General features: G+C 40.1%; 53 protein-coding genes, 14 tRNA genes, 1 other RNA gene and 1 riboswitch. Of the genes, 51 read left to right on the plus strand and 17 right to left on the minus strand.

Features of this window, described 5'->3' with window-relative positions; all coding sequences use genetic code 11:
• The first annotated feature begins 47 nt into the window (after nt 1-47).
• From IW510_RS19830 to IW510_RS19895, 14 genes are all read left to right on the plus strand, one after another.
• Nucleotides 48-121 (plus strand) — tRNA-Asn (locus IW510_RS19830).
• A gap of 51 nt (nt 122-172) precedes the next feature.
• Nucleotides 173-261, plus strand: a tRNA-Ser gene (locus tag IW510_RS19835).
• 7 nt (nt 262-268) lie between these two features.
• Nucleotides 269-340 (plus strand) — tRNA-Glu (locus tag IW510_RS19840).
• Nucleotides 341-354: 14 nt separating this feature from the next.
• Nucleotides 355-427 (plus strand) — tRNA-Val (locus IW510_RS19845).
• A gap of 5 nt (nt 428-432) precedes the next feature.
• Nucleotides 433-505 (plus strand) — tRNA-Asp (locus IW510_RS19850).
• Between the two features lie 23 nt (nt 506-528).
• A tRNA-Phe gene (locus IW510_RS19855) sits at nt 529-601 on the plus strand.
• A 4-nt stretch (nt 602-605) separates the two neighbouring features.
• Nucleotides 606-686 (plus strand) — tRNA-Tyr (locus IW510_RS19860).
• 3 nt (nt 687-689) lie between these two features.
• Nucleotides 690-763 (plus strand) — tRNA-Trp (locus IW510_RS19865).
• A 22-nt stretch (nt 764-785) separates the two neighbouring features.
• Nucleotides 786-858: transfer RNA gene (locus IW510_RS19870), tRNA-His, on the plus strand.
• Nucleotides 859-886: 28 nt separating this feature from the next.
• A tRNA-Gln gene (locus IW510_RS19875) sits at nt 887-958 on the plus strand.
• Nucleotides 959-967: 9 nt separating this feature from the next.
• Nucleotides 968-1,038 (plus strand) — tRNA-Cys (locus tag IW510_RS19880).
• Nucleotides 1,039-1,064: 26 nt separating this feature from the next.
• A tRNA-Leu gene (locus tag IW510_RS19885) sits at nt 1,065-1,148 on the plus strand.
• Nucleotides 1,149-1,371: 223 nt separating this feature from the next.
• Nucleotides 1,372-2,028, plus strand: a complete 657-nt coding sequence (locus IW510_RS19890; protein ID WP_202062680.1) for a B3/B4 domain-containing protein — start codon at nt 1,372-1,374, stop codon at nt 2,026-2,028.
• A gap of 716 nt (nt 2,029-2,744) precedes the next feature.
• On the plus strand, nt 2,745-3,602 hold the full coding sequence (locus IW510_RS19895; RefSeq protein ID WP_202062682.1) for a patatin-like phospholipase family protein: 858 nt from the start codon (nt 2,745-2,747) through the stop codon (nt 3,600-3,602).
• Between the two features lie 96 nt (nt 3,603-3,698).
• On the opposite strand, the gene IW510_RS19900 is transcribed toward IW510_RS19895, so the two are convergent.
• Nucleotides 3,699-4,526 carry an alpha/beta fold hydrolase gene (locus IW510_RS19900; protein ID WP_202062684.1) on the minus strand — a complete coding sequence of 276 codons (828 nt, stop codon included), beginning with the start codon at nt 4,524-4,526 and terminating at the stop codon, nt 3,699-3,701.
• Between the two features lie 262 nt (nt 4,527-4,788).
• Nucleotides 4,789-5,670, minus strand: coding sequence for a P1 family peptidase (locus tag IW510_RS19905; protein ID WP_202062686.1), 882 nt, complete (start codon nt 5,668-5,670; stop codon nt 4,789-4,791).
• A 256-nt stretch (nt 5,671-5,926) separates the two neighbouring features.
• Between IW510_RS19905 and IW510_RS19910 the strand changes: the two genes are divergently transcribed.
• From IW510_RS19910 to IW510_RS19945, 8 genes are all read left to right on the plus strand, one after another.
• Nucleotides 5,927-6,811, plus strand: a complete 885-nt coding sequence (locus IW510_RS19910) for a LysR family transcriptional regulator (protein ID WP_202062687.1) — start codon at nt 5,927-5,929, stop codon at nt 6,809-6,811.
• A 198-nt stretch (nt 6,812-7,009) separates the two neighbouring features.
• Nucleotides 7,010-7,525, plus strand: coding sequence for a flavodoxin (locus IW510_RS19915; RefSeq protein WP_202062688.1), 516 nt, complete (start codon nt 7,010-7,012; stop codon nt 7,523-7,525).
• A 78-nt stretch (nt 7,526-7,603) separates the two neighbouring features.
• Nucleotides 7,604-8,026 carry a cupin domain-containing protein gene (locus IW510_RS19920; protein ID WP_202062689.1) on the plus strand — a complete coding sequence of 141 codons (423 nt, stop codon included), beginning with the start codon at nt 7,604-7,606 and terminating at the stop codon, nt 8,024-8,026.
• 95 nt (nt 8,027-8,121) lie between these two features.
• Nucleotides 8,122-8,439 carry a carboxymuconolactone decarboxylase family protein gene (locus IW510_RS19925; RefSeq protein ID WP_202062690.1) on the plus strand — a complete coding sequence of 106 codons (318 nt, stop codon included), beginning with the start codon at nt 8,122-8,124 and terminating at the stop codon, nt 8,437-8,439.
• A 23-nt stretch (nt 8,440-8,462) separates the two neighbouring features.
• A complete protein-coding gene (locus tag IW510_RS19930) occupies nt 8,463-9,662 on the plus strand; it encodes an MFS transporter (RefSeq protein WP_202062691.1) in 1,200 nt (399 codons plus the stop codon).
• A gap of 265 nt (nt 9,663-9,927) precedes the next feature.
• The gene (locus IW510_RS19935; protein WP_202062692.1) at nt 9,928-10,638 is read left to right on the plus strand and encodes a response regulator transcription factor; all 711 of its coding nucleotides are present in this window, start codon (nt 9,928-9,930) and stop codon (nt 10,636-10,638) included.
• Nucleotides 10,625-11,989 carry a sensor histidine kinase gene (locus tag IW510_RS19940; protein WP_202062693.1) on the plus strand — a complete coding sequence of 455 codons (1,365 nt, stop codon included), beginning with the start codon at nt 10,625-10,627 and terminating at the stop codon, nt 11,987-11,989. Before IW510_RS19935 ends, IW510_RS19940 begins: the two co-directional genes overlap by 14 nt.
• A gap of 146 nt (nt 11,990-12,135) precedes the next feature.
• Entirely contained in the window at nt 12,136-12,810 is a 675-nt protein-coding gene (locus IW510_RS19945; RefSeq protein ID WP_202062695.1) for a PepSY domain-containing protein, read from the plus strand.
• Nucleotides 12,811-12,971: 161 nt separating this feature from the next.
• On the opposite strand, the gene IW510_RS19950 is transcribed toward IW510_RS19945, so the two are convergent.
• The gene (locus IW510_RS19950; RefSeq protein WP_202062697.1) at nt 12,972-13,835 is read right to left on the minus strand and encodes a MurR/RpiR family transcriptional regulator; all 864 of its coding nucleotides are present in this window, start codon (nt 13,833-13,835) and stop codon (nt 12,972-12,974) included.
• 220 nt (nt 13,836-14,055) lie between these two features.
• Here IW510_RS19950 and IW510_RS19955 point away from each other — a divergent pair, with 220 nt between their 5' ends.
• Nucleotides 14,056-15,069, plus strand: a complete 1,014-nt coding sequence (locus IW510_RS19955; RefSeq protein WP_202062699.1) for a Gfo/Idh/MocA family oxidoreductase — start codon at nt 14,056-14,058, stop codon at nt 15,067-15,069.
• A gap of 69 nt (nt 15,070-15,138) precedes the next feature.
• On the opposite strand, the gene IW510_RS19960 is transcribed toward IW510_RS19955, so the two are convergent.
• Entirely contained in the window at nt 15,139-16,497 is a 1,359-nt protein-coding gene (locus IW510_RS19960) for an Nramp family divalent metal transporter (RefSeq protein WP_202062702.1), read from the minus strand.
• Between the two features lie 205 nt (nt 16,498-16,702).
• On the opposite strand from IW510_RS19960, the gene IW510_RS19965 reads away from it, so the two are divergent.
• On the plus strand, nt 16,703-17,683 hold the full coding sequence (locus IW510_RS19965; RefSeq protein ID WP_202062704.1) for an aldo/keto reductase: 981 nt from the start codon (nt 16,703-16,705) through the stop codon (nt 17,681-17,683).
• Between the two features lie 246 nt (nt 17,684-17,929).
• A complete protein-coding gene (locus IW510_RS19970; RefSeq protein WP_202062706.1) occupies nt 17,930-19,072 on the plus strand; it encodes a glycoside hydrolase family 88/105 protein in 1,143 nt (380 codons plus the stop codon).
• Between the two features lie 52 nt (nt 19,073-19,124).
• Here the strand turns inward: IW510_RS19970 and IW510_RS19975 are convergent, their stop codons facing one another.
• The 3 genes from IW510_RS19975 to IW510_RS19985 all read right to left on the minus strand — a co-directional run bounded on the left by IW510_RS19975 (nt 19,125) and on the right by IW510_RS19985 (nt 20,621).
• Nucleotides 19,125-19,442 (minus strand): hypothetical protein, encoded by a 318-nt coding sequence (locus IW510_RS19975; protein ID WP_202062708.1) that lies wholly within the window; start codon nt 19,440-19,442, stop codon nt 19,125-19,127.
• A 15-nt stretch (nt 19,443-19,457) separates the two neighbouring features.
• Nucleotides 19,458-19,637: a hypothetical protein gene (locus IW510_RS19980; protein ID WP_202062710.1), complete on the minus strand. Its 180-nt coding sequence runs from the start codon at nt 19,635-19,637 to the stop codon at nt 19,458-19,460.
• Between the two features lie 231 nt (nt 19,638-19,868).
• Entirely contained in the window at nt 19,869-20,621 is a 753-nt protein-coding gene (locus IW510_RS19985) for a class I SAM-dependent methyltransferase (protein WP_202062712.1), read from the minus strand.
• A 227-nt stretch (nt 20,622-20,848) separates the two neighbouring features.
• Here IW510_RS19985 and IW510_RS19990 point away from each other — a divergent pair, with 227 nt between their 5' ends.
• The gene (locus IW510_RS19990) at nt 20,849-21,241 is read left to right on the plus strand and encodes a hypothetical protein (protein ID WP_202062714.1); all 393 of its coding nucleotides are present in this window, start codon (nt 20,849-20,851) and stop codon (nt 21,239-21,241) included.
• Nucleotides 21,242-21,344: 103 nt separating this feature from the next.
• Here IW510_RS19990 and IW510_RS19995 read toward each other — a convergent pair whose 3' ends face one another.
• Nucleotides 21,345-22,688: a TrkH family potassium uptake protein gene (locus tag IW510_RS19995; protein WP_202062716.1), complete on the minus strand. Its 1,344-nt coding sequence runs from the start codon at nt 22,686-22,688 to the stop codon at nt 21,345-21,347.
• A 437-nt stretch (nt 22,689-23,125) separates the two neighbouring features.
• Here IW510_RS19995 and IW510_RS20000 point away from each other — a divergent pair, with 437 nt between their 5' ends.
• Nucleotides 23,126-24,130 (plus strand): nucleoid-associated protein, encoded by a 1,005-nt coding sequence (locus IW510_RS20000; protein WP_202062718.1) that lies wholly within the window; start codon nt 23,126-23,128, stop codon nt 24,128-24,130.
• 45 nt (nt 24,131-24,175) lie between these two features.
• Here IW510_RS20000 and IW510_RS20005 read toward each other — a convergent pair whose 3' ends face one another.
• Complete coding sequence (locus IW510_RS20005) at nt 24,176-24,547, minus strand: YxeA family protein (protein WP_202062720.1); 372 nt, start codon at nt 24,545-24,547, stop codon at nt 24,176-24,178.
• A 120-nt stretch (nt 24,548-24,667) separates the two neighbouring features.
• Between IW510_RS20005 and IW510_RS20010 the strand changes: the two genes are divergently transcribed.
• From IW510_RS20010 to IW510_RS20035, 6 genes are all read left to right on the plus strand, one after another.
• Nucleotides 24,668-24,988 (plus strand): inorganic diphosphatase, encoded by a 321-nt coding sequence (locus IW510_RS20010; RefSeq protein WP_202062722.1) that lies wholly within the window; start codon nt 24,668-24,670, stop codon nt 24,986-24,988.
• Between the two features lie 99 nt (nt 24,989-25,087).
• The gene (locus tag IW510_RS20015; protein WP_202062724.1) at nt 25,088-25,792 is read left to right on the plus strand and encodes a zinc metallopeptidase; all 705 of its coding nucleotides are present in this window, start codon (nt 25,088-25,090) and stop codon (nt 25,790-25,792) included.
• Between the two features lie 80 nt (nt 25,793-25,872).
• Nucleotides 25,873-26,208, plus strand: coding sequence for a hypothetical protein (locus tag IW510_RS20020; RefSeq protein WP_202062726.1), 336 nt, complete (start codon nt 25,873-25,875; stop codon nt 26,206-26,208).
• Nucleotides 26,209-26,431: 223 nt separating this feature from the next.
• Nucleotides 26,432-26,944, plus strand: a complete 513-nt coding sequence (gene tadA, locus IW510_RS20025) for a tRNA adenosine(34) deaminase TadA (protein WP_202062728.1) — start codon at nt 26,432-26,434, stop codon at nt 26,942-26,944.
• Between the two features lie 39 nt (nt 26,945-26,983).
• Nucleotides 26,984-27,067, plus strand: an RNA gene (ffs, locus tag IW510_RS20030) — signal recognition particle sRNA small type.
• A 286-nt stretch (nt 27,068-27,353) separates the two neighbouring features.
• Nucleotides 27,354-27,437, plus strand: a tRNA-Leu gene (locus IW510_RS20035).
• A 232-nt stretch (nt 27,438-27,669) separates the two neighbouring features.
• Here the strand turns inward: IW510_RS20035 and IW510_RS20040 are convergent.
• Together IW510_RS20040 and IW510_RS20045 are read right to left on the minus strand one after the other, a co-directional pair.
• Nucleotides 27,670-28,089, minus strand: coding sequence for a GNAT family N-acetyltransferase (locus IW510_RS20040; protein WP_202062730.1), 420 nt, complete (start codon nt 28,087-28,089; stop codon nt 27,670-27,672).
• A 55-nt stretch (nt 28,090-28,144) separates the two neighbouring features.
• The gene (locus tag IW510_RS20045; protein ID WP_202062732.1) at nt 28,145-28,681 is read right to left on the minus strand and encodes a GNAT family N-acetyltransferase; all 537 of its coding nucleotides are present in this window, start codon (nt 28,679-28,681) and stop codon (nt 28,145-28,147) included.
• Between the two features lie 237 nt (nt 28,682-28,918).
• Here IW510_RS20045 and IW510_RS20050 point away from each other — a divergent pair.
• Nucleotides 28,919-29,002: transfer RNA gene (locus IW510_RS20050), tRNA-Leu, on the plus strand.
• 106 nt (nt 29,003-29,108) lie between these two features.
• Here the strand turns inward: IW510_RS20050 and IW510_RS20055 are convergent.
• Nucleotides 29,109-29,552 carry a PH domain-containing protein gene (locus tag IW510_RS20055; RefSeq protein WP_202062734.1) on the minus strand — a complete coding sequence of 148 codons (444 nt, stop codon included), beginning with the start codon at nt 29,550-29,552 and terminating at the stop codon, nt 29,109-29,111.
• A gap of 175 nt (nt 29,553-29,727) precedes the next feature.
• Between IW510_RS20055 and IW510_RS20060 the strand changes: the two genes are divergently transcribed.
• Both IW510_RS20060 and IW510_RS20065 read left to right on the plus strand, forming a co-directional pair.
• Nucleotides 29,728-30,030 (plus strand): hypothetical protein, encoded by a 303-nt coding sequence (locus tag IW510_RS20060; RefSeq protein ID WP_202062735.1) that lies wholly within the window; start codon nt 29,728-29,730, stop codon nt 30,028-30,030.
• A gap of 157 nt (nt 30,031-30,187) precedes the next feature.
• Complete coding sequence (locus IW510_RS20065) at nt 30,188-31,405, plus strand: pyridoxal phosphate-dependent aminotransferase (RefSeq protein ID WP_202062737.1); 1,218 nt, start codon at nt 30,188-30,190, stop codon at nt 31,403-31,405.
• A gap of 240 nt (nt 31,406-31,645) precedes the next feature.
• Here the strand turns inward: IW510_RS20065 and IW510_RS20070 are convergent, their stop codons facing one another.
• Nucleotides 31,646-31,825 carry a hypothetical protein gene (locus IW510_RS20070; protein ID WP_202062739.1) on the minus strand — a complete coding sequence of 60 codons (180 nt, stop codon included), beginning with the start codon at nt 31,823-31,825 and terminating at the stop codon, nt 31,646-31,648.
• 192 nt (nt 31,826-32,017) lie between these two features.
• Between IW510_RS20070 and IW510_RS20075 the strand changes: the two genes are divergently transcribed.
• The gene (locus IW510_RS20075; RefSeq protein WP_202062741.1) at nt 32,018-32,845 is read left to right on the plus strand and encodes a helix-turn-helix domain-containing protein; all 828 of its coding nucleotides are present in this window, start codon (nt 32,018-32,020) and stop codon (nt 32,843-32,845) included.
• An 83-nt stretch (nt 32,846-32,928) separates the two neighbouring features.
• Complete coding sequence (gene nagA, locus IW510_RS20080; protein WP_202062743.1) at nt 32,929-34,077, plus strand: N-acetylglucosamine-6-phosphate deacetylase; 1,149 nt, start codon at nt 32,929-32,931, stop codon at nt 34,075-34,077.
• Between the two features lie 56 nt (nt 34,078-34,133).
• On the opposite strand, the gene IW510_RS20085 is transcribed toward nagA, so the two are convergent.
• Both IW510_RS20085 and IW510_RS20090 read right to left on the minus strand, forming a co-directional pair.
• Nucleotides 34,134-34,547: a hypothetical protein gene (locus tag IW510_RS20085; RefSeq protein ID WP_202062745.1), complete on the minus strand. Its 414-nt coding sequence runs from the start codon at nt 34,545-34,547 to the stop codon at nt 34,134-34,136.
• A 9-nt stretch (nt 34,548-34,556) separates the two neighbouring features.
• The gene (locus tag IW510_RS20090) at nt 34,557-35,246 is read right to left on the minus strand and encodes a DNA/RNA non-specific endonuclease (RefSeq protein WP_202062747.1); all 690 of its coding nucleotides are present in this window, start codon (nt 35,244-35,246) and stop codon (nt 34,557-34,559) included.
• A 510-nt stretch (nt 35,247-35,756) separates the two neighbouring features.
• On the opposite strand from IW510_RS20090, the gene IW510_RS20095 reads away from it, so the two are divergent.
• Both IW510_RS20095 and IW510_RS20100 read left to right on the plus strand, forming a co-directional pair.
• Nucleotides 35,757-36,281, plus strand: a complete 525-nt coding sequence (locus IW510_RS20095; protein WP_202062748.1) for a hypothetical protein — start codon at nt 35,757-35,759, stop codon at nt 36,279-36,281.
• Between the two features lie 74 nt (nt 36,282-36,355).
• Nucleotides 36,356-37,831 carry a flotillin family protein gene (locus tag IW510_RS20100; protein ID WP_202062750.1) on the plus strand — a complete coding sequence of 492 codons (1,476 nt, stop codon included), beginning with the start codon at nt 36,356-36,358 and terminating at the stop codon, nt 37,829-37,831.
• 59 nt (nt 37,832-37,890) lie between these two features.
• Here the strand turns inward: IW510_RS20100 and IW510_RS20105 are convergent, their stop codons facing one another.
• The gene (locus tag IW510_RS20105; RefSeq protein ID WP_202062752.1) at nt 37,891-38,496 is read right to left on the minus strand and encodes an FUSC family protein; all 606 of its coding nucleotides are present in this window, start codon (nt 38,494-38,496) and stop codon (nt 37,891-37,893) included.
• 108 nt (nt 38,497-38,604) lie between these two features.
• Between IW510_RS20105 and IW510_RS20110 the strand changes: the two genes are divergently transcribed.
• From IW510_RS20110 to IW510_RS20120, 3 genes are all read left to right on the plus strand, one after another.
• Nucleotides 38,605-39,579: an aromatic acid exporter family protein gene (locus IW510_RS20110; RefSeq protein ID WP_202062754.1), complete on the plus strand. Its 975-nt coding sequence runs from the start codon at nt 38,605-38,607 to the stop codon at nt 39,577-39,579.
• Between the two features lie 195 nt (nt 39,580-39,774).
• Nucleotides 39,775-40,377 (plus strand): bis(5'-nucleosyl)-tetraphosphatase (symmetrical) YqeK, encoded by a 603-nt coding sequence (gene yqeK, locus IW510_RS20115; protein WP_202062756.1) that lies wholly within the window; start codon nt 39,775-39,777, stop codon nt 40,375-40,377.
• Nucleotides 40,378-40,482: 105 nt separating this feature from the next.
• Nucleotides 40,483-40,713, plus strand: coding sequence for a hypothetical protein (locus tag IW510_RS20120; protein WP_202062758.1), 231 nt, complete (start codon nt 40,483-40,485; stop codon nt 40,711-40,713).
• A gap of 77 nt (nt 40,714-40,790) precedes the next feature.
• Here the strand turns inward: IW510_RS20120 and IW510_RS20125 are convergent, their stop codons facing one another.
• Nucleotides 40,791-41,747, minus strand: coding sequence for a Gfo/Idh/MocA family protein (locus IW510_RS20125; protein WP_202062760.1), 957 nt, complete (start codon nt 41,745-41,747; stop codon nt 40,791-40,793).
• Nucleotides 41,748-41,906: 159 nt separating this feature from the next.
• On the opposite strand from IW510_RS20125, the gene IW510_RS20130 reads away from it, so the two are divergent.
• From IW510_RS20130 to purB, 8 genes are all read left to right on the plus strand, one after another.
• The gene (locus tag IW510_RS20130; RefSeq protein WP_202062762.1) at nt 41,907-42,422 is read left to right on the plus strand and encodes a hypothetical protein; all 516 of its coding nucleotides are present in this window, start codon (nt 41,907-41,909) and stop codon (nt 42,420-42,422) included.
• 126 nt (nt 42,423-42,548) lie between these two features.
• The gene (locus IW510_RS20135) at nt 42,549-43,157 is read left to right on the plus strand and encodes a glycoside hydrolase family 73 protein (protein ID WP_202062764.1); all 609 of its coding nucleotides are present in this window, start codon (nt 42,549-42,551) and stop codon (nt 43,155-43,157) included.
• Nucleotides 43,158-43,180: 23 nt separating this feature from the next.
• Nucleotides 43,181-43,864, plus strand: a complete 684-nt coding sequence (locus tag IW510_RS20140) for a hydrolase (RefSeq protein WP_202062765.1) — start codon at nt 43,181-43,183, stop codon at nt 43,862-43,864.
• Nucleotides 43,865-44,229: 365 nt separating this feature from the next.
• Nucleotides 44,230-44,327: riboswitch (purine riboswitch) on the plus strand.
• A gap of 265 nt (nt 44,328-44,592) precedes the next feature.
• A complete protein-coding gene (locus tag IW510_RS20145) occupies nt 44,593-45,174 on the plus strand; it encodes a xanthine phosphoribosyltransferase (RefSeq protein ID WP_202062767.1) in 582 nt (193 codons plus the stop codon).
• A gap of 2 nt (nt 45,175-45,176) precedes the next feature.
• On the plus strand, nt 45,177-46,505 hold the full coding sequence (locus tag IW510_RS20150; protein ID WP_202062769.1) for a nucleobase:cation symporter-2 family protein: 1,329 nt from the start codon (nt 45,177-45,179) through the stop codon (nt 46,503-46,505).
• Between the two features lie 209 nt (nt 46,506-46,714).
• The gene (gene purE, locus IW510_RS20155; protein ID WP_202062771.1) at nt 46,715-47,203 is read left to right on the plus strand and encodes a 5-(carboxyamino)imidazole ribonucleotide mutase; all 489 of its coding nucleotides are present in this window, start codon (nt 46,715-46,717) and stop codon (nt 47,201-47,203) included.
• Complete coding sequence (gene purK / locus IW510_RS20160) at nt 47,187-48,317, plus strand: 5-(carboxyamino)imidazole ribonucleotide synthase (RefSeq protein WP_202062773.1); 1,131 nt, start codon at nt 47,187-47,189, stop codon at nt 48,315-48,317. Before purE ends, purK begins: the two co-directional genes overlap by 17 nt.
• A 14-nt stretch (nt 48,318-48,331) precedes the next feature.
• Nucleotides 48,332-49,624 (plus strand): adenylosuccinate lyase, encoded by a 1,293-nt coding sequence (purB, locus tag IW510_RS20165; RefSeq protein ID WP_202062775.1) that lies wholly within the window; start codon nt 48,332-48,334, stop codon nt 49,622-49,624.
• The last annotated feature ends 276 nt before the right edge of the window (nt 49,625-49,900 follow it).

Genomic DNA, 49,900 nt, shown 5'->3' on the forward strand with positions numbered 1-49,900 from the left:
TAGTGAGGGGTTTCCCCTTGTGAGAGTAGGACGCCGCCGCGCAAAATTCCGGCATAGCTCAGTTGGTAGTAGCGCATGACTGTTAATCATGATGTCGTAGGTTCGAGTCCTACTGCCGGAGTTCCTTTATTCAGGAAAGTGTAGAGTAATTAGAGTGCTTCTTTTCAACTCTGGAGAGTTGTCCGAGTGGCCGAAGGAGCATGATTGGAAATCATGTAGACGGCTAACGCTGTCTCAAGGGTTCGAATCCCTTACTCTCCGTTTTGTTGGCCCGTTGGTCAAGTGGTTAAGACACCGCCCTTTCACGGCGGTAACACGGGTTCGAATCCCGTACGGGTCATTAGAATATTCGTTGGAGGTTTAGCTCAGCTGGGAGAGCACCTGCCTTACAAGCAGGGGGTCAGCGGTTCGATCCCGTTAACCTCCATAACTGGTTCCGTGGTGTAGGGGTTAACATGCCTGCCTGTCACGCAGGAGATCGCGGGTTCGATTCCCGTCGGAACCGTTAGTAACATTATATAATCATTTGGCGCAGTAGCTCAGTTGGTAGAGCAACGGATTGAAGCTCCGTGTGTCGGCAGTTCGATTCTGTCTTGCGCCATTATGGAGGAATAGCGAAGTGGCTAAACGCGACGGACTGTAAATCCGTTCCTTAGGGTTCAGTGGTTCGAATCCACTTTCCTCCATTTAGGGGTATAGTTTAAAGGTAGAACAGCGGTCTCCAAAACCGTTAGTGTGGGTTCAATTCCTGCTACCCCTGCCATTTTTAATTTAATTGTTTTATGGCGATCGTGGCGAAGTGGTTAACGCACCGGATTGTGGCTCCGGCACTCGCGGGTTCGATTCCCGTCGTTCGCCCTTACCTTTGAAAAAAGGTGTAGGTACTTGGGGTATAGCCAAGCGGTAAGGCAACGGACTTTGACTCCGTCACTCGTTGGTTCGAATCCAGCTACCCCAGTTTAATTATGGCGGTATAGCCAAGTGGTAAGGCAGAGGTCTGCAAAACCTTCATCACCGGTTCAAATCCGGTTACCGCCTTGCAATAATTAAAAACTTTACAACATGCCGGCGTGGCGGAATTGGCAGACGCGCTGGACTCAAAATCCAGTGCCCGCGAGGGCGTGCCGGTTCGACCCCGGCCGCCGGTATCATTGAAGTATCAACGTAAGATATACGTTGATACTTTTTTTTTATAATTTTTTATTGTATTATAAGTAATTATGGTACCTTGAATTTGCAAATCATTTACTATAGAATTTAGTTAATATACTTTGGAGGTGAAACCATGATTTTTGCTCCTCTTTGTGAATGTGATGTACCTGTTATCCGTTAAAAAGAAGATTTTTGATAATTAACGGAGGATTTTAGATTATGAATATAGTTAAAGAAGATTTTAAGATGAAGGAAGCTCAACTTGTCGTAGCGGTTTTTGACTTAAGCAATAGTAAGCATGACAAGAATCTTTGGGAAAATTTCTTGACCCCTATGATTGATGAGATAAGAAATACGAGCACGTTAGCGGATGTAGCGGATGATGAAAGAATTAAATTGACGAAACTATTCTATAAGAAAAATGGGTTGGATCCCTCGCGATATAGACCTTCATCAGATAGCTTATTGAGAAGGGTTATTAAGGAACAAGGATTATACCAGATTAGTACCTTGGTAGATTTGAACAACTATCTTTCGCTAAAGCTGCGATTACCGGTTGGCAGCTATGATTTGGCTAAACTGCAAGACAAGGTATCTTATAAAAAAGCAGCTGAAGGTGAGACGTATGAAGGGATTGGAAAAGGGATGATTAGTATCGCCAACTTTCCTGTATTATGCGATTCACTTGGTTCTTTTGGCAGTCCAATTTCTGATTCGGTAAGGGCAATGATTTCTCTTAATACAGCAGAAGCCATGCTTGTCGTTTATAGTTTTGGTGAATCAAGTGATGGGCTGCAAGGAATAAAGAGGGAAGTTGAGCGAGCGGTTAGCAGTATATTTGGGGCAACTGAAGTGAAAACAACCATCATAGTATGAATCTTTATGAGACTAGGCTAAAAGTATTTATCTTTAGAAAGATAGCGGATATTTTTCTTATCTATGTCTGGCAATTCCTTACACATGAAAAGAATAAACCGGAATATAGGAGAATGAGTGGCAATAGGTTTAGTAGATTTTGACTTATTTTCTGACTTATCTTCGGTTAAAGCTTTGGATAAATTATCTGTGATTATTCAGACTGGTCCGTTACAAATGAATAGTCAAGAGAACCAGCACAATTCTTCTAATTAGAGGAATTGTGCTGGTTCTTAGATTTTTATAGCTGTATCATTATCAGCCTAATCATGTTAATAGCTTTTTAGTTTAATTTTCTCCAGATACTTTTCCTGTATCAGTATCAGCAGGTTTTTCCAGCCTTCTTCATTATTGACTGCATCTAAATAGAAGACAGTCTTTGAGTCTTCCCCTTGTTCAAGCATGTCGGTAAGAATGATATCTGCCTCTGAATAGTTTTCTGTGATAGAGATGTTCTTTTCGTTGTATAAAGCAGCAAGTCGATTATTGATTAAGGAATTTTTTATTTGTAGACAATTCGATAGTAACAAAGTAAGGATAAATGGTTTTATTATCCAATAATAGGGTAAAGAAAAACATGTTTATATTTTTGTTACTAAATGTTTTTATTTGCAGTGAATACGGTATTCTGTGCTATACTTTTATGTATCACTTTATTGGTTTTGAGGAGGGATTTATTGGAAAAAGCAGCGTTGATTTTGGAAGGAGGCGCGTTACGTGTTCTCTTTACTAGCGGTATATTGGATCGGTTGATTCAGCATGGCATTGAATTTGAGTATGTAAATGGTGTGTCGGGAGGCGCTCTTTGCGGTGTGAATTATTTATCAAAGCAATTCGGGCGAACAGCGGAGACGAATCTTCGTTTTTTGCATGATAAACGATATATTGGTATGAGAAATTTGTTTCTCCATGGTGGAATTTTCAATTTTGATTTTCTCTTTGGACCAATCTCACAGACGTATATCCCTTTTGATTATGACACGTACCTATCTTCTGAGCAGATTTTTGAGGTCATTGCGACAAATTGTCTAACAGGACAAAGTGACTATTTCAGAAAGCAGGAGGATAACGATCAGTTTGAGGCAGTCAAGGCATCAGCGAGTATGCCGCTGGTTTCAAAGATTCGGAAGGTAGAGAAACGTCCTTATCTTGATGGTGGCATCAGCTCCTCTATCCCGTACCAACGAGCGATTGATCTTGGCTATGAAAAAATTGTTGTTATTTTGACACAGGACATCGAGTATCAAAAACCGGAAAATAATGCACGAGTGAATCAGTTGGCAACACGGTATTATCGGAAGTATCCGGAATTTGTCAAAGCATTCGTGACACGCCCTCAGCGATATAACGCAGAGCTGGAAGAAATTGACCGCTTAGAGAAGGATGGCCGCTTGTTCGTTTTCCGACCGGAGCACCCTGTAGATGTGGCGAGAATCGAGAAGGATAGAGGCAAGCTCGAGTCCCTATATAACCATGGGATGGCGGTAACAGATAAACAGCTGCAGCGGATGGTTGCCTATTTAAATCAGAAATAGAGCCAAAGCAAGTGGTAGAAATACTATAGAAGAGGCATCTACTAGCTAATGCTTAGTAGATGCCTCTGTTCTTTTTTTATCGAAATATCGCTGATTTTATTTTGCAAATTTATCTAGTAGTTGGTAATATTTCTCTGGTTCCTCCAGCATTGGATTATGACCACTTTTTGCAAATTTGAAGAGGGTCACATCAGTATCTGAAATAATCGGTTGCCATAAACTTGTGGGTGCAACTAGAAAATCATAATCACTTAAGAGCAGCAATACTGGTTTGGTGAAGCTATGGATGAACTGTTCCGTATCAAATGTTGAAAAGGCAGTTCTCCAAAGATAATCAAGAGCTGCCATGTTATTATAGACATCTGTCCATAGATAAGCACCATCAAACGTATAATCATAAAAGCTTTGTGCCTGCATACGAATATTCACATGGGAGAATCTATTTTGCGGGTCCTTCTCTATATCTTGTGATAACTTCTCGATTTCGTTCTTGAAATACGTCTTGCGGTCTGTAGAAGCATTCTTTTCAAAATAGGTGATGCTTTGTTGCTGCCGCTCATTGGAATTAGTCGGTGCTAAGTTAGACAGGATTAGGCCTTTCACTCGTTTTGGATATTGTTTGGCATAGCTCATTGCCATGAACCCATGACCGGAATGTCCAAGCAAGTAGAAGGTATCAAATCGATAGAATCTCCTTACCTGTTCTATATCTTCAACAACCGATTCCAAGGAATAACTGTTGCTTGTATCTGGCTTTAAAAAGCCTCTATGGTCCATAAAAATTAAGTTCAATTTTTTATATTGATTGCTTTGAAAGAGCTTAGGGTAATAAAAGACACTTCCGATAATTAGAATCGGTGGTTTGGCTAAATCTCCTTGCTGAAAAAACTGAATATGATAGCCATCTCTGTTAATCGTTTCCATTTTGTTTCTTCCATGTAGTAACTATAATTGTATGAATTAATACTCTCCATTGAAAAGCTGTAAAACACTAATCAATGGAGTTGCTACATCGGATAAAACACCCAGATAAACCCATTTGAATCACCTCATTCTGAGTATAAAAGAAAAATAGTGTATTGCACAAATAAAGAAACTTCGATAGTCAAAAAGGCCAAGAATAAAGGATGGTCCCATCAAAAGAGAGTGACATTAAAGAAAAATTTTCTACCACATATAGGATGATTTATATAGAAATACTCTGAACGACTGCTTTTCTAACTACTTCAACACAGGCAGTGGAAAGAGACAGGAAATTACATTCCTTTTCACCGCTGGCAAGAGCAAAAAGAGTATCTCCGTCGAATGCAGTATGAACGGGATTGATGGAAAGAGCTAGTCCGTCATGAGCAATATCTGCCAGTTTATTTGCCTGTTCTTTTGTTAGTATCGCATTTGTTAAAATACAGCCAATCGTGGTGTTTTGTCCGGACATATCATAGGGCGTACTATGCAGCAGCAGCTCCTTTGCTGTCTGATTTTCTGGATGACGAACGCCAGCTAGCCATTCATTTTTTTCATTATACACATCGCCAAATGCATTCACTGCAATGACAGCGGTGATTTCTACTCCATTACTTAGCTGAAGCGTTGAAAGCCCTAAACCGCCTTTTGAGGCAAAATCCGGACCTAATACCTTACCTATTGTTGCACCAACTCCCGCACCGATGTTTCCCTGTTGAAGATTATCGCTAAGTGCGGCTTCACAAGCTTGATAGCCTAGCTGTTTATCCGGAAAGGCAAATTCTTTGTAATCCAAATCGAATAGGACAGCACCTGCGACAATCGGGACACGATGGTTACCGGCCTGATAGCCAATCCCCTTTTCGCGAAGATAATCCATGACGCCGCAGCTTGCTTCCAGCCCAAAAGCGCTCCCGCCGCTCAGCACAATGGCATTTGCCTCTTGGACACTGTTCATAGGTCGCAGTAAATCTGTCTCCCGTGTTCCCGGTGCGGCACCTCGGACAGATACACCACCGACAGCGCCATCAGGAGCTAAAATAACAGTGACTCCGGTACTTTTTTCTTTATTTTCAGCATGTCCAATCAAAAATTTTTTTGTCATCTATTTATCCTTTCAAAGCTTCCTTATATTTTTTACTGTATCGTAAGTTAAATTTTAGCCTGATTTGCAGATGAGTTCAATGTTTTCTTTACTAGCTTGCAAACTATCAAGGGCGAGTTTATTAAGAGAAAATTGAATAGGGGAGCTTGAGGACATTCAGATTGCGTGATTTTAGCTGATGAGAAGGGATTATTGCTTTCTTCGTGTATAATAAGGAAAAGAGGGTGCTAATTTTCAAGATTGGAGGAGCTTACTTATGGAACTAAGAGTATTGAGATATTTTTGGACAATTGCTGAAGAAGGAAATATTTCAAGGGCAGCTGAACTTTTACATATTACGCAGCCTACGTTGAGTCGGCAATTAATGAATCTTGAAGAGGAGCTGGGTACGCAGCTCTTTATCCGAGAAAAGAAACGTCTGATATTAACAGAGGCCGGGCTTTATTTGAAAGATCGAGCACAGGAAATTCTTTCTTTAGCAGATAAAACCGAAAAAGAATTTGAAAATCAAAAAAAGCAGCTATTTAGCGGTGTGATTTCCATTGGCTGTGTGGAAGCAAACAGCTCTGAAGTATTGGCAGGGCTACTGGAAGAGTTTATTTCTGAGTATCCTCAGGTAAGCTTTAATATGTTCAGTGGTACAGGCGATGATATTTCTGAGAAGCTGGATAAAGGACTATTGGATATCGGTATCTTACTGGAGCCGGTTCAAACAGATAAATATGAAAGCATTTCATTTCCTGATAAGGAGCGTTGGGGCGTATTAGTACAAAAGAATTCCTTTCTTGCGCAGAAAGAGGGGGTTCGTCCAGAGGAATTGTATGGTGTACCATTGATGTGTTCTGCCAGACCGGAGGTGCAGCGCTTACTTGAGGAATGGATGAGCGTTCCCATCAATGAGATGAATATTGTCGGCACCTACAATTTAATTTTCAATGTCTTTCCATTAGTAGAAAATCAAGTAGGAGCTGCATTGATGATTGAGGGGGCATCGTTGAATTTGAAAAATGAACAAACGCGATTTATCCCCTTTTTGCCGGAAGTAAGCACAGAGTGTGTCTTCGTCTGGAAAAGACATCGTGTCCTTTCTCCAGTTACCAATGCATTCATAAAGAGAGTTGCTCATGCTTTCAAGGCATGAAACTTCATGTTAATAAGTATTAGACGAATGATAAATCAAGCTGTACTATGTAGCTAGACGCGACGTAGTACAGCTTTTTTCTATTGATAGCGTATGAACACTAGAAAAAAGCCAGTGCAATCAATCATTATAGAAGCTGTTGAGTTCGTGTTCGTTAGTATCGTGAGCTTATTCAGCTTTTCGAAAGGAGGGAGAGGAATGAGAGGTGTCATTTACTATTCCAAGAGTGGAGAAAATTATGTGAACGGACAATTGAAACAGCTGCAAAAAGGAAACACGGCAGTTGTTGCGGAAAAAATAGCGGCTTATCTTGATGCAGAGCTAATCCAGCTGATTCCGAAAAAGGAGTATCCTGAGGCCTATCAGCAAACAGTTGAAATGGCGGAACGAGAAAAGCAGCAGCAGGTATTGCCGGAATATCAGGAAATCACCCAAAATATCGCGCAATATGAAGAGTTGTTTATTGGCTACCCTAATTGGTGGGGGACCTTTCCGCAAATTATTAAGACGTTCTTAAAGGAACAGGACTTAACCGGTACGACAATTTATCCATTCTGCACACACGAAGGTAGTGCACTGGGTAGCAGTGTGGCAGATATGACCACGCTTTGTCCAAAGGCAAAGATAGAGACAGGATTGGCAATCCGAGGGTCAAAAGCTGCTGAGTCGGATAAAGCGATAGCGAACTGGCTGAGTCATTTGATTAAGAACTAGCCTTAGCTACTTAACAAAAGGAACTATGAGAAAAAGCTGTCGTAGGAGAGCTGAAACTAGTCAGAGGAGGAGAAAGAAATGGTAAAACATGAAGAATTGAAAAACAGCACAATTTTCCCATTAGGAGAAAGTGTAGAGGAATTCAAGCCCTATTTTACTGGAACAAGTTATTTGAATATGTTGGTTACTGACCCGCAGTACAATTGCCCAATCGGAAATGTCACCTTTGAGCCTGGCTGCCGCAACAATTGGCATAGTCATGAAGGTGGTCAAATTCTTTTAGTAACTGGCGGAGAAGGCTGGTATCAGGAAGAAGGAAAAGCAGCTCAGAAGCTACAGACAGGTGATGTGGTTACAATTCCAGCACAGGTGAAGCATTGGCATGGTGCCGCCGCTGACAGCTGGTTTGTTCACTTGGCTATCACAACGAATCCGCAGTCTGGCGGAACGAACTGGCTGGAACCTGTTACGGACGAGGAATATTCAAAATTGGAAGGATAAAATAAAAGTAGTTACTTCTTTCATAAAAGAAAAATGATGAAGAGTTGGTCAGGAACTCATCTGGCTAACGCTATAGAATAAGGAGCTGGAAAAGAATGGCAAAAAAACAAACAGCAGGACGAGATATATTGGGTGAATTTGCACCGAAGTTTGCGGAGCTGAATGATGATGTACTGTTTGGAGAAGTATGGTCTAGAGAAGCAGAGCTATCGCCAAGAGATCGCAGCTTGATTACCTGCTCAAGCTTAATGACCCAAGGCGCGCCGCAGTTAGAGGCGCATTTGAAGATTGCCAAGGAAAATGGGGTAACAAAGGAAGAAATGACTGAAATGATAACACACCTCGCTTTTTATGCAGGTTGGCCGAAGGCTTGGTCTGCGTTTGCTTTGGCAAAAGAGATTTATGGTGAGTGACGGACATATGAATGGGGGATTAGATGGAAACGGTAAGTAGAAAAAATAAGATGACAAAGCTGGCATTGCTGAGTGTTTCATTACTTGTCGTCTCAGGTGGTGCTATTGCCGCCAATATTCCGGCGATAAAGATAGCTTATCCTGAAATCCCATTGGTTTTTATTGAATTGTTGACGACTATTCCTTCGTTATCAATTCTAGCTACTGTATTGGTCAGTCCAAGGATTGGTCAAAAAATCGGGTATAAGCGAACCGTGCTGTCTGGGCTGTGGCTTGTCTTACTCAGCGGAATACTGCCTTTAGTTGTAAATAGCTTCTGGGTAATTTTTCTTTCCAGAATCAGCTTTGGTATAGGGATTGGCCTGTTTAATCCACTGCTGTTTTTATTTGCCTCTTCTCTTTATCAGGAGCATGAGCTTTCCATCATGATTGGTTTACAAAGTGCGTTTGAAGGGATAGGTGGAATGCTGATTACCTTTTCTGTCGGTCGCTTGCTATTAGTTGATTGGAAGCTGTCTTTCTTGGTTTATGGGATTGTTCTACCGATTCTATTCCTTTTTCAATGGTTTGTTCCTGATGTCCAAAAAGAGGTAAGTCAAGCGGATAGAGCAGAACCTGAGACGAATAACCTAAATGCAGCTGGGCAAAAGACAGTACCAATCGTCATGTATGTACTTCTATTGATGGTTTTAGTGACAATCTATATGTCGATTACCGTAAAAATAACCGGATTTATCCAAGAAGGTGGTTATGGGGATGCGACTGCAGGAAGTAATTTATTAGCACTTGTAGGACTTGGGGCGATGTTAGCAGGCTTTTTATTCGGTAGAATTCATCGTTGGATGAAGCACTATATTCTGCCGGCTGCCTTTCTGGGGTTTGCCTTTTCCTTGCTTCTGATTGGATTTTCCTCCACGTTGTTGATGACGAGTATTGCCGTGACGTTAAGCGGGTTTTCCTTTCGTTTAGTTGTTCCGTACCTGTTTAATGCGATAAACCAAGATCGCACAGGAAGAGCAACTAGGAATACTTCGCTGTTGTTAGTAGGCTTTAATTTAGGCGCAGCATTCGCGCCACTAGGGGTTTCATTGATTGAAAAGGTATCCTTTATACCGGGGACTGCCGGAATCTTTTTCTTTGAAGCGGTGGTTTTACTGTTATTAGCTGGTGTAAGTTTGCTGGTTTTCTGGCGGCAGCGACGGGTGCAGATAGTTGAAAATTGAGTAAAGAGGGTGGAACAACAATCTGTTCCACTCTTTTTCTATCATTAAATCAAATAATCGCACACACTAATTCAAGGACTCTTCCTTGGAACAGTGTGTGCGATTCGGTCATTTTCCTTGATAGATGTTAAATTTACATAGTGGAGCGAATGTCTTGGCTTATGCTGCTTTTGGTATTACTTTTTATTTATGAAGATTTTTTCATCATAAAAAGGTTGACCCTAGCAGCTTTAGTGAGTAGGCTAATAATCAGGAGGGATTGATAATGGCAGAAATCCGTATTTTATTAGTAGAAGATGAAGAGAGTTTGGCAAGTTTTATTTCTGAAGAGCTGACATTTGAAGGATATCAGGTTATTCATGCCAAAGATGGTGCAGAGGCACTCCAAAGGTTTGAAGAACAGCAGGAAGAGCTGACGATGATTCTCTTAGACTGGATGCTTCCGGAGTATGACGGTATTACAGTGGCCAGAAGAATCCGCAGAAAAAGCAATATCCCAATTATCATGATGACTGCCAGAGATCAGCTGACAGATAAAGTAACGGGACTTGATGTGGGGGCAGATGATTATATTACGAAGCCCTTTGATATAGAAGAGCTGCTTGCACGAATCCGAGTGATTTTGAGAAGGGCAGCACAGCTGGAGGAAATGAAGGAAACGCCTCTGATTTACAGCTATCAAGATTTGTCGTTAGATGTGACAAAACACATGGTTGAGCGTTTTGGAGAGCCTATTCAGCTGACACAAAAGGAATTCGGTCTTCTTTTGGAGCTGATGAAGCGACCGGAAGAGGTGTTAACTAGAGATGAACTGCTGAATGTTGTTTGGGGCTATGACTATTTTGGACAAACCAATGTCGTAGATGTTTATATTCGTTCGTTGCGAAACAAAATGGACTATCAGCCTGAAACACGATTGATTCAGACCGTTCGTGGTTCCGGCTATGTATTGAGGGCTGACTATGAAAACAGCTAAGAAAAGAGACAGCTGGCGTAATAGCACCCAATATCGATTGTCTATTCGCTTCATTTTGATTTTGGCCTGTTCAATGTTGGTGCTGAGTCTTTCAATTATTGCGATTACTATTGTTGAGCTTTATGATTCGACCAAGGAGCAGAGTGATTTGTTGGTGGAAACGATGGAAAAGGCGGAGACGACCTCGCAGGAAGAATGGATTGATTTCTTGGAGACCTATACTTCAGGTGAAAGTTCGCCCTATTATGTCCGTGCAGTTCTCGATTCCGGTGAAATCATCTATTCTCATCGTGCCAAAGAGTTGTTTGGAGGTTTTTCTGATTTTAGACAATTACTTATTTTCACCAATATATTATGGTCAGAGGATTTCGAACCCTATTTTTATACACGTGTGAATAAGGGCGAGGCGCAGGTTGCCATATTGGTTGAAATGGAGGAGAAGCTGGAGCTGGTCGAAGGTATCGTTTCATTGACCGTCGTATTAACGGTTATCATTATGATTGTCGGTTCAGCAGTCATCTATCGCTTTGCGCGCAATTTTAGTAAGCCTTTGGTTCAAATGAATCAGGAAATCAGTTCGTTAGGCTTGGAAGAAAATCAGATTGGGCAGTTAACGGTTCCGGATAACCCTCAGGAAGTACGAACAGTTTCAGAATCCTTTAATCAACTGTTGGAAAAACAACAACAATCTCTGGAAAGAGAAAAGCAATTTGTTGCAGATGCTTCTCATGAGCTGAGAACCCCCCTGACTGCTATTCGAGGTCATGTCAATCTGATTAATCGTCGAGGAAAGCAGCATCCGGAAGTGATTCCTAAATCTATCGCATTTATTGATAGAGAGTCTAAACGAATGGAGACAATGGTGGAGCAGCTGCTGACACTGGGAAGGTTAGAGGGAGAGCGAACAGAAATTGATTTGTCCCAAGTAATCATCCAAACAGCAGAAGAGCTTCAGGTAATGATGCCTCAGCGCTTGGTAATGGAAATAGAAGAAGGTGTCCTTGTTTTAGGGAATCAAGAGCATTTTCATCAGATTATCCGTAATTTAATTGAAAATGCAGTAAAGTATACCGAAGATGATGGGACAATCACGCTTTGCCTAACAAAGAAAAAGGGACATGCAGTAGCAGAGATAGCTGATACTGGCATCGGAATCTCTGATGACGAAAAGCAGCAGGTGTTTGAACGATTCTATCGAGCGGATCAATCGCGCTCCAGTAAAATAGCCGGATCAGGGATAGGACTTTCCATTGTTCGAACGCTTACACTTTTGTATGATGGAACGATTCGTGTTGAGGATAATGAGCCAAAGGGCAGTCGCTTTATTCTTAGTTTTCCATTAGTCAAATAAGATAAATGAAAATTTCTTCATGTTCTTTTTAAAAGAATTTGGTCTTTGCCTTTCATTGCTTTGATATGATTAATTTATCGAAAGAGCAGATGATAAAAACAATTTAGAAAAGAAATCTGCAGTTAAAATTGAGAGGATGAATAATTATGAAAAAAGCAGGACTAGTAGGATTGGTACTTACAGGAATCATTATGACAGGCTGTACCAGCAATCAAAATGAATTGCCGAAACAAAATGGTAATCAAGGGAGCACGAGTAGCACAACAGCTGTGTCTAAATCGGAATCAAGTGCATCAACAGAAGAAAGTAGCCAGACTAAGGCAACAACCCAAGACAGCACAGCTTCAAGCGCTGCAACAACTTCAGGAACGACAAACGTCAGTGTTTCTGCCGATGAAGCAATCAAGGCTTTCCAAAAGACATATCCTGATGCCTCAGTGACTTCATTGGATCTGGATACTTCCTTTGGTACTTATTATTACGAAGTAAAGGGTGTTGATGACTCAACGGAATATGAGGTGAAAATCCACGGCGAAACCGGCGAACTGACAAAGGAACGAGAGGAAAAGCTGGATGCGGATGAGCGAAATGGCGTCGAAAGAGACAATGAGGCACTGTCTTTGGATGGTATCATGAGCATAGACGAAGCTGCTGCTATTGCGTTGAAGGCTGTTGGAAAAGGTGAAGCAATGGAATGGTCATTGGAACGTGAGCTGTCAACAACTTATTGGGAGGTCAAAATAGTCAACGGACGATCTGAAACCTCAGTGAAGCTGGATGCTAAAACGGGAGATATCCTTGAAACAGAGCTGGATGACTAGACAATTCCCTGTAGAATAAATAGTAAATGAATGAATAAAGAATCGGACTAATAAGCGGCTGTCAATTTCTGCCAGCATCTTATGGGTCCGATTCTATTTATTTCGTCATAGTTTGAAGTATACCATCTAGGTCAAAATAAATGATTCCCTGGTAGGTCCTATTACTCCTCCTTCAAAATCCCTTTTTCCAGAATTTCCTGCTTTCGTTTAAGACCAATCAAGTTTTTATCATACTCTTTTGCGTACAGGATAGAATACAGAGTATCCAAGATATACTCGAAGGAAACCTGAGAAGAGAAAGTAGCAATTTTGGCGAAATCATATTCTTCTTGGATTGTGACGATGGGCAGCTGTGCCAGCTCAACCAATTCTGATTTGTTATTTCCGGTTAGAAGAATGGTTGGGATTTTTTCCTCCTTGAAAAACTGTAAGATGTTTTGGTATTGGGCGTTTCTTCCCGCGTAGGAGATGAAGAGGGCACAGTCCTTTTCAGTCAGTCGTACAGCATTCCAAGCAGCATCTCTATATTCATCAGCAATAATGACCAGCTTGTCAATTTTAATCAGTTTATTTTGAAAGCTTCTACCTCTCACTTGAGAATCCCCGATGGAAAATAGAAAAATTCTTTCAGCGTTGGAAAGAATATCGGCTGCCTTAGATAAGAGAGAATTGTCCAATTGGGCATGTGTTCTGTTGATTGTATTTATTGTTAAATCTGCCATTTTTTTGGCAATTTCCATAGGTGAATCCTGCGCGTTGAATGGAAAATTTGCATTGACAGAGTCGAAAGTGTGCTGTTGGCTATGAACCGCCTCAGCTATTGCCAATTTGAAGTCGCGAAAACCGGAGTAGCCGATTTTCTTACACAGTCGAATAACTGCTGAATGAGATGTATAGGCTGATTTTGCCAGGTCTTCAATATAGATATGCGGGATTTCGGTTATGTGTGCCAAAATGTAATTGGCAATCCGCTTTTCTGTTTCAGTAAAGGTATCTTGAGTATTAAGAGCATCAATAATTAGCATGCAATCTGCCTCCTTGTAGTCTCTATTCTAACTCATTTTCTTATTTACGGCGAGAAGCAATCTGTGACCGATTGTTTGAACATCATGTTTAGAAAGAAGCGATTTATCATAAAAAGGTTGGAGGTAATAATCTGATTTGCCTATTTTGATGGCATCGAAATAGAAAGCAGCTATAATAAAAGTGAAACTAACAACAGATAAATACTATGGAGGAATGAAGATGCTGACTATTGCGTATATAGGAAATGGAAAGAGCGCCAATCGTTACCACTTGCCTTTTTCTACAAAGTTGAAGGATAAAATCAACGTGAAAACAATCTATTCACCAAGAGCGGAAAGCCCATGGAAAAAAATCCCAGGTGTGAACTATACAACAACAATCGAGGATGTATTAGATGATCCGGAAATTCAGTTGGTTGTTGTTTCTACGCCTAGCCATCTACATTACAAGTACGGAAAAATGATTTTAGAAAATGGGAAAAATGCTTTAGTGGAAAAACCATTTACTGAAACATCTGAGGAAGCTAAGGAATTGTTTCGTCTGGCAAAAGAAAAAGGCCTACTGATTCAGTGCTACCAAAACAGACGCTTCGATTCTGATTTTTTGACAGTTCAAAAGGTCATTGAGAGTGGTGTCTTGGGTGATATACTCGAGGTTGAAATGCATTATGACTATTTCCGACCGGAAGTTCCGGAGGGAGTTCAGGAGTTTTCAAAAGAAACGAGTTATCTCTATGGTCATGGCTGCCACACGATTGATCAAGTGCTTTCCTATTTTGGTTCTCCGGACAGTATCCATTATGATGTCCGTCAATTGTTGGGGAAAGGGCGAATGAATGATTATTTTGATTTAGACCTTTATTATGGCACGATGAAGGTGTCTGTTAAATCAAGCTATTTCCGTTTGAAGGAGCGACCAAGCTTTGTCGTTTATGGGAAAAAGGGCGTATTCACTAAGCAAACAAAGGATCGTCAGGAAGAGCATCTCAAAATGTTCTACATGCCGGAAAACGAGGATTTTGGTATTGATTTGCCTGAGCATTATGGTGTGTTAACTTATATTGACGAAGAGGGGAGATACCATGAGGAAAAGGTTATCTCTGAGGTTGGTGATTACAGCCGTGTCTATGATGGCCTCTACGAAACCATCATCAATGGAAAAGAAAAATTGGTGAAGGATGAAGAAACCATTGAGCAGATGGAAATCCTTGAAGAAGGAATAAAGAGAATTTAAGAAGGACAGTAAACGAAAGAAGCAGCCGGAAAAACTCTGAGTAAAAAAGAGTTTTTCGGCTGTTTCTCTTTAGATAAGAGTCTCAATAATCAGCTGTATGTTCAAGATAGTCAGCGCAATCGCACACAACCAGCCTAGCGCACTAACCCATAGTGGGTTTTTAAAACGTTCGCCCATAATTTTTTTGGAGCTGGTAAAGTAAACCAAAGGAATCATGGACACAGGCAATGCAATACTTAGAAAAACTTGGGAATAAATCAGCAGGTCATCCAGTGCAGCCTCATTCCCACCAAAATAAATGGTACAGAGTAAGACAGGAATAACAGAGAGCATCCGAGTAATAACCCGTCGTGCCCAAGTTGGAATCTTCATATGAATGAAGCCTTCCATAACGATTTGACCAGTCAAGGTACCTGTGATTGTTGAGTTTTGTCCGGAAGCCAGTAAAGCGACTGCGAAAAGTGTACTCAATAAAGGACTGGCTACTGCGCCGGCAATACTTGAGTTTTGCAGTGCATCATAGAGCGAGGTCAAGGTTCCCAGCTCTTCTCCGTGTCCAAAGAAAAGAGCACTGCCAAGAATCAAAAGCAGACAGTTAATGATAAATGCCGCAGAAAGTTGAATATTTGAATCCCAGGTGGCGAAACGCACCGCCTTCGCTGTATGCTCCTCATCGTTGTGGTCGTATTTTCTGGTTTGCGAAATTGAAGAATGCAGGTATAGATTGTGGGGCATAACGGTTGCTCCAACAATTCCCAATGCCATTGTCAGCTGTCCGTGATTTAAAATCTGCTTTTGAGGAATAAAGCCTTGCAGAACATCAGGAATATTCGGTTGGGAAATCGCAACCTCATACACAAAAACAGCCATAATGACAGTTATCAAGGTAATGACGATGGCTTCTATCTTTCTGAAGCCAAGCCGCATAAGTAACAGAAGCAGCAAAACATCGAAAACTGTTAAGAGGACACCGACAATCATCGGCATACCAAAAAGCAAATTTAAAGCAATTGCTCCACCGATGACCTCAGCTATATCTGTAGCCATAATGGCTAATTCAGCAACTACCCAAAGAGCGACACCCAATTTTTTTCCTGTAAACATGCGTGTTGCTTGAGCCAAATCCATATGAGTGACGATTCCAAGCTTTGCTGCCATGTACTGCAGCAGCATAGCAATCAAACTGGAAACGAAAATGACGGATAAAAGAAGATAGCCATATTTGGCACCGCCGCTGATTGAGGTAACCCAATTTCCGGGGTCCATGTAACCGACAGCCACCAATGCCCCTGGTCCTGAAAAAGCTAAAAGATTTTTCCAGAAGCTGCTTGAGTTTGGCACCGCCACTGTATTATTTATTTCAGACAGACTAGGTCCGTTGACATAAGTAAGGAACTTACTTTTTTCTTTTTCTGTTTTATTTTCCATTAGTAATCCTTCTCTCTTTTTTAGGATAACCTAAATTCATTTAAATGATAGTCCTAAAAATGTAAAATTTCAAGCAAAAAGCTATTGAAAATGAGTTGCCGAATTCCAAACAAAATAGTTGAAAAAAGTATTCGTCAATGACTTGACTTAAAGTTAGCTTCAAGTGTTATAGTTAATTTAATCATAACAGGAAAGGGGTTTCACTATGGACTATATAAAGCTGGGAAATACAGGAATGGATGTATCAAGAATTTGCTTAGGAGCGATGAGTTTTGGCGATCCGGAGAGCTGGATTCATAAATGGGTATTGGAAGAAGAAGAGAGTCGAACCATTATTAAGCGGGCCCTTGATTTAGGAATTAATTTTTTTGATACGGCAAATGTTTATTCACTTGGCAGAAGCGAAGAGATTCTTGGACGGGCACTGAAGGATTATGCAAATCGAGACGAAATTGTTCTTGCTACAAAACTTCATGGTCGAATGCATGAAGGGCCAAATGGCGCAGGGCTTTCAAGAAAGGCAATCTTGTCGGAAATTGATCATAGCTTGAAGCGTTTAGGTACAGACTACGTAGATTTATACATCATTCATCGATGGGACTATGATACCCCTATTGAAGAGACGATGGAGGCGCTGCACGATATTGTGAAGGCAGGGAAGGTTCGTTATATCGGAGCATCAGCGATGTATGCTTGGCAGTTCCAAAAGGCACAGAATATTGCCGAGAAAAATGGTTGGACGAAATTCATATCCATGCAGGATCATTTAAATCTGATTTACCGTGAAGAAGAGCGGGAGATGATACCATATTGTAAGTCAGAAGGCGTGGCGTTGACACCTTATAGCCCATTGGCTTCCGGTCGATTAACAAGAGATTTGTCTGTTCAAACAAAAAGAGGAGAAACAGATGATATTGCTCGTTCAAAATATGATCAAACGGCCGATCAGGATCGATTGATTATTGAGCGGACAGCTGAACTGGCAGAAAAATATCAGGTCAGCAGAGTGCACATTGCTTTAGCTTGGCTATTACAAAAGGAGCCCGTTGCAGCACCGATTATTGGAGCGACCAAGCTTAGTCATGTGGAGACAGCTGTTGCGGCTGTAGATTTCAAATTGACACCAGAAGATATTGCTTATCTTGAAGAACTCTATATTCCGCATGCGATTGTTGGATTTTCTTAAGCTGAGAAAGGGATATAATAGTAAGAGGTTAAGGGATTATGCGCCCTTAATCTCTTTTTTCGAAGAAGGCAAGAACGAATTAGGCAAACTGATTCAATTATTCGTCAGTAGTGACAATAAAATCAAGTATAGATTGAATGCACACGTGTTCCTTGTTATAATCTATTTAGTAAACCTATCCTGTTAATGAAGAATGAAAGCGATTGATTTTGTTTGGATAGCGGAAAAGGAGAAGTGAGGGAAAGCATGGAACAGATAAAACTCTTTTTTGATGAGATATTGAAGAATACTACACCGGAAAGACCACCTTGGAATAAAGAGGTAACGCTAGGCAGTTCGCCGAAGTGGAGTTATATTGATGGCTGTATGACGATGGCCATGCTAAAAATGTACGAAGCGACAGGTAATCAGGACTATCTAACCTTCCTAGATACGTTTATTGATTATTATATCGATGAGGAAGGAAATATTTTGGGGTTTGACATAGCGGAGCATAACTGCGACAACATTAACGAAGGGAAGGTTCTTTATCCGCTTTTAAGGGCTACCTCAAAGGAAAAATATGAGAAGGCATTGAAAAATCTCTATGCACAGCTGTTGGAACAGCCGCGAACCCCTAAAGGAAATTTCTGGCATAAAGAAATTTACCCAAATCAAATTTGGTTGGATGGATTATACATGGTTCAGCCTTTCTATGTCCAATATGATATCTTGTTCAATCAAGGTAAAAATCAATCGGATATCTTTCGGCAGTTTCAAAATTCTTATCAGTTGATGCGGGACCCTAAAACAGGGTTGCTATATCATGGCGTTGATGAAACGAAGACGGCTTTTTGGGCAAATGCCGACACTGGCTGCAGCCAAAACTTTTGGACACGTTCCCACGGCTGGTATGCTATGGCGTTAGTGGACACGATTGAGTTTTTTGACGAGACACACCAAGAAGAAAAACGTATGCTAATCGAACAGTTGAAAGAATTGCTGGACACATTATTGAATTTTGCTGATCCAAAAACGATGATGTTTTATCAGGTCACAGATCAGGGCGCCCGTGAAGGCAACTATCTGGAGACGAGTGGAACCTGTGCAATTGCTTATGCCTTGATGAAGGGGGCAAGGTTAGGGTATCTTTCAGAAGGCCATTTTGAAAAAGGAGCAGAGATTCTGCAATCTGTTGTGAAGCACAAGCTGGTGAAAACAGATGGCGAGTATGTGCTGAAGGATATCTGTCTGGTTGCAGGACTGGGCGGTATGCCGGGGCATGGCAGTTATAAGGTGCGGGATGGCAGCTATGAGTATTATATCTCTGAACCGATTGTAACGAACGATGCCAAGGGGATTGCACCATTGGTCTTTGCCTATGCAGAACTGATACAGCACAAAGAATAAACTACAAGACACCACTTGAAAGCTGTTACTCTCAGGTGGTGTCTTGCAGTTTTTAGTGATACTTTTCAAATAGCTGCTCATAATAGGCTGTTTCATTCTTAATTTCAGAAAGACGCTGGTTAATTGCTCGCCAATCATCACTTTGTGTAGGAGAAACATAGAATTCGCTTAAACCAGCCTTGGCAAAGTAAAGTCCCTTGAGACAATGGTACAGCTCTGAGTATTGCTTGGGATTTCCTTCTTCATAAATGATTGCGAGAATGTTTTCTACTTGTCTGAAGTTACAGGTAGCAGCTCCATAGCGCTTGGTCAAAGAATATAACTCTTTTAAGAGGACGGCTAAATCAAGCAATGTCTGTTCGTTTACCATTTTTTCAGCCCCTTTTTACGAAAGAAAACCTTGAATCGTACCAACCACCATTGGTACTAAGGTGCCGATAAAGACTAAAATGATTGCTGATTTTTGGATAAGTGTGAGCTCCTTAAACTGCTTGGCAAAACCAATGACTAAAAGAATGGCACCAAAAAAACTGATAAAGCTTGCAATAATATAAATCTGATCCACAATAACCCCTCGATTCCTTTTTCTATTATTATATACATAAGATTCGATAATTGGCTATACAGGGTGGTTCTTTTTATCTAATGAAAAATACTCCTATTAACTCTAAAGAATAGAGTCGATAAGCGAGAATTATTAATCGTATTTCTTAACTGCACTGAAAACCAGCATAAAAAGAACAGATTATCGGCAAAAGACTTCGCCGGACAATCTGTTCTTCTTTTAGCTTAAATGCTATTTGGTATGATTTGTTGGTTCTATTGCTTCGGCTGAGACAATCAGCATCATTGGTCGACGCATTTCATCCTTCATACCGGGAATAGTCATCAAGCTTTCAGGAGGCATCGGTTCAACGACTCGCTGAATTTGAAAACCATTTGTTAATAAACCGTCGAGATAGGTTGTTAATGTTTTATGATATTTCGTAACTTCTTCGCCGAGAAATTCTGCTGTTCGCTTCCCTTCATAGAAATAGTTATCCACTGGAAAATGACGAATACTTCCATCCTCAGCATACACCCATTGCTGCTTCCCTTCGGCAGTAAAAACCGGGTGTTCAACAGAAAAAATGAACACACCTTTAGGTTTTAGAAATTTACGGACATGTGCTGCAACTACCTCAAACGAAGGCACATAGTGCAATGCAAGAGAGCTTATAACGATATCGAAGCTGTTCTCAGGGAAGTCAATATCTTCGATACTCCCTTGAATATAAGATACTTGAGGCTCCTGTGTTTTTTCTCTGGCTACCTCAAGCATCTTCGCCGAAAGATCCACACCTATAACGGAAGATGCACCCTGTTCGGCAGCATAAATACAATGCCAGCCGTAACCGCACCCAAGGTCCAATACAGATTTACCTGTAAAGTCCGGCAGTAATTGTTTGAGTGTCTGCCATTCTCCCGCTCCCTCAAGTCCTTTTTGTGAGCGTTCCATTTGGCTGTATTTTTCAAAAAAAGTCTGGTTATCATAATTGTTTTCTTTCATGTTGTTTTCCTCCATGTAAATGTATTTTTATTTTTTATTCACATGGAGATAATCTCTTTTGTGGGCAATCATCTCATCACCTGCATTTCCAATTTGATAACTTTATAGTAACACAAAATAAAGGAAACGTCAGAGAAGAGCAAGGGGAAATAGTTTGGATTTAGGATATATTCTTTTGGGCGCATCAAGTATACTAGAGAATATAAAAGGATATTCAGGAGGGAAATATGAATGAAGTTACTTATGCTCATATGTTGATGAATGAGCTGGATAATCATTTTGACTCAAGCCTATCTTGGTCCGAGTCTTATCAAGATTATGCCTATGACATAGTAAAGATTTTTAGCGGATTTAACTATCCGGAGGCAGCAATTGAACCAATACTACAAGGTATTGAAAGACAAACAACCGCGAACATTGATTGGTTTGCTGAATTTCAAGTGTTTTTGGAGCAATTTGCTAAGGAAAAAATGAAAGAAGCATATATGACATCCTTGCAAAGAAAACCAACAGAAATGTGCAGGGGTTTGCTGCAAAGGATGGGTGTGCCGGCAGAAGAAATCAATGCTGTCATAGCTAAGAGAAAAGAAAAGCTCAGCAAGGTTTTTACTATAGACTAGCATGGCTGATTCTGTTTTGAAATAAGAGCAAAAAACATTCGGTTGTCTTCCTCCTGAGAGAGAAAGCAATCGAATGTTTTTTTAGTATGAGATGATCATTATATTAACCAATCATAATTGTTTCATCAGGGTACTTAAACTTAGCTGCCGGCTTGGCTCCTTTAGTCAGCAATGAGAAGCCTACGGTAAAGATACCTACACGACCAATATACATTAGCAGCATGATAATAATCTTTCCTGCTATTGTTAAATCTGGTGTCAGCCCCATTGTTAGTCCGACGGTACCAAAAGCTGAGAATACCTCAAATGCAATATATTCTATTCCGGCAAATTCTGGAATATTTTCCGTTACAGAGAGAACCATGATGGAAACTACACATAGAGATAGTGTGATGAAAAACAGAGTCAATGCTCGAAAAACAGTAGCACTTGGAATAGTTCGTTCTCGAAACTCAGCGCGTTGTCTTCCTTTGAAAATTGAAATGATTTGAATCACCAGAACAGCAAAGGTGGTTGTTTTAAGACCGCCGGCGGTTGAACCCGATGTTCCACCAATATACATCAGGAACATTGTCGTGATTAATCCGGCATTCGTCATATCTAAATAATTGATAGAGTAATAGCCGGCTGTTCGAGGCGTAACCGACATGAAAAAGGTATTTGCCAATCGTTCTAAAAAGTTAGTCTGCTCCGTAAGATTACTTGCATTTCTTTCTGTAAAATAAAAGATGATGAAGCCGCCAACTAATAGTAAAAATGTAGTGGTTAAAGCAAGCTTCGTATGCAATGAGAATTTCTTTCTTTTCTTAAATAGTAGAATATCCTGCCAAACGATGAAGCCCAATCCACCTGAAATAATGAGTAGCCCAATAACAATCAGGACATACGGGTTGGTTTGATAGGGTGTTAGGCTATCGCCTAAAAGATCGAATCCGGCATTACAAAAGCTTGAGATTGAATGAAATAGGCCGAAGAATATCCCTTTTTTCCAACCAAACTCAGGAATGAACTGAAAGGAAAGTAAAATCGCTCCAAGCAGCTGAATAGCCAAAGCCAGCTTGATAATATATATCATTAGACGAAACGCACCGGACATATCGTCCAAGTTCAACGCTTCTCTCAAGAGCATCCTCGTACTTAAGGTAATTTTTTTCCGCATGACGAAATAGAGAATGACAGGCAACGTCATGAAGCCCAATCCGCCTAGTTCAATTAGAATCATAATCAGTAGCTGTCCCGCTGGATTCCAATGCATGGCAGTATTTAGTGTAGTTAGTCCGGTAACACACACCGCAGAGGTAGCTGTGAAAAGGGAATCAATAAAAGGTGTCGCTTCACCGCTTTTTGAAAAGAACGGCAATGAAAGCAAGCTGCCGCCAATGAAGATAAGTAGGAGAAAGCCTAATGCGAGCACCTGTACGGCGGATAAATGTTTTTTTAATTTCATAAGTTTAATGTTTTCCTTTAATTTAGTAAAATGAATTTCTTTCAGTGTATCATTTTCCCATAAAAAATCCAGCAAAATCCTAAGTGTCAGTCTTGGTTTTTATCGTTGCTTCAGTTGCATAGTCTGTTTTCCTTCAACTCATTGTTCATCATTCGAGTAAGGAAACGGGGAGTGAGTGTCTTTTTCCAGCATTCAGTTTGCACCTGTTTACAGAATAATGCTTTGATTTTTTGAGGGATTTCCTGTAGACTAAATAAGGTTTGACTGAAAGAGAAGCCCTGATGCAGCGAAGTTGGCTAGATTGCATTTTTTATGCGAATAAGCCGATAGCGAAGGGAAAACCGCCGATTGCAATATTCTATTGAATTGCAGAAAATGGGTGCTATTTATTATTGAAAGAGCAATCGGCTGACCAGTTAAAAGAAGGAGATTGACAGATGGATATTTATTTAAAAAAAGCAGTCATGCATATTATTGATCGAGAGACAGGGACGCCTGTATTTTCAGAGCATGAGTTGGATTTAACAACAGAATATATTCGAATATATTTGACGAACAAAATCAATAAGCTTTCAACTGCACAGACGAAAACCGGTGTTTTAGTACAAGAGAGTGAATTTGTAGAAAAAATGTCTGGAATTGCATCAGATTTTATTCCGAAAAGCCAACAGCTGGTACAATACTGGTATGATATTTATTCAGGAAGTGAAGATGGACCGAGTGCCGATTTACTGGTTGTTTTGTATGAAGAGGACACCATTCTTCATTTGGCTTTGCTGAAGCTGAACTATAAAGAAAACTATACACATTTTGTCGATTATGAAAATGAAGCTGTATACAATAAGCTGATTATCAATCGAGCAATCTTACCATCCAAAACGCAGAAGCCTGACGAAGGTTTGGTTGTAAATCTGGATGCCTTAAGCTATGAGCTTTTGGAAAAGCGTTATGAGTTTTCAGGGGAGAAGCTTTGGTATTTTTCAGAAAAAGTTATCCAATCTCAACCGGCACCATCTCTTGAGGAAAATGTCAGAGAGATTAAGAAGGCCGTAAAACGGATTGGTAAAAAATTTGATGAAGATGAATTTGAGCTGATTGCTTCAGTTAAAGAAGCTGTTTATGAAAGTATTGAAGAAACTGGAACGATTGATAACCAGCAAATCGCTGAACAGGTGTTTAAAGAGAATATTTCTGCTCGGATGGCCTATCAGGAAGAGGTCAATGAGTCGAAGTTTGTAGATAAGACACCGCCAGTTCGGGAAGCGAGAGAAATTTCAGAGAAGAAATTTGGAAAGCAAAAGCTGAAAATGGATAACGGTATCGAGCTGATTGTACCACTTGAAGTCTATAGAAACAGTGACTTCATCGAATTTGAGAATAATCCGGATGGTACTGTTTCAATTACGTTGAAGAATATTGAAAAAATCAGTAACCAGCTATAATATAAAACAGGGTGCGGCTTTGGCTGCATCCTGTTTTTATAGAGTTTATTCATTTGTCGAAGCTGCGTTGATTTTCTCAAGTGCTTTGTCTGGGACTTCGTTTTGTTTTACTTCTTCCCAGCTGATGATTCCTTTTCGTTCATTCACTTTCAATTTAAGAAAAGCACCAATTCGTAAAGGCTTATCTCTGGATTCGTTCATTTTTTGCGTTGTTTCTTTGCCATCTTTATCAAAAGCTACTTGGGTATAGTGATAGACTGTAAAGCTTTGTCCTTTGGAATCAGTCTCCTGTGAAACATCTCCTGTTGCAGTAATCTCTGTATAGTAGTCGTTTCCACCATAGTAGTAATCATAGGCATACCAAGCACCGCCTGATAATAGAAGAAATCCGACAAGTAATGCAATCATTTTTTTCATTATCCTCACCTCATCGCCTATTATCGCTACTTTTTCTTTTTTTCGCCATCGAAATGCCTTTCTAAAGAGTGACAATTTTGTTAGTCTGTAACTAATGGAATAGAGAGGAAGTGAGCCGGATTGAAATGGATTCAAGTAACGATTGATCGCCCGATTGGCTATAAAGATAGCTATGGAAATATCTATCCAATCAATTATGGATATGTTCCTGGTGTCATGGGGGGAGATGGCGAAGAGCAGGACGTCTATATTTTGGGCGTGACTAAGCCGCTAGAAGTATTCGAAGGAGAGCTGATAGCAGTCATTCATCGAGCAGATGATGTGGAAGAGAAGTGGGTAGCTGTACCGAAACATCTTCGTTTTTCTGTCGCCCAGATAGAAGAGGCTGTTCGTTTTATTGAACAGTATTTTGACTCATCTATTGAGTTATTAGAGGATTGAATAAGACAAAAACTTATTTTTGGCTAAAGATAGAGGCTGAAAAATCCATTTTTTACAATCTCATGGTAAAATAAGGTCAAAGATAGGAGGAATGTGATTATGCTACCATTATACGGATTTTTAGATCCGACATATCTGCTGGTTATCATTGGGCTGGTTATTTCCATGGCGGCATCAGCCTACGTCAACAGCACCTTTAAAAAATATGATCAGGTGAAAAGTAGAAACAGTGTTACCGGTACACAGGCTGCTCAATTTATTCTTCGTTCTGAGGATATTCGAGATGTAGGGGTTCAGCCAATTTCCGGTCATTTAACAGATAACTATAATTCTGGAAACAAGACTCTGAGCTTGTCTGAGGCTACTGCGCGTTCAACGTCTGTTGCAGCAATTGGTGTGGCAGCCCATGAGTGTGGTCATGCTGTTCAGGACCACAAAAGTTATATCCCTTTAAAGCTCAGAGCAGCAATCGTTCCAGTTGCCAATTTTGGTTCGATGCTTTCTTTTCCAATGATTATGATTGGCGTATTGCTGAGCTGGAATCAAACCTTGATTAACATTGGTATTTTAGCTTTTTCACTGGCATTATTATTTCAACTGGTTACTTTGCCGGTGGAATTTAATGCATCAAGAAGAGCCTTGAAAATATTAGGTGAAGGCGATTTATTGACAGCAGAAGAACTGCCGATGGCTAGGAAAGTATTATTTGCTGCTGCGTTGACTTATGTGGCTGCAGCATTGTCCACATTTCTTCAGTTGCTTCGTCTGATTCTTCTTTTTGGCGGTAACAACAGAAGAGATTAGTGTTTTTCAGTTGAATCATTGGGTTGTCTCAAACCTTTGTGATATGATAATAATAACTAAATAGTAGGGAGTGGCGTAGGATGAAAACATCGACAAAAATTACAGTTGGATTGAGTATTGCTGCAGTTGCAGGAGTAGTGGTCGCGGTAACTGCTTCAGAAAAAATAGTTAAGAAGATTTCACATGTATCAAATCGCTGCAAAGCGAAAAAAATCGTCCATGACAAATTTGGCGGCAACGATAAAATTATGGAGGTCGTTGATCATCTATCTGATAATGAGCTGGATTCAGTTTTAAACTTATTGGATAAAGTCAAAGAGGGACGTGAAAAAGCTACGGATTATAGTGATAAAGTAAAGGATAACGCAGATAGCGTAAAAGAACGTTTTTTGAGCTTTATTGAAGAATTAGTGTAAATGTAAGAGGCTGAGACAGAAGCTAATCGTTTTTGTCTCACTGCTTATTCGGAATTAGCTACATCAAAAGTCTGGGACAGGATAAGAAGTCTCAGGCTTTTTGATTGCGCAAAGTGGGTTCAACGCTTCGACTTCCAATAGTTTATTTATCAGAACAATAGACAGTGTTTTATGCAATCAGTATAATAAAAGGAATCAAAGTAATTTTTCGGAGGAAGAGAAGATGAAGGAGCCAATTTCCTGTTTGACGTTGGAGGAGAAAGAAAAGTATATGCGAGAAGCGATTCTTTTGGCTGAGAAGGCAGAAGCGATCGAGGAAGTGCCTATTGGGGCGGTTGTCGTATTGGATGGAGAAATTATTGGTCGAGGCTACAATCTTCGTGAACACACTCAGCAGGCGGCATCACATGCTGAAATGTTTGCAATTGAGGAGGCCTGTAAACGAATGGGGAGCTGGCGATTGGAAGGTGCTCAGCTGTTTGTGACGCTTGAACCATGTCCAATGTGCAGCGGTGCGTTGCTGCTTTCAAGAGTGGATGAAATATACTATGGTGCACCTGATCCTAAAGGTGGGACTGCTGGAACCTTGATGAATCTATTAGATGATGAGCGGTTCAACCACACAGCTTATGTGGAGAGCGGTGTTCTTGGTGATATTTGTGGGCAGATGCTGACGAATTTTTTCAGAGGACTACGTGAAAAAAAGAAAGAATTAAAAAAGCAAAAGAAAGACTAGCCAAAAAAAATAAAATGAGGTATACTAATAAATGCCGAAAGGCAGGACAATGGTGGGCCAGTGAAGCGTGTCAGATCTGGAAGGAAGCAGCACTAAGCAGGTGCCACCATGTGTCTGAATATAAGATTGATGAGACTGGGCTTAAGCCCTTTTTATTTTGTCTAAAAATAAGTGGACAACAAAAAAATCAGTTAACGTTAGTTGACTGATTTTTTCTTTACTAATTAAGCTTTTTTGTTCCTTCGATGAGAAAACGATAGCTGGTAAGAAAAGTTATGTCTATAATTCTTCAAAGAGCTTCTTCTTTCATTTTAAACGTTAGATTTTTATTGACAATCTCAGCGGGTTATTTTAAGATTACAAGAGTATTGTACTTCTGACATCAGTTGTTTTTGAAGTATTCAACTAGGCGGTCATGGCGGAATGGCAGACGCGCCAGCTTGAGGGGCTGGTGGGAGGATCTCCCGTGGAAGTTCGAGTCTTCTTGGCCGCATCATAGTAATTCAATTTTATCTGGTATTTCTTATCAATGTTTAGTTATTTGATGAGGAATACCAGTTTTTTTTGTTTTTGAAATAGTGTGATGGAGTAGAAGATGTTGGTAGCAATACCTCTTTTTGAATCCAGCTATTTATTTCCTTCGTAAAAAGATACGTCGGTACAGTGTTAATGAAGCAGCAGCTGCTTTTTGAAGATTAAAATTTAAGCACGGCAAGATTTTGTTGCTATAAATCCATAGAGTACTTAACACTATTATTTTTTTCAAATCCCAGACTTTCATAAAGATGATGGGCAGCATGAGCATTATCTAAGCAGGTTAAGCTTATTGATTGGTAGCCTTGTTTTCTAGCGTTGCTAATAACTTCGCGTAGAAGCACCTGCGCCACATTCTGTCTCCGGAACTCTTGCTTCACGGCAACATTGAAAAGCATCAGACATGGCTGAAAAGAAAACGTAAATAAATCAATTGCATATTGCGTGACACTTCCGATAATTTCTCCTTGGTCTTTAGCAACAAAAATGGTGTAGGCAGTGTTTTGCTCATACTTATTATACAAATCAATATCGTTACTATGACCAAAACAGTTATCAATTAAAGCTTTGTACTGGATGATATCTGATTTTTTTAACACTTCAATTTTCATAAGTTACTCCTTATTGTTCGTACAAATGATTATAAATGAATCTAGCAGAGGGGCTTCATTTCATACGCTCATAATCTTTTCGATTAATTGCAAATAAGTAATGGGGCATGTCGATTCCTTGATAGTGTTTAACAAAACGTTTTTCAGGAAGCATCCCGTTTCGAATCGCTACCTTCATTGATGAAAGGTTGGTATCCCTTATAATAGAGACAACAGCTGGAGTGTCTGTCTGCTCGAAAGCATATTTTTTGCACAGCTCAGCAGCTTCTATTGCATAGCCTTTATGCCAATACTTCTTTTTGAGGTGGTAGCCGATTTCAAGATAATCTATACCATCGACCTGCTGCCGGGTCAAACCGCATTCACCTACAATGACATTCAACTCGGTATCCTTAATTCCCCATAAACCATAGCCGTAGTTCTGATAGTTGTCTATATTCCAATTTAACCAGTTTTCAACCTCTTCATCTGAAAATGCATGCTCATAAGCATACATGACCTCAGCATCCTGAAGGAAATCCTTTAAATCAGAACGATGCTCTTCTGTCCAAGGGAATAACTGCAGACGCGGTGTTTCGAGTTTGAGTTCCATATTTTCGCCTCCTACATAAAATGATTCTATTTTTGCATTTTATCATAGGCGCTGAGAGACAGCAATTAGCGATATATCTGGAGGGATTGCCGATTTTGCGAGAGGCGTTCTGGAGAGGCAGGACGGTATTCTGAATAAAAAAATAATTGTTTTTTTATCTGAGTTATGGGTTGACAAATTTTGGCGAAAACTTTATTATGAATAGGTCGACAAGTTGTCGATGGGCATTGCCATTTTGCGGTCATGGCGGAATTGGCAGACGCGCTAGCTTCAGGCGCTAGTGGTAGAAATACCGTGGAAGTTCGAGTCTTCTTGACCGCATTTGTTGAAACAGAACCCTGTTGTTCTGTTTTTTTTATTGCCCAATTTTATGTAAATAAGCCGATTTCCTATCTGGGAAATCGGCTTTTTATCTTAATAATCAGAGTCAGCGATTGATTCGCTCTCTATTTTGCATACTGATATTACCTAGATGCTGGTATAGAGGCAGGATATCTGTTTTTTTAGGAAATTCAAATTTATTTCGAGCATGGGTTTCATCATTTGACCGTTGATTTACATTTGTTAGATAAGTAATCACGATTTCGCTGTCATCGATACCAAATCCGGCAGTTTCCATCTCAACATCAATGATTGAGTCCATATGAATGGACTTAAAGGAAGTCTTTCTACCTGTTGCTCCCTGCTTATCAACAAACAAAATTCTGTAGTTTGTAAAGACTAACGCGTCACGAACCAGTTGGTAACCCATTAAAATCTCTTCGCCATCGAATAAGTACCCTTGATATTCACTTAGTAATTCTTTTGGCGTTTTTTCGGAATAATTTCCTAGTGCGCCTTGAACAATATTACCAAAACCAAATTTTGCCATTTTTATTCTTCACTCCTATAATATAGTTAAACGAGCATACTTGAACAAATTCTTTGTTCAAAGATACTATATCTATTAAAGCACATAGCAGAAAGAATGAGTAGAGCATTTTTCTCTCTTTTACTATATCATGGGGGATAGTTGAGTAAAAGCTACATCTAAGGAGGAAGTATATATGCCTAAAGAATGTCAGTATTGTAAAGAACTACCTTTGTTTTCCGGAACGGATCAATTGCCTGAGACGAATGTTTTAACAACTTGTCGGGCAGAAATTGCAGCGGGAAATTTGGTGTATTTGGATGGAAATTGTCCTTTGGAAGAATCCGAGGCGATTCTTCAAGCGGAAACACAATACACAGTCACTCATTATTTCAGATGTAAAGAGTGCGGGCAATTACTGCTGCTTGGCTTTTGTATAAGAGGAAAACCATTTTTTAAGAAAGTTGTCAAAATTGAAACAGGATTACTGCACAGCTGAAGTGCTGTTTCGTAGGAATATTGGTAAATAAAAGAGAGAACGCCTGTTATTTTTCGCGTTTGAATAAAAAATTTGTAAATTCTGAAAATTATCATTGCATTTTTTTCTACACTGGCGTAACTTAAAAAGTATAAATTTTGTAAATGAGGGATTCAGTATGAGAAATTTTGAAAAATCAAAAAAACTTGACAATGTAAGCTATGATGTTCGCGGCCCTGTTTTAGAAGAAGCTGACCGAATGCAGGAAGAAGGCATTAATATCTTAAAGCTAAATACTGGAAATCCCGCCCCATTTGGTTTTGATGCACCAAATGAAGTTGTAAGAGATATGATTACCAATGTGCGTAACTCAGAAGGTTATTCCGATTCAAAAGGGATTTTTTCTGCGAGAAAAGCGATTGAACAGTATTGTCAATTAAAGCAGTTTCCAAATGTAACAATCAATGATATTTATACAGGAAACGGTGTTAGTGAGCTGATTACAATGTGTATGCAGGGCTTGCTTGATACAGGCGATGAGGTATTGGTACCAATGCCGGACTATCCTTTGTGGACTGCATCTGTTTCTTTGGCAGGAGGAACGCCTGTACATTACATTTGTGACGAGCAAGCGGAATGGTATCCGGATATTGATGATATTAAGTCAAAGGTGACTCCAAATACAAAGGCAATTGTTATTATCAACCCGAACAATCCGACAGGTGCACTTTATCCTAAAGAGCTTCTAGAGGAGATTGTAAAGGTTGCACGTGAAAATGACTTGATTATTTATTCTGATGAAATTTATGATAGATTGGTTATGGATGGCTTAACGCATATTCCAATCGCAACTTTGGCACCAGATTTGTTTGTAGTAACTTTGAACGGTTTATCTAAATCTCATCGTGTTGCCGGCTTCCGCTGTGGTTGGATGGTTTTAAGTGGAGATAAATCGCGTGTACAAGGCTATATTGAAGGTCTGAACATGCTGTCTTCCATGAGATTGTGTTCCAATGTATTGTCGCAGCAAATTATCCAGACTGCCCTAGGTGGCTATCAGAGCGTAGATGAGCTGCTATTGCCGGGGGGACGTATTTATGAGCAACGTGAATATATTTATAATGCAATCAGTGCAATTCCCGGGCTTTCTGTAGTAAAGCCTAAAGCAGCCTTCTATATATTCCCTAAAATCGACACGGCTCGTTTCAATATTTATGATGATGAAAAATTTGTGTTGGATTTTCTTCATAAGCACCATATTCTTCTCGTTCACGGTGGTGGATTCAACTGGCATCAGCCGGATCATTTTAGAATCGTCTACTTACCGAAGCTAGATGATTTGAAATACACAGCCGAAAAGATGGAAGAGTTCTTAAGCACATATAAACAGAGATAGCTTAGAAAAGGATTAGGGAAGAATTATCCTAATCCTTTTTCTTATGAAACAGGCGGGAAAGGCTGTAATCGTGTTTTTTATTCAATTTGTATTCGATATTTATTGGTTGAGCTGAGGAGAGTATCAGGTGGTTGAATCAGGGGGGGAAAACAAAAAAACAACCTTTCAGATGGCAATTTCTGAAAGGCTGTATATGTTTCTTTATTTCTCCAATCCAATGATTACTTTTATCAAAGGAAATCAGGCATTGAGTATTGTACATTCCTTTTTACTGATAATCATTCGATTCGTGTACTTCTCTTTCATGTCAGAGCTTGGATCATCAACTACAACCAGATAAGAATTCTCATACTCTTTTTCGATGTAGCCAACATGATTACTTTTTTCCCAGTTAAAGCTTACTTTCTTTTCTTGTGTCATTTGTAACACTCCTTATTTTTTAAAATAAAGTGATGTCGACAGTGGGTGAAGTGGGTGAAGTATATTCTTGCAGTTTATTATGCAATAAAGTACAATGAATTCAAAATGCGAATTCGCATATTTTACTATACATAATATATTTTATGGTTTATATATTTGTTTTATTAAATAGGTATATGTAAGGGAGAAATCATGAATTCTTTTGGGAGTGTTATCAAAGAGATAAGAAAGAAAAGGAAACTGACACAGAAGATGCTGTCGGAGGATATTTGTTCACAAAGCGTGCTTAGCCGGATTGAGAACAATGAAGAGCTTCCGAACGTTGTTGTGATGCAGCAGATATGTCAGCGCTTGGGGGTAACGATGGATCAAATCATGCATTTTCGTTCTGAAGAGGTTCAGATGCTGATGCAGACATTTGAAAAAATCGCAGATTATTTTCGACACAAGGAATATGAAAAGATTCTTTTGTTTATTGAGGCAATCAAGCTTGAGGACCGCATTTATTTGGATTCCGATTGGCAAAGGTATTTTTATTATTTAGGCAGCTGTGAATTTTATTTATACAATAATTATGAAAAAGCAATCATCAATTTGAGGAAAGGGCTTTCATATACGTATCAAACAAACAAAACAAACCTGTCGGATTTTGAAATTCAAATTATCAGCTGCATCGGTATAACGTATGGACTTATGGGAAAACGAGAGGAAGCAGAGAAGTATTTGAAGTTGAGTATTCATTATTTCCATGATTTGCCGAATGAACGAATCAATGCTGAACTGACTAAAATCTTTTTTAATTATGCTTATTTTTTGATTCAGGAAAAACGTCTACAGGAAGCGTTAATCTATATCGATCAGGGAATCTCATGGGCTCGCAAGAAAAACAGCTATTATTATCTTGAAGAGCTGTTTGATTTGAAGAGTGAGTTGTACAGCTTGATGAATGATTACGCCAATGCCAAGATATACAGTCAAATGGCGGGACATGTTGGGCAAATAGCTTGCCTAAAATTATGATAAAAGGTCTACACCATTCTTGACTTATTCCGGTATTAAGAGTAACTTAAACAGTGAGAAAAACTTTAGAAAGAAGGATGAATATGAAAACATTTATCTTTGCAGACAAATTCTTTTTAAAAAGTGATGTAAAGGGTCCTGGATATTTAGAAATTACAGATGGAATATTTGGTGATTTTTACAAAGAGCTTCCTGATGGAGAAACGAATGTCATTCGCGAAGAAGGCAAATGGATAGCACCTGGATTAGTTGACACACATATCCATGGATACATGAATCACGATGTTATGGATAACGATGCAGAAGGTCTGAAGGTTATGTCGGAAGGCTTGCTTTCTTGCGGAGTTACATCATTTTTACCTACAACATTAACATCTAGCAAGGAACGTTTGAAGGATGTTGCAGAAACAATCGGTAAAGTACATGAAGAAGTAGAAGGTGCCAAGATTCAAGGGATTTATTTTGAAGGCCCATTCTTTACTGAAGAACATAAAGGAGCGCAAAACCCTAGTTATTTTGGAGATCCCGATTTAACAACCTTCCACGAATGGCAGGAAGCTTCCGGCGGACTAATCAAAAAGATTGCCTTGGCTCCGGAGCGTAAAGGTGTGAAGGAATTTGTTAAGACTGTTACTGAAGAGGGCGTTGTTGTGTCTTTAGGGCATAGCGATGCAACATTGGAACAGGCAACTGAAGCGGTAGAAGCAGGTGCAAGTGTCTTCGTTCATGCCTATAACGGTATGCGTGGTTTGAATCATCGTGAGCCTGGTATGGTAGGGGCTTTGATGTCTCTGAAGCATGTCTTTTCAGAACTGATTTGTGATGGTCACCATGTTCATCCAAATGCAGCAGATATCTTAATGGAAAAAACGGGTCATGACCACGTAGCGCTGATTACTGACTGTATGATGGCTGGCGGTATGCCTGATGGAGATTACAATTTGGGTGAGTTTCCGGTTGTCGTAAAAGATGGAACTGCTCGTCTGGAGTCAGGAAATCTTGCCGGAAGTATTCTAAAATTAAAAGAAGCAATTAAGAATGTCGTAGATTGGGAAATCGCGACACCTGAACAAGCAGTAATGATGGCCTCTCTTGTACCGGCAGTCAGCTGTAAAATTGATGATAAGTGCGGAATGATTGCCAATGGTCGTGATGCAGACTTCATCGTATTGAATCCTTCAATGGAATTGGAAGCAACCTATTTAGATGGTGTTGAACGTTACCGTGCGTAATAAGTGCTGAAACGATAAAACATCCTCGCAGTCGTGATAGCTGTGAGGATGTTTTTTTACATTTCGTCATTCTCTTCAGTCTTAGCAACTTTTGGTAAGATGTTAGAATCAATCTTACCAGCTTCATAAGAAGCAAAAAAATCACTCAGAAATAATGGGTAAATCTCAATATCCTGTTTATATAAAGAGCTTGGAATCACGAAGGTTTCATCCATGTTCCCGCCAATAAAGTCGCCATCAATGGTTTGACTGACAACTAAAAAGTCGGTTTCTTTCCAGTAGTGATAGTCAGCCTCAGATAAGGTATCTTCAGAAGCTAAAAACTGGATATTGGTTTCAAATTTTTGTTCAATATCTGTTTGGAAAACGAAAAATGGATCATCTTCACTTTGCTGTTCAGTGATCATCAACTGTAAAAATGAATGAGGATCATGAACGTCTGATTGTTCTTTTATTTCATGAAAGTTCACAATATTCACCTACTTTTCATTTATTATTCTAACATGGAAATCAATAGTGCTGTTCTTATCCAATCCTTTTGCTTCCATCTCAATTGATTGGCATAACAGGTCGGACCCTTCATAAATCGGAGTGACACGGTAGCGGATTGTCTCGCCGTCATCCATTGCTTTTCTAATTTGATTTTCATATTTTGTCATATAAGGAGCGTTGACCGGCGTTTGATAGAGGGTCGTAAGGTTTCGAGCATCATCACCTGTTCCACCAAGCTGACGTCCGATTAAGTGTCCTCTGGAATGGTCATAAGGCTCTTTACCGGAAATAAAGCCGGGAGGTCGAATACTTTGGTTTGCAGAAGTACCTGTATTGACCATCGCCGGTTTCAATAAAGCATCTGCACCAGTTGCTCTTCCCAATGAATCTAATTCATGGTAGGTAATCCAGCCCTTTGAGCTGTTCTTCAGCTCACTGTCAGTGAAAGAGGACTTGCCTAATTCTTCAGGACCGGGATTCTCTGACGCTCCGTTTGCTGCTGAATTGGAGGACGGCTGACTTTGCTCTACCGGGGTTGTGTCCAATCCTAAAAAGCTTTGAAGCTCTGAAGGGACTTGTATACCTAACACACCTAAGACAAGAACCACTAAAATTCCAGCGATAATCATCATAGGGTGCTGCTGTTTTTTTGTTCCTTTGTTTCTTTTATTCGCCATTAAAAAATCTCCTTTATTCAATTACACTCATTTTCTTATTATACGAAAAAAGAAAAGAAACTGAAAGTTTTTTAGAAAGATTCTTTTAAACGAATATTTTTAAATCATTCGTACCTTGTTAGACAGTTCTTATCCTTTATTCTCTTTTTGTGGTGCAAGGAATGTGGACAGACTTAGGCGGTAAATAGTGCATAGAAATGTATTCACCTTAATTTGTGAACAGCTGAATAATTATTAAGAAAACATTAAGACGGTAAGAAATACAGTAACCTGTTGTTTTGGATAAACGACACAGCTATTTATTTAGACTTCTATTAATATGAAGAATTTTATCGAGAATTAAGCATTTTTTGTTATTAAATAATTTTTTTCATGAATCAATACTGCTGCTCTTTTTAAAATAAGGGTGGTTCCCGACTCTTTCTATGACGATTTTTTTAGATTTCCTGTTATTTTTGTGGGTTTATTGATAGAATATAGATAACGTCAGACAGGAAAGGGAGTGAGAAAGTGATACAAGGGATACCGCTTCAGACAATCTATTTATATGTTCTGATTATCTGTGCAGGGCTGGCCGTAATTCTACTGCTTGTTGGGGATATTTTTGATTTCGATGGACCTGTTGATCCAATGCTGATTATACCGTGGCTGGCATTCACTTCTTTAATCGGCTATTTCGGTGAATACTTGACAGAATGGAGTCATCTGCTGATATTTGCAGCAGGAGCAGCAGTTTCGACCGTAGCTGTTTTCTTATTGAATTTCTATCTGTTTACACCGATGAGAAACGCTGAAGCGACCATATCGATTTCTGAAAAAGATATGGAAGGAAGTACTGCAGTTGTTGTTACACCGATTCCGGTTAATGGAATGGGAGAGATCCAGTTTAAAAGTGTAACTGGTTCTTTAAGCAGACCCGCAGCTTTCTATACTTCCCAAGAAACGGGGGTTGAACGGGGAGCCGAGGTACTGATTATCGAGGTACGGGATCGAGTATGTTATGTTGTTCCGTATGAGAACACGTTAAAGATTTGAAGCCCTCAAATGAACTAAAATGAAAAGGCTTCAGCAGTAAATGATTGAAATAGAGAAAAGGAGAGACATTTTTTATGATGATAGGGGTTCTTGCTCCAATAATATTGGTCGTGTTTATTTTATTAATGTTATTAATAATTTTTGTATCAAAATATCAAACAGCGAAACCAGATGAGGCGCTGATTATCAGTGGTAGCTATCTTGGTTCTAAGAACGTTCATGCAGATGAACGTGGCAATAAGATTAAAATCGTGCGAGGCGGCGGTGCGTTCGTATTACCTGTTTTCCAACGCTCAAACCGAATCAGCTTATTGTCAAGCAAGCTGGATGTATCGACTCCGGAGGTTTATACAGAACAAGGGGTTCCAGTTATGTGTGACGGAACGTCCATTATCAAGATTGGTTCGTCTGTAGAAGAGATTGCAACAGCAGCGGAACAATTCTTAGGTAAAACACGAGAAGAGCTGGAAAACGAAGCCCGTGAAGTGCTGGAAGGTCATTTACGTTCAATCTTAGGTTCAATGACTGTCGAAGAAATCTACCAAAATCGCGATAAATTCAGCCAGAGTGTGCAGGAGGTAGCCAGTGTCGACTTAGCAAAAATGGGTCTGATTATCGTATCCTTTACAATTAAAGAAGTACGAGACAAGAATGGCTACTTGGATTCTTTAGGTAAACCTAGAATTGCACAGGTGAAGCGTGATGCGAATATTGCTGAAGCTGAGGCTCTTAAAGAAACACGAATTAAAAAAGCAGAAGCTGAAAAAGAATCACAGCAGGCTGAGCTGCAAAGACAGACTGAAATCGCCGAAGCATCAAAGGAAAAAGAATTGAAGCTTGCTACCTATAAGCAGGAGCAGGATATTGCAAAAGCGAAAGCCGATCAGGCATACAACTTGGAAAGTGCGCGTGCGCAACAGGAAGTTATTGCACAAGAGATGGAAGTTAAAGTCATTGAGCGCCAAAAGCAAATTGAATTAGAAGAAAAAGAAATCACTCGTCGTGAGAAACAGTATGACTCAGAAGTGAAGAAAAAAGCTGATGCAGACCGTTACGCAAAAGAGCAGGAGGCTCTTGCTCAGAAAGCGAGAGAGGTTGCTGAAGCGGAGGCAGAGCGTTTCAGAGTGGAATCTTTAGCCGAAGCTGAAGCTAATCAAACGCGTCTTGCTGGTCAGGCTCAAGCGGAAGCTATCCTTGCACGAGGAAAAGCGGAAGCTGAAGCGAAGCAAAAGATTGCAGATGCCTTCAAGGAATATGGCGAAGCAGCTGTATTGAGCATGGTTATGGAAATGCTGCCTCAGTTAATGAAAGAAGCCGCACAACCGCTTGGCAACATTGATAAGATTTCCGTTGTTGATACTGGTTCAGGTGGTGAAAACTCCGGTGCCAATCGCATCACAAACTATGCGACTAACCTATTAGCCGGTACACAAGAGACCCTAAAAGAATCAACTGGTATTGATGTAAAAGAGTTAATTGAAAACTTTACCAAAAAAGGAACTAGCAGTAATGTGAATGTGTATGGGGATTCAGGAGAAAACAAAGAATAAAAAGAACATCAGGGCTGTTATCATGTCAGCCCTGATGTTTTTATAGTGTTTTAGTTTGGTTATTGCTTATTGTCGATATCCTGTTCATCCTTCAACCGCTCTTGAACCGTTTTGCGCAGTTCTTCCAGTTCCTTTTCTTTCTTTTCAAGTAAAGCTAAATCCTCATCAATCTGGCGCTGCTTTTCAACAGGCTTTGCCCGAATCAGAAAATTGATGGAAATTGCTACAAAGGTACCAATGAATGTATCGAGGACCCGTTCAAAGGCATAATAGACAGATTCGCCCTGAGGCACACTTAGCGCAATCATCAGTAAGGTGGCAATAGCTGAAATAATGCCGGGATTATTCCCGATACCATCAGACAAAACAATCACAAGAATGACCAAAAACGGTAGAAAAAGCAGCTCGACAAGAAAGTCGTTCGAGAAATACTGTTGAACAACAAAATAAAGCAAAGCTAATCCGCCGCCGAGAGAGTTGCCAATTACTCTAGATTTTCCAAAGGAGAGACTGGTCGTCAAATCCTGGCGTAAGGAAAAAACAGCAGCTAAGGCAGCAATCATGGGCGCACCACGATCCAATACCTTGAATAGTAAAATACATATCATTACGGCTAAAGCACTTTTCATAGTTCGCATGCCTAAACGGAATGGACCGATTGTCATAGAATAGTTCTCTCCTAAAAATATATTTTCTATTCCATGATAACCGAAATAGAGGTAAAATTACTAGTGTTAATAAAAAAAGAGTAACAAATTTTAAGGAGGCTGCAAATGAAAATAGGATTAAGAACAGTTAAAACAGCTGTTAGTGCTGCGGCTTCCATGATGATTGCCGCAGCTCTAGGACTGTTAAATCCAGCATCAGCCGGTATCATTTCAGTGCTAAGTGTGACACCAACGAAGAAAACATCGCTATTTACGGGGATTTACCGCTTATTCTCTTTGGCACTTGCTACGGTGGTGGCATTTATCTGTTTCGGTCTATTTGGTTTTACACCGTGGGGCTTCGGTGTTTATCTGCTTTTGTTTATTCCGGCAGCTGTGGCATTGAATTTATCAGACGGTATCGTTGTTAGTTCTGTGCTGGTCACCCATTATTTAATTGAAAAGAGTATGTCTTGGTCGTTGATTGGAAATGAGTTTCTGCTGATGATTATCGGAGTAGGTATGGCTCTGCTTTTAAATATGTACATGCCGGATGTTGAAAAACGTTTAAAGGAAGATCAGGAAGTAATTGAAGCTGTATTTAGAAAGATTTTGAATGATATGGCCATGTATCTGAATGAAACACAAAAAGAAAGAATGCTTTTTGAGCGTTGCACGGAATTGAAGACATTGATTAATGAAGGGCAGGATTGGGCAAAAAATCATGCAGAGAATCAATTATTGTCCAAGGATAATTATTATCTGGACTATTTTATGATGCGCAAGATGCAAAGCTCGATTCTAAAAGATATGCTGAAGCTGCTTGAGCAGGTCGTTGTTGAAGTGGAGCAAGCGAAGAATATTAAAGAGCTTTTAGTCTACACCTCTGAAACCTTTGCAGAAGCAAATGATGGCAAGGACATATTGGATCAAATTGGACAGGTGTATGAAGCGTACCGGAAAAGTCCTTTACCGCAAACGAGGGCGGAATTTGAAAATCGGGCGATGCTGTTTCAGTTTCTGCAGCTGTTTTACTCTTTTATAGAAACAAAGAGAGAATTTGCAGAGAATCATCCAGTTGAACAAAGAGTAACAGACTAGGACGTTTCTTAAGATTGTTGGGTATCCGAAGGTTTCAAAAGTTTTGGCAAATCTCTGGAGAAAAACGCAGCTTATACGGCTCATAAGCGACTATTTTCAGCAACGGATTTCATAAAAATGATGAAGCGATTCGTCGCTAGTATTTCTAGGCATATCTTAGTATATATGTATCAAAAGCGAAAGTGGGGAATAGCGATGGACAGATTACCGGTACCAAGACGGACGAAGGAGCTGACTGCTGATATTCAGCTGTATTTAGGCAGTGAGTTTGAACACGTGGCAATTCATTCGATTGAGGTGGCACAATGTGCTGAGGAGTTGGCTGCTCGCTTTGGCGGAGAAACCTCTGTTGCTAAACAGGCAGGACTGCTGCATGATATCAGCGTAACCATTCCAAATCCGGAGAAAATACGATTATGTGAAGAGCTGGGAATTGAAATTTTTGAGGAAGAGCGTCAGGTTCCTATGTTGAGCCATCAAAAGCTGTCCCGCTATATGGCAAAGGAGCTGTTTCAAATAGAAGAGGAAGCCGTTCTCTCTGCAATTGAATGTCATACTACCTTGAAGAAGGCACCGAGTCAGATGGATCATATTGTGTTTTTAGCGGATAAAATTAAATGGGATCAAGGGGGCGAACCGCCATATCTTTCAGAACTACTGGAAGCTTTGGATTGTTCATTGGAGAAAGCCTCACTTGTTTATATCGATTATCTCCTGACTCATGATATCTTGGTTGTTCATCCATGGCTGCGAGAAGCGAAAGAAGAGCTGATGCAGTTGAATGGTCACTTTGACTAACGACAAAAAGTAATAAAAAATCAAAAGGGAAGTGGCATTTCACTTCGGTTTGAGGTATTGTATAGGTGTGTGGGTGTTAGATGAAATGAAAAAGGAAGGGTATCTATGGCAGAATACGAAAAAGATTTTATGCTGCGACAGGCCAAGCAAATGGCTGATCTTTTGGGGAGCTTCATGGATAAGGAGTCTGCTGCTGAAATCATAGAATTTGAACAAGAGCAGGGACAAACGGTAAAAAATGAGAAGCATCAGCATCTTTTAGAAGAATTGAGAAATCATACGAATAAGGCTGAGAGAAGAACTCGGCCCCTGATTAAGAGACGAATGGCCAAATAAAAATAGCTAAGGCAGTTGGAAGAACATCTTTTCCACTGCTTTAGCTATTTTCTATTGTCGGTTCTATTACTTTTTTGTTACTGCTGCGCCCACTTTTGCTGCATTTGATCCAAAAGGTCAATCACATCATGTGTCAAGAAAAGGGAACGGTTTGGCTGTGTCTTCTCGATGACAGCAATCATGTTTTCGATTTCATAATTCAGAGCCTGTTCGCTTGAACCCGAAATAATGGTTTCCGTCGTTCCGTCATTAAAATGCAGCTCTGCCCGGTCGGCTCTTGGGTAGTCGTTTACAGTAATGTAGGCATTTTCGAAGGAAACAACGCCCACTTTTGGTGCTTTGGATTGAAAACTTAGTGTCACAGCTGCCATTTCATTTTTTTCATTCTGTAAAATTGTAATTGATTGCTCATCAACGCCTGTAGAGAAAGGCTCCATCACAGAGGACTTGACCGTTGGTTGCTCTGTTAAAAACCAACGGGCAAAGGACACGGCATAGGTACCGATATCCAGTAACGCACCGCCTGCTAAATCAGGGTTGAAGAATCGATTGTTTGGATCAGGTTCTTTGTAGCTGCCAAAGGGTGCTTGGATCATTTTTAGTTTTCCCAGCTTACCTGTGTCAATGATTGAATGCAGTTCATGGTACAGAGGCATATTGAAAATGGTCATCGCTTCTGCAAGAATCAATCCATTTTTTTCTGCAAGAGCCATTGCCTCTAACAGCTCTGCACTATTCATCGTAATTGCTTTTTCGCATAGCACATGCTTTCCGGCATTTAATGCTTGTAGGATATGGCTATGGTGCTGCTTGTTTGGAACAGAGATATAAATGATATCAATTGTCTGATCTGCTAATAACTCCTCATAGGAACCATAAGAAGCTGGAATACCGTATGCCTCTGCAAATTCCTTTGCTTTATCAACACTGCGTGAGGCAACAGCTGCCAAGCTGCTTTGTTCTTGGTTGAATCCGGAAGCAAATTGATGAGCGATTTCTCCTAAACCGATGATTCCCCAGTTAAATTTTTTCAAAAGCTCTTCCTCCTAATGCTATTCTGTTTTCTCTATTATACAAAAGATAGGAGAAACAGTGAAAGAAAAGCGTGAAAAATGGAAAGATTCTTTTTTTAGAGATAAATAGATGATTTTTATGTCTTTTTTCAGTAAAATGAAGGAGAGGAGGAGATTGGTATGCACCAAGTATATATAGATATCATTTTAAGTGCCATTATCGAACAATATTCTTCGGAAGAAAATTTCTATTTAGACTATTTGAGCATCGACAAGACACAGTGGTCCAATTGGAAAAATGGCACCGGCAATTTAAGCAATGAAGACATGCAGAAGGTAAAAAATTTATTTACCGATTATGAATGGATGCTGACACAAAAAGTCATGCGACAAACTGTGCTTTTCCCGGAAAAGAGAAATATTGCTGTTTCTGAATACAAACGCTTGAAAACAATTATTGCCGGTAAGTGGCTGAAAAGTGATGTCGGCAGAGCAGAGCTGCTTCCGTCTAACGGTACGAATGAAGACGAAGGCTTTATCAATCTGAAGGTTTCGGTGGCTTATGGTGAATGGGGCTTTGACGATATTTTGACGTTTCGTCTGCCTTCGAGATTACAGCCGCAATTAGAAGGATCAAAGGTCGAGCTGTTGGACTGGGTTGATGAAAATCTGATGGACACCTATGTTGGAGAATAACAGAACATGATTTAAAAAAAACTAACGTTATAATAACTGTCTTGTATTGTGAGACGATTTATTGTATAGTTTGCTAGAATGTTTATCGGAATAAGAGATAGATAGTAAATATAAAGTAGGGATTTTATGACAATAAAAAGGCGTAGAAAAAATAGACTTCCTGTTTTTCTGTTGGGATTACTGATACTTGCGGGGATATTTGTTGTTTCTTTTCGCATGTATTTGGGTAGTAGTGCAGAAAATATCGTTGAGACACAGGATAATAAAACGGTGTCTAAGGAAGAATTTATTGAACGGATCAAACCTCACGCCCAAGAACTGCAAGCATCCTATGGTGTGCTGCCAAGCATAATCATTGGTCAAGGTATACTGGAGTCCAATTGGGGCCAAAGTACTCTGGCTTCTGAATACAACAATTTATTTGGAATCAAAGCTTACGGTGATCAAAGAAAGGTCAATCTGGAAACACAAGAATATATTAATGAAGTATGGATAACGATACAAGGAGATTTCAGAGTCTATGATACATGGGAGGAGTCCATGGACGATCACACGATGTTATTTGTGAACGGTGTAGACTGGGATCGACGTTTGTACGAAAATGTACTTCTTGCAAATGATTACAAGGAAGCGGCTAATGCATTGCAGACGGCAGGATATGCAACAGACCCGGATTATGCATCTAAGGTCATTCATGTAATCGAAACGTATAAGCTGTATAAGTATGATAATTGACAATAAAGAAGGGGAGTGTCTGTATGGATCAATCATGGATACCGGAAATCACTACACCATTGAAGCAAGATATCATTCAAGTCCCGGAGGTAATTAGTCAGGCAAGCGGCATCAGAATCTTTGGGAAAAAAATTCGTTCCATTATTTTTACGACCGACATAGCCATCATTCGGAATACAAATGCTGATGCAGTCATTGCTGTTTATCCATTTACTCCGCATCCGGCTATCACTAAGAGTATTATTGAAGCAGCAGACATTCCTGTTTTTTCAGGAGTTGGCGGCGGATTTACTCAAGGAACTCGCTCAGTATATATGAGCTTGTTTGCGGAATCGCAAGGATCAATTGGAGTGGTGCTGAATGGCCCGACACCAATCGAAACAATCGAAAGTGTTTGCGAGGTAGTAGATATTCCTGTTATCAGTACGGTGACATCTAAATTTACACCTTTGGATGATAAGCTGGAAGCCGGTGTTACGGTTATCAATATCAGTGCCGGAAAAGATACAGCAGAGACCGTTAAACATTTCAGAGAGAAATACCCTGATTTACCGATTATCGCTACCGGAGGACCAACAGAAGCCTCTATCCAAGAGACCATTGATGCCGGAGCCAATGCTGTGACCTACACGCCTCCGACAAACGGAGAGCTGTTCAGTAAAAAAATGGCGAAATATCGTGAACAAGAAAAGAACGAAACAGAATAAGAGATTAAGAGAGCGAAGCTTTGGTTTTGTTCTCTTTTTTTGTTGTAAATAGGTTATAAAATTTTGAGGCTGTGGCCTTAATGATAGCAAGGGTGAGGGGAATATCGGGGACAAGCAGCTATCTTATTTTAATGAGCTAGTCGGTTAGGGTCAGATTCGCCTTATTGTTCAGAAGTTGGACGAGCTTGTTCAACTTTTCTACTTGTTTAGCTTCACGAGCAAAGCGACTCATTCAGCTTTTCTGATTAATTCTGATACAGCAATGAAGTAAACGATTTCTGAAATGTATCCTTTGTTTTATGAGAAAATTCTAAGGGTTGTTTTTGATGCTCTCTCTTGCTTTTTTCCTGTTTTGGGGGATAATAGGGATTATCAATTTTTGAGCTTATATATGGTCGTGATAAGGATGGCCGTCTCTACCCGGTACCGTAAATACCGGACTATAGGTGAAAAAGCGTGTTCGAATTTGAACCTCTTTTTTGCTTTGCAGAGAAGAGGTTTTTTAGGCTATAAAAGGATTATAAAATTTTTATGGCTGTGAATCCAGCGCTGCCAAGGGTTAGCGAGGAATCGACAGCGCACTGTCTAGCTTCACGAGCAAGCTTCTCTCAACAATAAGCCAAAACGTGTCTCGTGGTAAAGAACACCACGCATCAGTTTTTTTCTTATTGTTCGGAAGCTGCCAAGCTCGTTCAGCTTTTCTAACATTTTAGGAGGAGATTTTTCGGATGAAAGAATTAGTGGAAAGAATCAAAAATGATGGGCAAGTTCTTGGAGAGGGCGTTCTGAAAGTCGATAGCTTTGTGACCCATCAGGTAGATGCAGCTTTAATGGAAAAAATTGGTCAGCGGTTTGCAGAAGTATTTTCAGACCGGGGAATTACCAAGGTTGTGACAATCGAGGCGTCCGGTATTGCTCCAGCTATGTATGCGGCACAGGCATTAGGTGTACCGATGATTTTCGCTCGTAAAGCAAAGAGCTTAACAATGGACGAGGAATTGCTGACATCATCTGTTTATTCATTTACCAAGCAAGTGACGAGCCAAATTTCTATCTCTAAGAAATTTTTATCTAATGAAGATACAGTTCTAATTATTGACGACTTCTTGGCAAACGGTCAAGCAGCGAAAGGACTTGTAGAGCTGTGTCAGCAAGCAGGCGCAACGGTTTCCGGAATCGGAATTCTTATTGAGAAGTCTTTCCAGGATGGTAGAGCACTTCTGGAAGAAATGGGCTTAACGGTGGTTTCTTTAGCGAGAATTGCTTCATTAACCAATAATAAGGTCGAATTTCTTGAGGAGGATGCCTAAAAATGGAAAGCAGCAAACAGATGACGACAGAGCAAAAACAGACTGAAACATCGACAGCACAAAGTGCGGTTCTTGGACTGCAGCATTTATTAGCGATGTACGCAGGAGCTGTAGCCGTTCCTTTATTGATTGGAACTGGCTTGAACTTTAACACAGAGCAGATGACTTATTTGATTTCTATCGATATATTTATGTGCGGTGTCGCGACTTTGCTTCAGCTAACCGTCAATAAGTTTTTTGGTATTGGACTGCCGGTTGTTTTAGGTTGTGCCATTCAAGCTGTTGCTCCATTGATAATGATAGGTACTGATAAGGGTGTTGGAGCCATTTATGGATCGATTATTGCTGCCGGAGTATTCATTGTTCTGATTTCCGGTGTTTTCTCTAAAATCAAAGTCTTGTTTCCGCCGTTAGTTACAGGAACAGTTATCACGGTGATTGGTCTGACTCTTATTCCGGTTGCTATTGAAAAAATGGGTGGTGGTCTGGCGAGCGATCCTACATTTGGTTCTACAGATAATCTGTTGTTGGCCTTTACCACGATTGCACTGATTGTCATTATTCAAGTATGGGGAAGAGGCTTCATTCGTTCCATCTCTGTTTTAGTTGGTTTGGCAGGCGGGACTATTTTGGCCGCAGTGTTAGGAATGGTCAATCTTCAGCCGATTGGAGAGGCTACATGGTTCCATTTTCCTCAGCCGTTTTATTTCGGTACGCCAACATTCGATGTTTCGTCCATTCTATTGATGATTATTATTTCAATTGTCAGCATGGTGGAATCGACGGGCGTATACTTCGCATTAGGAGATATTACTGGGAAACACGTGGGGGAACAGGAGTTGAAAAAGGGGTATCGTGCAGAAGGCTTGGCTGTTATTTTAGGCGGTATTTTCAATACATTTCCTTATACTGGATTTTCTCAAAATGTCGGTTTGGTTCAGCTTTCAGGGATAAAAACACGGAAGCCCATTTATTTCTCTGCTTTTTTCCTGATTGTTTTAGGGCTGCTTCCTAAGTTTGGTGCGGCAGCACAAATTATTCCAGAGCCGGTTTTAGGCGGCGGTATGTTGGTAATGTTTGGTATGGTTGCTGTTCAAGGAATGAAAATGCTGTCTAAAGTCAATTTTGACAATGATAAAAACCTATTGATTATTGCGATTTCTATCGGCTTTGGTTTAGGCTTTAATATGATGCCGGAGCTTTTTGCAAAAATGCCTGAAACACTTACTATGTTTACAGGAAATGGCATTGTGATGAGCAGTATCACTGCGATTGTCTTGAATTTTCTTTTCAACGGAGTAAAGGCAGAGGATCAATCGGTCCCAGAATAAATAGATAGGCAGAGTGAAAATCCTTTGATTTTCACTCTGCCTTTTTTAGATAATAGGAAGAGACCCTTATTCCAGTAAAGAAGAAAGGAACAAAAAAATGAAAACCGAACGATAATATAAAAATGACGACTAATATTCGATATTTCTTTGACACTGCATCAGCGGGTTGCTAAAATAGAATGAGAAAAAAGGATGGAGAGGGATGGATTATGTCTACAGTAGTTTCTGTTATCATGGGGAGCACATCAGATTGGGACACGATGAAGCTGGCCTGTGATATTCTCGAAGAGTTTGAGATTCCCTATGAAAAGAAGGTAGTATCTGCTCATCGAACACCTGATTATATGTTTACATTTGCTGAAACAGCGAGAGAACGTGGAGTAAAAGTAATTATCGCAGGAGCAGGCGGGGCTGCACATTTACCTGGGATGGTTGCTGCTAAAACAACCCTTCCTGTGATTGGTGTTCCAGTACAATCAAAAGCCTTGAGTGGCTTGGATTCTTTGCTTTCTATTGTGCAGATGCCGGGTGGTGTTCCGGTTGCGACGACAGCGATTGGAAAAGCCGGAGCAACTAACGCCGGACTACTTGCAGTTCAGATGCTTTCCATGTATGATTTAGAGATAGCGGAAAAATTAAAAGAGCGACGTGAATCTCTTGAACAAATCGTGATGGAAAGTAGTGATGACCTTGAATAAGCCTGTATTACCGGGCCAGATGATCGGAATTGTCGGCGGAGGGCAATTGGGAAAAATGATGGCATTAAGTGCGAAAGAAATGGGTTTTCGAATTGCCGTATTAGACCCAAGCGTTGACTGTCCTGCTGCTCAAGTAGCAGACTGGCATTTATTGGCTGAATATAATGATTTAGAGGCCTTAGAGGAATTGGCTAACAGGTCTGAGGTTGTGACCTATGAATTTGAGAATGTAGATGTCGATAGTTTGATTCATATCCAGCATCTTGTAGATATTCCTCAAGGAACAGATTTATTGGCAATCACTCAGGATCGTTTGTTGGAAAAAAGCTTTTTGGAATCAAATAATATTGTAATCGCTCCTTATGCAACGATTGTCAGTCCAACAGATATTCAGGATGCAATTGATGGGATTGGCTATCCTTGTGTCTTGAAAACAACTCGCGGCGGCTATGATGGGAAAGGGCAGTATGTGTTGTATAGTCCTTCTGATTTAGCACCGTCAATGAATCTTTTAAAGGACGGAACCTGTGTCTTAGAGGCCTGGATTCCATTTGAAAAAGAAATTTCTGTCTTGGTCTCTGGAAATGGTCAGGGAGATATTGAGACATTCCCCGTTGTGGAAAATATCCATCGTAACAATATTCTTCACGAAACAATTGCTCCTGCAAGAGTGGATGATGAGGTCATCGAAGAGGCACAGCGAATTGCCAGATTGATTGCCAAAGAAGTCAATCTAGCGGGAACACTTGCTGTTGAAATGTTTTTAACTAATAATGGCGGTATTTACGTAAATGAACTGGCACCAAGACCGCATAATTCGGGACACTATACCATTGAAGCCTGCAGCTTTAGTCAGTTTGACACACACATCCGTGGTATCTGCGGGTGGTCCATTCCGTCAATAGAGCTTCTTTCCAATGCTGTTATGGTGAATGTTATGGGCGATGAAATCTATGAGACAATGGACTTTATTACGGAGAAAATGAATTGGCATTTTCATTATTATGGAAAGTCAGAAGCGAAGCCGGCAAGAAAAATGGGCCATATCACTATCTTAACTGAGGATATATTCGATACATTAGAAGAAATTTATCAAACCAGTATTTGGGATTAGGAAGGGATAAGACAATGATTGATCGTTATTCAAGACCGGAAATGAGAAATATTTGGACAGATGAAAACCGTTATCAAGCATGGCTGGAGGTAGAAATTCTGGCAGATGAAGCATGGGCTGAGCTAGGAGAAATTCCTAAGGAAGACGTGCAGAAAATCAGAGAGAATGCTTCCTTTGATGTTGCAAGAATCTTGGAAATCGAAGAAACGACCAGACATGATGTAGTTGCCTTTACGAGAGCAGTATCAGAAACATTAGGGGAAGAACGCAAGTGGGTTCACTATGGTCTTACAAGTACCGATGTTGTTGATACAGCTTATGGATATTTGTTGAAACAGGCAAATGATATTTTACGTAAAGATTTAAAGGTATTCACTGAAATTATTGGAGAAAAAGCGAAAGAACATAAATATACAGTAATGATGGGGCGGACACATGGCGTACATGCGGAGCCTACGACCTTTGGCTTAAAGCTGGCGTTATGGTATTCAGAAATGAAACGCAACATCGAACGTTTCGAACATGCGGCAAAAGGGGTAGAAGCCGGAAAAATCAGTGGAGCAGTAGGTACCTTTGCGAATATTCCTCCATTTGTTGAGGAATATGTCTGTGATAAACTAGGTATTCGTCCACAGGAGATTTCTACTCAGGTCTTGCCTCGTGACCTCCATGCTGAGTATTTTTCTGCGTTGGCATTGATTGCGACGAGTATTGAGAAGTTTGCGACTGAAATTCGCGGACTGCAAAAATCTGAGACAAGAGAAGTAGAGGAATTCTTTGCAAAAGGACAAAAGGGTTCATCTGCAATGCCTCATAAACGAAACCCGATTGGCTCTGAAAACATGAGCGGCTTGGCACGTGTCGTTAGAGGGCACATGGTTACTGCTTATGAAAATGTTTCTTTATGGCACGAAAGAGATATCTCTCATTCTTCAGCAGAACGAATCATTATTCCTGATACAACGATGCTATTGAACTATATGTTAAATCGTTTTGGAAACATTGTGAAGAATTTGACTGTATTCCCTGAAAACATGAAGCGTAATATGAATGCAACCTTTGGCCTGATTTACAGTCAGCGCGTGCTGCTTAAGTTAATCGATCATGGAATGACTCGTGAAGAGGCTTATGACTTGGTTCAGCCAAAAACGGCGTATGCTTGGGATCATCAGATGGATTTCAAACCGTTGTTGGAGCAGGATGAAAAAATTACTTCGGTTCTTTCCCAAGAAGAGCTGGATGATGCCTTCGATTATAACTACCATTTAAAGAATGTCGACACGATTTTTGACCGTGTAGGCTTATAATAAGCAAATCCCTCATTCAATGACAACTGTTGAATGAGGGATTTTTTTGTTGTGTATTGATAAAGAAGCGTCAATACTTGAAAAGAGGTTTGTGTTTTAGAAAGAAGAAGGGAGCCTGCTTCATTTATTTATGTTCGTCTCCCATTCTGATAGACAGTAATTATCCACCCGCATAGCGGGTGGCTTTTTAATAGCCCTAGAAGGGCTCATTACTTGCTGCTCCCTTCAAGGGAGCTTTTTAAGAGACCGCCAACCGCTATCTCTCTATTTTTTTCT

The sequence above is a fragment of the Enterococcus sp. BWR-S5 genome (genome assembly GCF_016745255.1).
Classification (GTDB): Bacteria; Bacillota; Bacilli; order Lactobacillales; family Enterococcaceae; genus Enterococcus_L.

Excerpts from the sequence above, each read along its gene's own strand:
- IW510_RS19890 (WP_202062680.1), top strand. The coding sequence starts at position 1,372 with ATGAATATAGTTAAAGAAGATTTTAAGATGAAGGAAGCTCAACTTGTC.
- IW510_RS19900 (WP_202062684.1), bottom strand. The coding sequence starts at position 4,526 with ATGGAAACGATTAACAGAGATGGCTATCATATTCAGTTTTTTCAGCAA.
- IW510_RS19905 (WP_202062686.1), bottom strand. The coding sequence starts at position 5,670 with ATGACAAAAAAATTTTTGATTGGACATGCTGAAAATAAAGAAAAAAGT.
- IW510_RS19910 (WP_202062687.1), top strand. The coding sequence starts at position 5,927 with ATGGAACTAAGAGTATTGAGATATTTTTGGACAATTGCTGAAGAAGGA.
- IW510_RS19915 (WP_202062688.1), top strand. The coding sequence starts at position 7,010 with ATGAGAGGTGTCATTTACTATTCCAAGAGTGGAGAAAATTATGTGAAC.
- IW510_RS19920 (WP_202062689.1), top strand. The coding sequence starts at position 7,604 with ATGGTAAAACATGAAGAATTGAAAAACAGCACAATTTTCCCATTAGGA.
- IW510_RS19925 (WP_202062690.1), top strand. The coding sequence starts at position 8,122 with ATGGCAAAAAAACAAACAGCAGGACGAGATATATTGGGTGAATTTGCA.
- IW510_RS19930 (WP_202062691.1), top strand. The coding sequence starts at position 8,463 with ATGGAAACGGTAAGTAGAAAAAATAAGATGACAAAGCTGGCATTGCTG.
- IW510_RS19935 (WP_202062692.1), top strand. The coding sequence starts at position 9,928 with ATGGCAGAAATCCGTATTTTATTAGTAGAAGATGAAGAGAGTTTGGCA.
- IW510_RS19940 (WP_202062693.1), top strand. The coding sequence starts at position 10,625 with ATGAAAACAGCTAAGAAAAGAGACAGCTGGCGTAATAGCACCCAATAT.
- IW510_RS19945 (WP_202062695.1), top strand. The coding sequence starts at position 12,136 with ATGAAAAAAGCAGGACTAGTAGGATTGGTACTTACAGGAATCATTATG.
- IW510_RS19950 (WP_202062697.1), bottom strand. The coding sequence starts at position 13,835 with ATGCTAATTATTGATGCTCTTAATACTCAAGATACCTTTACTGAAACA.
- IW510_RS19955 (WP_202062699.1), top strand. The coding sequence starts at position 14,056 with ATGCTGACTATTGCGTATATAGGAAATGGAAAGAGCGCCAATCGTTAC.
- IW510_RS19960 (WP_202062702.1), bottom strand. The coding sequence starts at position 16,497 with ATGGAAAATAAAACAGAAAAAGAAAAAAGTAAGTTCCTTACTTATGTC.
- IW510_RS19965 (WP_202062704.1), top strand. The coding sequence starts at position 16,703 with ATGGACTATATAAAGCTGGGAAATACAGGAATGGATGTATCAAGAATT.
- IW510_RS19970 (WP_202062706.1), top strand. The coding sequence starts at position 17,930 with ATGGAACAGATAAAACTCTTTTTTGATGAGATATTGAAGAATACTACA.
- IW510_RS19975 (WP_202062708.1), bottom strand. The coding sequence starts at position 19,442 with ATGGTAAACGAACAGACATTGCTTGATTTAGCCGTCCTCTTAAAAGAG.
- IW510_RS19985 (WP_202062712.1), bottom strand. The coding sequence starts at position 20,621 with ATGAAAGAAAACAATTATGATAACCAGACTTTTTTTGAAAAATACAGC.
- IW510_RS19990 (WP_202062714.1), top strand. The coding sequence starts at position 20,849 with ATGAATGAAGTTACTTATGCTCATATGTTGATGAATGAGCTGGATAAT.
- IW510_RS19995 (WP_202062716.1), bottom strand. The coding sequence starts at position 22,688 with ATGAAATTAAAAAAACATTTATCCGCCGTACAGGTGCTCGCATTAGGC.
- IW510_RS20000 (WP_202062718.1), top strand. The coding sequence starts at position 23,126 with ATGGATATTTATTTAAAAAAAGCAGTCATGCATATTATTGATCGAGAG.
- IW510_RS20005 (WP_202062720.1), bottom strand. The coding sequence starts at position 24,547 with ATGAAAAAAATGATTGCATTACTTGTCGGATTTCTTCTATTATCAGGC.
- IW510_RS20015 (WP_202062724.1), top strand. The coding sequence starts at position 25,088 with ATGCTACCATTATACGGATTTTTAGATCCGACATATCTGCTGGTTATC.
- IW510_RS20020 (WP_202062726.1), top strand. The coding sequence starts at position 25,873 with ATGAAAACATCGACAAAAATTACAGTTGGATTGAGTATTGCTGCAGTT.
- tadA (WP_202062728.1), top strand. The coding sequence starts at position 26,432 with ATGAAGGAGCCAATTTCCTGTTTGACGTTGGAGGAGAAAGAAAAGTAT.
- IW510_RS20040 (WP_202062730.1), bottom strand. The coding sequence starts at position 28,089 with ATGAAAATTGAAGTGTTAAAAAAATCAGATATCATCCAGTACAAAGCT.
- IW510_RS20045 (WP_202062732.1), bottom strand. The coding sequence starts at position 28,681 with ATGGAACTCAAACTCGAAACACCGCGTCTGCAGTTATTCCCTTGGACA.
- IW510_RS20055 (WP_202062734.1), bottom strand. The coding sequence starts at position 29,552 with ATGGCAAAATTTGGTTTTGGTAATATTGTTCAAGGCGCACTAGGAAAT.
- IW510_RS20060 (WP_202062735.1), top strand. The coding sequence starts at position 29,728 with ATGCCTAAAGAATGTCAGTATTGTAAAGAACTACCTTTGTTTTCCGGA.
- IW510_RS20065 (WP_202062737.1), top strand. The coding sequence starts at position 30,188 with ATGAGAAATTTTGAAAAATCAAAAAAACTTGACAATGTAAGCTATGAT.
- IW510_RS20070 (WP_202062739.1), bottom strand. The coding sequence starts at position 31,825 with ATGACACAAGAAAAGAAAGTAAGCTTTAACTGGGAAAAAAGTAATCAT.
- IW510_RS20075 (WP_202062741.1), top strand. The coding sequence starts at position 32,018 with ATGAATTCTTTTGGGAGTGTTATCAAAGAGATAAGAAAGAAAAGGAAA.
- nagA (WP_202062743.1), top strand. The coding sequence starts at position 32,929 with ATGAAAACATTTATCTTTGCAGACAAATTCTTTTTAAAAAGTGATGTA.
- IW510_RS20090 (WP_202062747.1), bottom strand. The coding sequence starts at position 35,246 with ATGGCGAATAAAAGAAACAAAGGAACAAAAAAACAGCAGCACCCTATG.
- IW510_RS20100 (WP_202062750.1), top strand. The coding sequence starts at position 36,356 with ATGATGATAGGGGTTCTTGCTCCAATAATATTGGTCGTGTTTATTTTA.
- IW510_RS20105 (WP_202062752.1), bottom strand. The coding sequence starts at position 38,496 with ATGACAATCGGTCCATTCCGTTTAGGCATGCGAACTATGAAAAGTGCT.
- IW510_RS20110 (WP_202062754.1), top strand. The coding sequence starts at position 38,605 with ATGAAAATAGGATTAAGAACAGTTAAAACAGCTGTTAGTGCTGCGGCT.
- yqeK (WP_202062756.1), top strand. The coding sequence starts at position 39,775 with ATGGACAGATTACCGGTACCAAGACGGACGAAGGAGCTGACTGCTGAT.
- IW510_RS20120 (WP_202062758.1), top strand. The coding sequence starts at position 40,483 with ATGGCAGAATACGAAAAAGATTTTATGCTGCGACAGGCCAAGCAAATG.
- IW510_RS20130 (WP_202062762.1), top strand. The coding sequence starts at position 41,907 with ATGCACCAAGTATATATAGATATCATTTTAAGTGCCATTATCGAACAA.
- IW510_RS20135 (WP_202062764.1), top strand. The coding sequence starts at position 42,549 with ATGACAATAAAAAGGCGTAGAAAAAATAGACTTCCTGTTTTTCTGTTG.
- IW510_RS20140 (WP_202062765.1), top strand. The coding sequence starts at position 43,181 with ATGGATCAATCATGGATACCGGAAATCACTACACCATTGAAGCAAGAT.
- IW510_RS20145 (WP_202062767.1), top strand. The coding sequence starts at position 44,593 with ATGAAAGAATTAGTGGAAAGAATCAAAAATGATGGGCAAGTTCTTGGA.
- IW510_RS20150 (WP_202062769.1), top strand. The coding sequence starts at position 45,177 with ATGGAAAGCAGCAAACAGATGACGACAGAGCAAAAACAGACTGAAACA.
- purE (WP_202062771.1), top strand. The coding sequence starts at position 46,715 with ATGTCTACAGTAGTTTCTGTTATCATGGGGAGCACATCAGATTGGGAC.
- purB (WP_202062775.1), top strand. The coding sequence starts at position 48,332 with ATGATTGATCGTTATTCAAGACCGGAAATGAGAAATATTTGGACAGAT.